Origin of the sequence: Desertihabitans brevis, from assembly GCF_003327535.1 — a bacterium.
In the GTDB taxonomy this organism is placed as follows: Bacteria; Actinomycetota; Actinomycetes; order Propionibacteriales; family Propionibacteriaceae; genus Desertihabitans; species Desertihabitans brevis.
In genome coordinates, this window is sequence record NZ_QOUI01000002.1 from 397,400 (window position 1) to 452,564 (window position 55,165).

The following is a 55,165-nucleotide window of genomic DNA, read 5'->3' on the forward strand; positions in this document are numbered from 1 at the left end:
CCTCGGCGTAGCGCTCGGCGTAGCCCTGCTCGCTGGTCCACACCGTGACCAGCACCGGAGCCCGCCGCATCCCGCGCAGCCAGGCGCTGTCGGCGTCCGGGTCGCTGGTGGCCCGCCAGAACCCCTCGACCTGTTCACCGCGCAGCACGACCAGCGACACCACCTGGGCGTGCCCGGCCGACGGGGTGGCCAGCGCGGCGTCCAGCACCTGCTGCAGCTGCTCGTCGGCGACGGGTGCGTCCGCGTCGAAGTCGCGGACCATCCGGCGGCGGCGCAGCAGCGCGGCCAGGTCGTCGCTCACCAGGAGCCGCCGAAGGCCGCCGAGGCGTTGTCGTGCAGGGCGGCGCACAGCGGCTCGAGCTCCATCCCGCGCTGCTCGGCGAGGAACCGGACGGTGAGCGGGACCAGGAAGGAGGCGTTGGGGTGACCGCGGTGCGGCACCGGGGTGAGGAAGGGGGCGTCGGTCTCGGTGAGCAGCCGGTCCAGCGGGGTCAGCGCGAGGGCGTCGCGCAGGTGCTGGTTGGGCTTGAAGGTGACCGTGCCGGGGAAGGACAGCCAGGCGCCGCGGTCGAGGCAGCGGCGGGCGAAGTCGGCGTCGCCGGAGAAGCAGTGCATGACCACCCGCTCGACCCCGCCCTCGGCGTCGAGCACGTCGAGCACGTCGTCGTGGGCGTCGCGGTCGTGGATCACCAGGGTGAGGTCGTGCTCGCGGGCCAGCCGGATGTGGGCGGCGAAGGACTCGCGCTGGCGCTGCCGGCCCTCGGCGTCGGGAGTGCGGAAGTGGTCGAGCCCGGTCTCCCCCACCCCCCGCAGCCGCCGGCCGGGCGCGTGCTCGGCCACCATCGCGGCCAGCTCGTCCAGCTGGGCGGGCAGGTCGTCCCCGGCGCGGGCCGCGTCGTTGGGGTGCAGCGCGACCGTGGCCACCACCGAGGGCCACCGCTGAGCCGCCTCCAGCGCCCAGCGCGAGCTCGGCAGGTCGCAGCCGACCTGCACGATCCGGGTGATACCGACCGCCGCCGCCCGCTCGAGCGCCTCGGCCGGGTCCAGCCCGCTGTAGGCCTCGGCGACGTCGAGGTGGCAGTGCGAGTCGGTGACCGGGGCGGGTAGCGCGTCGGGGACGGGTGGCAGCTCGGACTTCACCGGCGCCACGGTAGTCGGCAGCGCGCTGGGGTCGGTTTCGCGCGTCGCTCAGCGGTCGGCCAGGGCGGACTTGTAGAGGGCGTTGCGCTTGACGCCGGTGCTGGCGGCGACCTGGGCGACGGCGTCGGAGAGCCGGACGCCGTCGGCGATCAGGGCGCGCACCAGCTCGAGTGCCTCCTCCGGGCCGCCGGCGGGTTCGGCGCCGGCCACCACGACGGTGATCTCGCCGCGGACGCCGTCGGCGGCCCAGGCGGCGAGCTCGGCCAGGGTGCCGCGCCGCACCTCCTCATAGGTCTTGGTCAGCTCACGGCAGACCGCGGCCGGACGTCCGGCCCCCCAGACCTCCGCCGCCGCGTCGAGGAAGGCGGCCAGCCGGTGCGGGGCCTCGAAGAAGACCATGGTCCGCTCCTCGGCGGCCAGACCCTGCAGCCGGCGGCGGCGCTCGCCGTCCTTGCGCGGGAGGAACCCCTCGAAGCAGAACCGGTCCACCGCCAGCCCGGAGACGGCCAGCGCGGTCAGCACCGCCGACGGGCCCGGGACGGCGGTCACCCGCACCCCGCGTTCGATCGCGGCCCGCACCAGCCGGTAGCCGGGGTCGGAGACCGAGGGCATCCCGGCGTCCGTCACGACCAGCACCCGGGCGCCGGCGACCAGCTCCTCGGCCAGCTGCTCGGTGCGCGCGGCCTCGTTGCCCTCGAAGTAGGAGACCACCCGGGCCGGGGCCTCGGCCCCGAGCCGCTGCAGCAGCCGCTGCAGGCGTCGGGTGTCCTCGGCGGCGACGACGTCGGCGCGGGCCAGCTCGGCGACCAGCCGCGGCGGGGCGTCGTCGACGTCACCGATCGGCGTCCCGGCCAGCACCAGCACACCGGACCCGTCTGCTGCCTCGCTCACACCGCTCCTCCCGCGATCCCGGGGCGGCACGGGACCGGTCCCTAGTATGTCCGCCGTGACCGCCCCGGCCGAGACCAGCGCGCTGCAGGCCGCCCTCCGCGACCCGATGCCGACCGACCGGCTGGTCGGCTGGACGGTCACCCTCGGGCTCACCGCGCTGGCCTTCGTGGTCCGGGTGATCGGCCTCGGCTACCCCGACAAGCTCGTCTTCGACGAGACCTACTACCCCAAGGACGCCTGGTCGCTGCTGCACTTCGGCTACGAGCGGGAGTGGCCGGCCGACGCCAACGAGCGGGTGGTCGCCGGCGAGACGATGATCATGGGCGACGGGCCGGCCTTCGTGGTGCACCCGCCGCTCGGCAAGTGGCTGATCGCCGGCGGTGAGGCGCTGTTCGGGATGACCTCCTTCGGCTGGCGCTTCTCGGCCTGCGTGTTCGGGGCGCTGCTGGTGCTCATCACCATCCGGCTGGTCCGCCGGATCACCCGCTCGACCCTGCTCGGCGGCGCCGCCGGGGTGCTGCTGACCTTCGACGGGCTGGCCTTCGTGATGAGCCGGATCGGGCTGCTCGACGGCTTCCAGGCCTTCTTCCTGGTCGCAGGGGTCTCCGCCCTGGTGGCCGACCGCGACTGGTTCCGCACCCGGCTGGCCGACCACCTGCTCGCCCGCGGTCTGCCCGACCTCGGCGGGCTGGCCGGACCGCTCGTGCTGTGGCGGCCGTGGCGGGTGCTGGCCGGGGTGATGTTCGGCATGGCCTGCGGGGTGAAGTGGTCCAGCCTGTACGTCGTCGCGGCGTTCGGGCTGCTCAGCGTGGCCTGGGACGTCGGCGCCCGCCGGCTGGCCGGGGCGAGCCGGCGCTCGCTGCTCGGCCTGCTCGTCGACGGGATCCCCGCCTTCGTGTCGGTGGTGGTGCTCGGCGCGCTGGTCTACCTCAGCACCTGGGCGGGCTGGCTGGCCACCCAGGGCGGCTACTACCGCGACTGGGGCCGGAGCAACCCGGAGTCGACCAGCGTCCAGCTGCTCGGGGCGCCGCTGGCCTCGCTGCTGCACTACCACTCCCAGATGTACGGCTTCCACACCGGCGACTTCATCAACAACCAGAGCCACGGCTACGACGCCGACCCGATCGGCTGGCTGGTGCTGGCCCGCACCATCGGCATCGACGCGGTGAACAACATCGAGCCCGGCGTGGACGGCTGCCCGCTGGACGTGGACCGCTGCCAGCGGGTGATCACCGGGATCGGCACCCCGCTGCTGTGGTGGGTCGGCGCCGCCTGCCTGGTGGTGGCGGTGGTGTGGTGGCTGATGCGCCGGGACTGGCGCTTCGGCGTCCCGGTGGTCGGGGTGGCCAGCACCTGGCTGCCGTGGTTCCAGTACACCGACCGGCCGACGTTCCTCTTCTACGCCGTCACCATCATCCCGTTCACCGTGCTGGCGGTGTGCCTGCTGATCGGGTTGGCGATGGGCCCACCCGACGCGCCGCGACGCCGGGTCGCGACCATGGTCAGCGCGGTCTTCGTCGCGCTGGTGGTCGTGAACTTCATCTACTTCCACCCGGTGTGGACCGACGCGCTGCTGTCCTACCGCGAGTGGGCGGCTCGGATGTGGCTCAGGACGTGGATCTAGGCGCCAGCCTCCCGACGGCGCTCAGCCGAGGCTGCTGAGCAGCTCGCGGCAGGCCTGCTCGCACCGGCGGCAGGCCTCCGCGCACACCCGGCAGTGCTCGTGCATCTCCGCGTGGGAGGCGCACTCGTCGCCGCACGCCCGGCACACCGTGGCGCAGGCCTCGAGCACGGCCCGGGTGACGTTCGCGTCGTAGCCGGTGTGCCGCGACAGCACCCGGCCGGTGGTCTCGCACACGTCGGCGCAGTCGAGGTCGGTGCGGATGCAGGTGCGCAGGTCGGCCACCGCCTCCTCGCTGAGGCAGGCGTCGGCGCAGGCGGTGCAGGCCTGGGCGCACTCCAGGCACGCCTCGATGCAGGCGCGCAGCTTCTCGCGGTCGATCCCGCCGAGGTCGGCGGGGTAGCTCTGCAGCATCTGGTCGGCCACGCTCACGGTCGTCCTCCTGTCGTCAGGTCGCGTCCGGTCCGGGCCCGGACGTCGCGTCCTGCTGCCCTACCCGGTACGGGTCGGCGCACTCAGAGCTGGGGCGGATCCCCCGGGGCGCCGTCAGGGGCCCTGCGGCCGGTGGGCAGCACAGCCCGCCCCCGTACGCCCTCGAGCTCGAAGGCCAGGGCGGCGTACAGGCTGACAGCCGCGAGCAGCAGCACGCCCATCGGCGGCCCAGGTGCCGACCAGCACGCCCGCCCCCGTCCCGGCCACGGGGTCGCAGGCGAGGAAGCCGAGCACGACCGCGACCAGCTGGACCGGTGCGGTGAGGAGCAGCGCGGCCAGGGCCAGCGGCTGGCCCTGCTCGGCCGGCACCCAGGACAGCTGCAGCGCGGCGAAGGAAGCAGTGGCGACGAACAGCCCGAGGAAGCCCAGCGGCAGCGGGGTCGCGAACGGCCGCAGCACGACCCTCTCTGGTCCGCTCATCCGCTCGCCATGACCTGCGGCGCGACCGACTTGAGCATGGCGTCGGCCCAGCGCATCTGGCGCAGGGTGTCGGGATGGGCGCGCTGGCACGCGGCCAGCAGCTCGCCGTCGCGGAGGGTCTGCGCGGCCTGCGCCAGCACCTCCCAGTCCAGCGACACCCCGGCGGCCCGGCGGTGCACGTCGCGCAGGTCGTCCAGCAGCCGCAGCGACGGGTCGTCGCGGTCGCGGACCGCCCGACGGCCACCGACCCCGGCCGGGGCGTCGTCGGCACGGTCGGCGTCGGCCCCGATGAGGGCGATGTCGCGGTCGGAGGCGAGGTGGGCCAGCTCGTCCACGTGCCGGGCGGACCACTCCGCGAGGTCGCGGCTGAGGTGGAACACCTCGTGGTCCTCGGAGTGCCGCTGCGCCATCGCACCGAAGGCCGCAGCCAGCTCCTGCTCGGCCAGGTGCAGGTCCGCGATCGCGGTCGCCAGTCGGCTCACCGCTCCTCCTCCGTCCGCGTCGGCCCGGCATCCGCTGCCGTCCGGTCGCCGTCGACCCGTCGGGCGCGGGCGGCGGCGGTCTTGAAGATCGGCTGCTTGGAGGCCGGGTCCCAGTCGGTGAGGGTGAGCTCGTTCGCGGCACGGCCGGGGCCGTCCGGTGCATGCCCGCCCCCGGTGTCCCAGTAGCCGTAGTGGAACGGCAGGAACAGCACCCCGGGCCGGATCCCACCCACCCGGAGGCGGGCCTGCACCGATCCTCGCGGCGTCGAGACCTCGAGCAGGTCGCCCTCCACCCAGCCCTGCTCGGCGGCGTCGGCCGCGGCGACCTCCACCCACACGTCGGGGGCGGCGGCCTGCAGCTCGGGCGCCCGTCCGGTCTTGGTGCGGGTGTGGAAGTGGTAGATGGTGCGCCCGGTGATCAGCTGGAAGGGGAGCTCGGCGTCGGGACGCTCGTGCGCCGACTGGTAGGCGGCGGCCTTGATCACCGCCCGGCCGTCGGGGTTGAGCGCCCGGTACTCCACCGGCGACACGGGCGCACCGGTGACGAGGTCGCGGCCGTAGCTCTCGCAGTAGTCGGGGGCGCTGAAGAACCTGCCGTCGGCGTAGAGCCGTTCGGTGCCGTCCGGTGCGTCCTCGGTGCAGGGCCACTGGATCCCGCTGCCGCCGCGCAGCCGGTCGTAGCTGAGCCCGCTGTAGTCGCAGGGGCGTCCCCGGCTGCACTCCTTCCAGCCCTCGAAGGCACCCTCGGCGTCGGACCACTTCACCAGCGGGTCACCGTCCTGGTCGCGCAGGTCGAGCCCGCGGGCGTAGTCGAGGAAGATGTCGAGGTCGGGACGGGCCTCTCCCGGCGGCTCGACCGCCTTCTCCGACAGGTGCACGGTGCGGTCGGTGTTGGTGAAGGTGCCGGTCTTCTCCCCCCACGCGGCCGCGGGCAGCACCACGTCGGCGAGCTGGGCGGTCTCGGTGAGGAAGATGTCCTGCACCACCAGCAGCAGCCGCTCCTGCGCGAGGATCCGGCGCACCCGCGCCAGCTCGGGCAGCGACACCGCGGGGTTGGTGCCGGTGACCCAGAGCAGCCGGATGGTGCCCTGCTCGGCGTAGCGCATGATCTGCATCAGGTGGGTCGGGGCCGCGTAGTGCGGGATGTCCATCGGGTCGATGTTCCAGATCCGGGCCAGGTCGGCGACGTGGGCGTCGTTGGACCAGTTGCGGAACCCGGGCAGGTCACCGTCGGCGCCGGCCTCGCGGGTGTTCTGGGCGGTGGGCTGGCCGTTCATCTGCAGCACACCGCAGCCGGGCCGGCCGAGCATGCCGCGGAGCAGGTGCACGTTGTTGACCTGCACCGCGGCGGCGGTGGCCTGGTGGGACTGGTAGAAGCCCTGCAGCACCGTGCTCAGCAGCCGTCCGGCGGTGCCGAGTAGCCGGGCGGCCTCGTGCAGGTCCCCGACCGGGACGTCGCACACCTGCGCGGCCCGTTCCACCGGGTAGTCAGCCACCCGCTGCACCAGCTCGTCGTAGCCGACGGTGTGGGCGTCGACGTAGGCGTGGTCGACCCAGTCGTGCTCGATGAGCTCGCGCAGCAGCGCGTTCATCAGCATGACGTTGGTGCCCGGGCGCGGGCGCAGGTGCACGGTGGCGGCGCGGGCCACCGGCGTCTCGCGCGGGTCGACGCAGAGCACCCGGGGCGGGTTCGGGCCGGCCAGCCGGTCCAGCACGCGGGTCCAGGTGACGCTCTGCGTCTCGGCCATGTTGTGGCCGAACAGGGCGATCGTGTCCGCATGGTCGATGTCGGCGTAGCTGCCGGGCTGGCCGTCGCTGGCGAAGCTCTGCTTGAGGGCCGCGGCGGCGGTGGCCGTGCAGAGCCGGGTGTTGCCGTCGACGTGGTTGGTGCCCAGACCGCCGTGGGCGATCAGGCCGAGGGTGTAGTACTCCTCGAGGAACAGCTGGCCGGTGGTGTAGAAGCCGAGCGCGCTCGGTCCCTGCTCGGCCAGCAGCTCCCGGGTGCGATCGACGACGACGCCCATGGCGGTCTCCCAGCTGGTCTCGACCAGGCGTCCGTCGCGGCGGACCAGCGGTCGGGTCAGCCGGTCCGGTGAGTGGTTGGCCTGCCAGCCGAACAGGTCCTTGGGCCCGAGCCGGCCGTGGTTGACCCGGTCCACGGTGCGACCGCGGACACCCACGATCCGGCCGTCCTTGACCGCGATGTCGAGACCGTCGCCGTTGGAGTGCAGGACGGCCGCCGACTGCACCCAGCGGTCGACGTCGTCGGGGGTCAGCCCGTCGGCCAGCTGGACGTCCTCGCGCACCGGCCACGGCTCGCCGGGTCCGTAGGGGGTGCGCCGACCCCAGGGGTGGGCGATGCGGGGGTGGGATGCCATGCCTCCGGGCTACCCAGGGCGCGCCCGCGCCATGCACCCGGGCCGCCGGCGCCCCGACCTGGCCCTGCCGCGGCCTACCGTCGAGGCCGGACCGCCGAGCGAGAGGCCACACCGTGGGACTGTTCGACCGCATCTTCCGCCGCCCGACCGCCCCCTCGACCGACCAGCCCGACGCACCGTCCGAGCCGGCGCCCGCGGCTGCCGACGCGGCCCCGGCCGGACCGCCGGACGGCGGAGCGCCGGAGGCAGCGGGTCCGAGCCACGACAACCCGCACACCGCCGCCGTCCAGCGCGCCGTCGACGCCTACTGGGACGGGATCGGCGTGAGCGACACCGACCGGATCAGCTACCTGCTCAACCCGATGTTCACCGGCGCACCGCGCTGGCCCGGCATCCGGCAGAGCTACCGGGTGGTGCGCACGCCGCAGACGCTGGTGCTGGCCTCCGACGGGCTCTCCGACCCCGACGTCGACACCGACGAGGCGACCCCCGGCGTCGGCTGCGAGGTGTTCCTGGAGACCCCGGACCTGGTCGGTGCCGAGTTCGCCGAGCTGCGGGCCAGCTGGCAGTTCAGCCTGGTCGAGCAGCTGGCGATGAACGTCGCCCACCTCGGCGGTCTCTCCGACCGGCTGGAGCAGCACGGCGTGCTGTCGATGGAGCTGCCGCTCGGGGACGCCGCACCGGCGGAGCTGCGGTCGCCGCAGGGCACGGTCGGCGTGCTGCTCGGGATGCCGGTGCCCGGACGGGCTCTGCGGGTCGAGACCCCCGGTGGGCCGGTGGACCTGGTGGCGGTGACGGTGGTCGGCCCCGACGAGCTGGACCGGCTGGTCGCGGGCGGTGCGGAGGCCCGGCGCGCGCTGGTCGAGCAGCGGCTGGCCTCCGGTGCCGGGCACCTCAGCACCCCGGCGCGTCGCTGAGTGGAGGCTCGCCCTCGGCAGCGGCTTCGTGCTTGGGTGGCACCACCCCCTGCTGAGGAGTGCCGGTGTCCCGTCTGCGTCCCGTCCCCGTCCTGCTGCTCGCGTTCGTGCTCGTCGGCACGCTGCTGCCGACCGCGGTCGCGTCGCCGCGGCTCGAGCTCAGCGCCACCGCCGCGGTGGCCGCCGAGGACGCGGCGACCGACGCCGTCCGCATCACCGTCGCCGGGACGTGGTCGGGTGATGACCCGCTGGACGACGTCACGCTGACCGCCGGTGAGGAGACTCCCGAGGCCGGCGGGGCCCGGGCCGAGGACACGGGCGGCGCCGGCACGGCGGAGGCCGACGCGTGCCGCGGCGACGCCGACCGGGTCGTCTGCACCACCGTCGTGCCGGGGGTCCGTGAGGGCGAGGAGTGCCACCTCGACCTCGTGGCCGTGGTGACCGGACGCAGCGGCTCAGCGGAGATCCGCGCCGAGCTCGACGAGGCGGTGCCCGTGGAGGGGTGGTGCACCACCCGGGACGACGGCGTGACGCCACCGGCAGCCCCCGCCTCCGAGCCCGCGGCGTCCGCGTCGGCGGTCGTCCCCGACCCGAGTGCACCGGCGTCCCCGTCGGCGACCGCGCCGAGCGCCCCGAGCCCGTCGTCGACGCCGACCTCGACCGCCGTGCCGATGCCGGAGACGCCCACCCCGAGCGCGGCCCCGACGTCTGCCGCTCCGACGGAGACGGCCTCTCCCTCGGCCCCGGCCCCCTCCGGGCCCGGCACCGAGGTCGCCGAGAAGCAGCCGGACACCGACCCGGAAGAGCCGGGCCTCCGGTCGCGGAGCCGGGCCGCCGCCCCGGCCGAGACGCCGATCGCGCGCCGCTACCGCGAAACCGGTGGCGCCGACGGCCCGCTCGGTGCGGTCGTGGCGGCGGAGCGTCCCGTCGCCGGCGGCCGCTACGCCCGCTACGAGGGCGGTCACCTCTACCAGCCGCCGGGAGCCGACACCGCCTGGATCGTCCGCGGTGCGGTGCTCGCCCGCTACACCGCGCTCGGCGGTCCGGCCGAGAGCGGGTTCCCCAGCCAGGACGAGTGGTGCGGGCTGCCCGAGGACGGCTGCCTGCAGAAGTTCGACCGCGCCTGGATCTACTGGAGCCCGGGTGCCGGCGCCCACCCGGTCACCGGGGCGATCCGCTCGGCCTACGGCCGGCACGGCTGGGAGCGCGGCCCGCTGGGCTTCCCGACCCAGGCGGAGTGGTGCGGCCTGCGCGACGGGGGCTGCCTGCAGAAGTTCACCGGCGGCACCGTCTACTGGTCGAGCGGCACGGGCGCGCACCCGGTCTGGGGGGCGGTCCTGGGCGCGTACGGCCGCGCCGGCTGGGAGCGCGGCGCCCTGCGGATGCCGGTCGAGGACGAGTGGTGCGGGCTGCGCGGCGGCGGCTGTCTGCAGAAGTTCCAGGGCGGCACCGTGTACTGGTCGCCGGGCACCGGCGCGCACCCGGTGTGGGGCTCGATCCTCGGCGCCTACGGCCGCGCCGGCTGGGAGCGCGGGACGCTCGGCTTCCCCATCCAGGCCGAGTGGTGCGGCCTGGTCGACGGTGGGTGCCTGCAGAAGTTCACCGGCGGCAGCATCTACTGGTCGCCGTTCACCGGGGCGCACGCGGTGTGGGGCGCGATCCTCACCCACTGGGCCGGCTACGGCTACGAGCGCAGCGTGCTGGGCTACCCCGACGGCGACGAGCGGTGCAGCGGCGGCACCTGCACCCAGACCTTCGACGAGGGACGGATCACCTGGAGCCGTTCGGCCGGGGCCCGGGCGACCTCGCCCTTCCGGTACGTGACGCTGCCGGTGAGCTCGGCCGACGTCCGCCACACCTACCGCGCCGGCTGCCCGGTCGGGCCGTCCCGGCTGCGCAAGATCGTGATGCTGCACCGCGACCAGGGCGACCGGCTCCGCTTCGGGGAGATGATCGTGCGCGACTTCCTCGCCGACGACGTGGTCGCGGCCTTCCGGGCGGCCTACGAGCGCGACTACCCGATCGCCCGGATGGACAACCCGAACGTGTGGAAGGGCGACGACCCCGACCAGATGGCGGCCAACAACACCTCCGGCTTCAACTGCCGCAAGGTGGTCGGCAACCCGTACGCGGTCTCACCGCACTCCTACGGGACCGCCCTCGACGTCAACCCGGTGCAGAACCCGTACCAGGACGCCAACGGGCGCTGGTGGCCGTCGAACGGGAAGGGCTGGATCCTCGGCGGCGGACTGAACCGGCCGAAGGAGCACCCGGCGGTGCTGACCACCGGGAGCACCCTGACCGACGCGCTGGAGGACCGCGGCTTCTTCTGGGGCGGGCGCTGGGCCAACCGCGACTACCAGCACTTCGAGTACTGATGGGACGCCTCCCCCGCTGCGGCGGCCTCCTCGCCCTGGCGCTCGTGCTGGGGCTCGCCGCCTGCGACGACGACCCGCCGGCTTCGCCGGAGCCGAGCGCCAGCACCGCCGGCATCGACCCGACCGCCGGCCCGTCCGACCCGCTGCCGTCCACGCCGGTGAGCACCACCCCGGTCCCCGCGCCGGAGACGCCGCGAGAGGCGCCGCCCCGTCCCACCGCCCCGGCCCCGTCCACGGCCGGCGACCTCGGCCAGGACGACCTGCCGCCGGAGGTGCTCGGGTTCCGGGCCGAGGAGCGTCCGGCCGCCGAGGGCGAGTACCTGCCCAACGGCACCTGGACCCACGCGGTCGAGCCCGAGCAGGCGGTGTGGGAGGCGAGCCCCCAGTGCGGGGAGGCCACCGAGCCGCCCGTCCCGGAGCACGCGCTGGCCGCGACCTACCTCGACGAGGAGGGCCGGCCCGGTAACGGGCTGCTGCTCGGCTTCGGCTCGGGCGAGGACGCCGGCCGGTTCGCCGCAGACTACCGGGCGCAGCTCGGCAGCTGCCCGCGTGCCGACGACCCGGTGCTCACCGTCGAGGCGGTCGAGGAGTCCGAGGACTGGTACGCCGGACGCCGCAGCTACGGAGCCGACCGCTGGTCGGAGCTGGTGGTGCAGCGGGGCGAGCAGGTGCTGCTGCTCATCGTCGCCGACGACCACGCGTCCTCCCCCGACGACCTGCGCGAGCTCGCGGAGAGCCTGAGCAGCTGACCGCGGTCTGGCGGCACCTTCGGCAGGAGGTGGACGTTGTGCGGGCATGACGTTGCGACGTGTCCTGCTGTCGGCGGGACTGCTGCTCACCGCCGCCTGCGCGCCCGCGGCGGACCCGGCCGCCGGCCCGTCGCCGTCCGGAGCCGCCACGCCGTCGGCCAGCGCGTCGAGCCCGGGCCGGCCGAGCGTCACCCCGACGCCCCGGGCGACTGCCACCCCGACCCCGACTCCCACCCCGACGCTGGCCGCCAGCGACGGTGAACCGCGCGACGCCGAGCTGAGCATCCCCGCCCTCGACATCGACGACCTCGAGGTCGTCGCCTACGAGGGCTCGCCCGACGACGGACCCGGCACCGAGATCCAGGACGGCGGGGTGGCGGCCAGCCCCTACGGCGAGGAGGGCGGCACCGGCGCCGGCGGCATCGGCAACTACATCGTCACGGCGCACCGGCTCTCCTCCACCCAGGCCTTCCTCGAGCTGCCCGAGCTGGAGGAGGGCGAGGAGGTGCACGTCGAGGCCGACGGCGTCCGCTACACCTACGAGATCACCGACACCCGCGAGACCTCGTTCCGCTCGGACGAGTCGCTGGCCGAGCAGCGGGCCCCGGTGCCGGGCGAGCCCGGCGAGGAGGCCACCGAGGCGATGATCACGCTGTCGACCTGCGCCACACCGGAGGACGACGCGGAGGGCAACTTCTGGCGCGACGAGTTCGGCAACCCGGAGCACCGGATCGACAAGATCGGCGTCCTGGTCGAGGTCGAGGACGTCTGAGACCGCGGAGTTGCAACAGGCCTGGCCCGGCCTGGTATCGTCGCACCCTGCTAGGGGCTATGGCGCAGTTGGTAGCGCGTCTCGTTCGCAATGAGAAGGTCACGGGTTCGAATCCCGTTAGCTCCACCACCCGGCGGTAGCCGCTCGATGTGGCGTGACGGCTCGTCCGCCTGCGACGCCCCCCGATCGATGTTGTGCCCACGACACGTCGTCGCCGAACACCTGCGGTGCAGCTGGCACGCCGCGCAGCCCTCTGCTGACCTCCAGCTGGCACCACGGGCCAGGTGTCAGCTGCTCCTAGGTCCTGTGGCCGTTGCTGGAAGGTGTGGTGGCTGCCAGCGCCAGGTCGGGTTGCTGTCGGCGGCGATGCTCTTGCGCCACCAGCGTGCGGGTAGGAGCCGGATCATGGTCGTCATCGCCCGGTGCATGCTGCTGGCGGTGGTGCGTTGGCCGTCGGCGCGGGCGCCCCGGGGGGTGGCTTGGGTGCGCGGTCGGCGTGCGGTTGCGGACGGTCGCCCCAGGCTCCGCCGCCTCCGCCGACGAACCGGGCGCCGCCCTGTGAAGCCGGTCAGAAGCCTCTGCCCACGGACTCCCGCCGCCTTGCAGCGCACTCGCACCGCAGACGCGGACAGGTCGAGAGTGCTCCCGCTGGTGCACCACGCGGCACCGGCCCGTCCGGAGCCGACCTCCGGACCCGATCACGTCAGCGGTCCGGTCCCGCGCGACGCCGGCGGGCGAAGCCGTATGCGGCCAGGAACACCACACCGAGCACCACCCCGACCACCGCCGAGTCCCCGCCGGACCACCAGCCCAGCCGCGTACCGACGAGCGCGAGGACGCCGCCGACCAGCCAGCCCAGGCCCATGCCCAGACCGGCCCGATCGACCCGCTCCCGGTCCTGCCGCTCCAGCCTCTTCCAGTCGAAGGCCACGACGAGAGCCTAGGGGTGCGCCGCGAGGGGGCGACCGCCGGCCGCCACAGATCCTTCCTCGCCGCGCGTGAGCCGTCGACCGACCGGGGTAAGCCTGGCAGCACGGAGGAGCCGGAGGACGGGGGCCATGGTGATCCAGCGACACGACGGCGCAGAGGTGCGCGGTGGCTGACACGGTGGAGCAGGTCGCCGAGGGCGTCCACCTGGTGTCGGCACACCACGTCAACTGCTACCTGCTCGGCAACGCCCAGATGGGGTTCACCCTCGTCGACACCGGTCTACCGGCCAGCTGGGACCTGCTCGGACGCGCCCTGGCCAGGCTCGGCCGGTCGATGGCCGACCTGCGGGCGGTCGTGCTCACCCACGCCCACTTCGACCACATCGGCACCGCCGCCCGGATCCGCCGCGAGCTCGGCATCCCGGTGTACCTGCACCCCGACGACCACTGGCTGGCCGCGCACCCCTACCGGTACCGGCACGAGCGCGCCCGACCGCGCTACCTGCTGCGCTACCCGAAGGCGCTGCCCGGGCTGGCGTCGATGGTCCGCGCCGGCGCACTCCGGGTGCCCCCGGTGACCGGTGTGGAGCCGATGTCCGACGGGCAGCAGCTGCCGGTGCCGGGAGAGCCGCTGGTGGTGCACACGCCTGGGCACACCGATGGCCACTGCGTCCTGCACGTGGCGGAGGCCGACGCCCTGCTCGTCGGTGACGCGCTGGTCACCGACGACCCCTACACCTCGCGCACCGGGCCGACCCTGGTCGCCGGCGCCGCCACGGCGTCGGCCGAGCAGGCCCGCGCCTCGCTGGAGCGGCTGCGCTTCTACCCCGACGCCGTCCTGCTGCCCGGGCACGGGCGTCCCTGGACCGAGGGCGTCGAGCAGGCGGTCCAGATCGCGCTCGCCCGGCCGATGCTCTAGCCGGCCCGCACCAGGCTCAGACCGAGGCGCGCCAGGCGACGATGCTGCGCACGGTCGCGCTCGGGTCCTCCCCCAGCGCGGCGACCAGCTCCGACGGCGTCGACCCGTTGTAGGCCACCCAGGCGCGCACCGAGTCCTCGGCATCGCCCGCCAGCACCCGCAGGACGTCCGCCGGTGCGGCCTGGTTGCGGGCCACCCACGTCCGCACCCCGACCTCGGCGTCCCGGGCCAGCTGCGCCAGCAGGTCCGCCGGGGCGTGGTGGCTGCTGGCCGCGCTGGCCCGGATCTGCGGGTCCGGGTCGCCCGCGAGCAGCCGCAGCCGGCGGATCTTGCTCTCGGTCACCGGTGGCGCGGCGGCCCCGGTGACCACCGGGGCCTCCCGCAGCTCGGCCGGCACCGACCGCAGCTGCTCGCGCATGGCGTCGGTGCTGAAGCGGATGCAGGACACCCAGACCCCTTCCGAGACGGTCGACGACAGGTCTCGCACACTAACCCGGGACGTCCCCCCGCCCGCGCAGCGACACCGCCCTCAGCGTCGGGTCCGCCGGACCGCGACGACGTTGTCGGTCACCTCGGCCCGCTGACCGCCCGGTCCGGTCGCCAGCCGCCGGACCGCCGCCACCCGCACCGGTGACCAGCCCTCGACCAGGCCGATCGAGCGGCGGGTCTGCTGCGGGCTCGGGAACTCGATGCCGGCGTCCGCGGTCCACGACCAGGGCGCCGACGAGGCGTGGTCCACCGCCACGAACACCCCGCCGACCCGGACCCGCTCGGCCGCCCGGGCCAGCACGGCGTCCCGGTCGATGCCGAGCGTGCTGTGGAAGAAGCAGGCGTAGACCAGGTCGAACTCGCCGGCCGGCAGCGAGGCGGTGAGGTCGTGCTGCTCGGTCCGCACCCGGCCGAGCGGTCGCCGGCTCTCCGCCAGCGCGGCGGTCCGCGCCAGCGCGGTGGCCGAGACGTCGGTCGCCGTCACCTGCCAGCCCTGCTCGGCCAGCCACACCGCGTCCCCGCCGTGGCCGCAGCCGAGCTCGAGCGCCGAGCCCGGACGCTGCCGCAGCCCGTACAGCGTGTCGACCAGCGCCGCGTTGGGCCGGGTCCCCCGGTCCGGGTCCCGGTCGGCGTACTGCTCCTCCCAGAACTCCGCGCTGGTCCCCGCCGGCGCGCTCATGCCGCCGCCCGTTCCCGCACGGCGCGCTCGACGTCGGCCATCAGCAGGTCGCCGTGGATCGCCGAGCCGGCGTACATCCCCTCGCTCATCGCCGGCACCACCGAGGCCATCAGGTTGCCCGCGTTCCCGGCCACCCAGACCCCCGGCAGCGCGGTGCGCCCCATCGGGCCGGCCTCGATGAACGGCCCCCGCGGGCCCTCGGTCAGGGTGCCGCCCAGCTGCTCGTAGAGCTCCCCGCGGGCCACGAACCGCGGCGCGACGACCAGGGCGTCCAGGCCGACGGCGTGCCCACCGGCCAGCTCCACCGCCCGCAGGGCGCCGTCCTCGCCGACCACCCGGAGCACCTCGCCCGAGACCACCTCGACCCCGACGGCGGCCAGCTTCTCCCAGTCCTCGGCCTCGAAGTCGGCCACCGTGTGCTGCAGCACCGTCACGTGCGGACTGAGCTGGCGGAACATCAGCGCCTGGTGCACCGCCGCGGCGTCGGTGGCGAGGACGCCGATCCGATTCCCGCGCACCTCCCAGCCGTGGCAGAAGGGGCAGTGCAGCACGCTGGTCCCCCAGTGCTCGGCGAGTCCCGGCACGTCGGGCAGCTCGTCGACCAGCCCGGTCGCCAGCAGCAGCCGGCGTGCCGTGGCGGTCGAGCCGTCCGACAGCGTCAGGACGAACCCGTCCCCCTCGCGGCGCACCGTCGCCACCTCGCCCTCGCAGATCTCGACCCCGTACCCCTCGGCCTCCCGGCGTCCGGCGGCCAGCAGCTCCCGCGGCGCGATGCCCTCGTGGCCGAGCACGTTGTGGGCGCCCTCGGCGGGGGCGTTGCGCGGCTGGCCGGCGTCCACCACCAGCACCGAGCGCAGCGACCGGGCCAGCGGGACGGCCGCGCTCAGCCCGGCGAAGCTGCCTCCGACGACGGCCACGTCGTAGTTCGTCATGGTGTCTCCTCACGTCCTCAGCCGGGTCCCCCCGGCGACACCACCACGGTAGACGCGCCATGCGCCTGAGACATAGGCTCTTGCGTATGGAGCAAGAAGTGGAGGTCGACGTCCTCATTCGCCAGCGCATCCGGGGTCTCCGGCTCGCCCGGGGGTGGTCCTTGGACGCGCTGGCCGCCCGCTGCTACCTCAGCCCGTCCACGCTGAGCCGCATCGAGACCGGCCACCGCCGCATCGCGCTCGACCAGCTCGTCCCGATCGCGCGGGCCCTCGGCACCAGCATCGACCAGCTGGTCGAGCCGGGCGAGGACGAGGACGTGGTGATCCGGCCGCACCCGAGCAGCCACCCCGGGATGACGACCTGGCTGCTCTCCCCCGAACGCGCGCTGCGCGGCACGACGGTGGCCAAGATGCGGGTGACCCCCGAGCACCGCTACGACCCCGACGACCTGCGGGTGCACCCGGGACGGGAGTGGTTCACGGTGCTCTCCGGCACCGCCCGGCTGCAGCTGGCCGAACGCACGATCGTCGTCGCCGAGGGCGAGGCGGCGGAGTTCTCCACGATGGTGCCGCACGCGATCACCGCCGTGGACGGGCCGGTGGAGATCCTCACCATCTTCGACCACGACGGCGAGCGGGCCCACCTGCACCCCGACCGACCGGGCGGCGGGGAGAGGGCTTGACCGGCTGGCTGCTCAACCGGCCAAGCCTCCTCAGGGGTATCCGTGGCGGACCGACCCACACACGCATCCACCCCCCGGATCGGATAGGACAGCCTTACCTACGGCTAGGGTGCAGGCCATGAGCACACGCCCCGCCCGTCCCCTCGCCTGCCTCGCCGTCCGGTCCACCGAGCTGCTGGCGCCGCACCTGGTCCGGGTGGTGCTCGGCGGCGACGACATCGCGATGCTCTCCTCCAACGACCACACCGACCGTTACGTCAAGCTCGTTTTCACCCCGGTCGAGGGCGAGCCGCCGGTGCGGCGGACCTACACCGTCCGCGCCTGGGACACCGAGGCGGGCACCCTGACGCTGGACTTCGTCACCCACGGCACCGACGGCGTCGCCGCCCCCTGGGCGGCCAACGCGCAGCCCGGCGACGAGGTCGGCGTGATCGGCGCCGGTGGCGCCTACAGCCCCTCTCCGGAGGCCGGCTGGTACCTGCTCGTCGGGGACGACTCGGCGCTACCGGCGATCAGCACCGCGGTCGAGGCGCTGCCGGACGACGCCCGCGGGGAGGTGGTCCTCGAGGTCGACTCCGCCGCCGACGAGGTGCTGCCGACCCCGCCTGCGGGCGTCCGGGTCACCTGGCTGCACCGCGGCGGGGCCGAGCCGGGCGCAGTCAGCCTCCTGCCCGACGCGGTGCGGGCGCTGGACTGGCCGGCCGACGGCCCGCTGGACGTCTTCGCCCACGGCGAGCGGGAGGCGATGAAGGCGCTGCGCGACGTCTTCTTCGCCGAGCGGCAGCTGCCGCGCTCCTGCGTCAGCCTGTCGGGCTACTGGGCGTTCGGACGCACCGAGGACCGGTTCCAGGCCGAGAAGCGCGAGCCGATCGGGCAGATCCTGCCCGACTGAGGCTCACTCGCCGACGGCGCGCCGGCGGTCCTCCACCTCGACCACCGGCTCCGGCACCACCTCGGGCGTCGGCGCGGCGGTCACCGGTCCGGTCTCGGCCAGGACCGGCTGGGTGCGGCGTCCGGAGGAGGTGACGTCGGGGGCGGAGAGGTCGATGGTGCGCACGGTGCGCGGGGCCAGCGGCTTCGACACGTAGGTGGGGGTGGTCACCGGGATCGGGTCCCACAGACCGCGCAGCGGGCGCGAGGGCTCCCCGGTCCCCTGCCCCTCGGCACCGGCCACCACGCCGGCGCCGACGGTGATCAGCACGGTCTCCTCCTCCGAGCCGACCCGGATCCGCGCCACCAGCTGGTCGTGGCGGCGCACCATCCGCCGCACGGTGATCCGGGCGACGGCGAGGAAGACCAGCAGCAGCCCGCCCGGCACCGCCAGGCTCCACCAGGGCAGCAGCTCCAACGCCGCCGCGGCCAGGCACAGGGTCAGCCCGACCATCAGCACCACCAGCACCCGCCGCCGTCGCGAGGCGGCCTGGCGCTCCAGACCGCGGATCCGCCGGATCGCCGAGCGGCGCGTCATCGGCGTGGAGACCTCGACGTCGCTGATCTCCTCCCCGTCCTGGTCCACCAGCGGGGCGGTGCCGCTGGTGACGATGCGCACCGAGGAGGAGAAGTGGTCGGCGGGGTCGTCGGCGTCCAGGTCGACCTGGTTCCGACGCAGGAAGAGGGGGACGAGGTAGGCCAGCCAGGCGGCCACGATGGCGGCGAAGATCAGTCCCGTACCCACGCCGCGAGCATAGGAGCGGCGTGCCGCCCGGTCGGCGAGGCGGGACGGAGTGTCGGCGGTCGACGGGGACGGGCTCAGCCCCGCAGCCGCTCCCAGCGCCGCAGCAGCCCCTCCGGCACCTCCTCGGCGTTGAGCGCGAAGACCAGGTGGTCGCGCCAGTCGCCGTCGATGTGCAGGTAGCGCGGACGCAGCCCCTCGGGCCGGAAGCCGAGCTTGGCGACCACCCGCAGGCTGGCCGCGTTCTCGGGCCGGATGGCGATCTCGATCCGGTGCATCTCGAGGGTGGCGAAGCAGTGGTCGACGGCCATCGCCACCGCAGTCGGGACGATCCCCCGCCCGGCCACCCGCTGGTCCACCCAGTAGCCCACCTGCCCCCAGGCCGCCGACCCACCGACGATCCCGCTCACCGTCAGCTGGCCGACCACCCGGGTCGCCCCCTGCTCGGTGAGGTGGATCAGCCAGGGCAGCGCCCGGCCGTGGCGGGCCTGCTCCGACAGCAGCCGGACCAGTGCGGCGAAGGTGGCCGGCCCGGGCGGCGAGCCCGGTGGCAGCGTCGCCTCCCAGGGCCGCAGCCAGGCCTGGTTGTGCTCACGGACCTCGGTCCATCCGGAGCGGTCGCGCCGCCGGATCGGGCGCAGGTGCACCCGGGTGCCGTCCGGCTGGTCGTGCTCGAGGGAGACCGGCCACTCGACCTTCCTCACCCGTGGTCCCCGCCCCCGCGCAGCTGGGCCACCGCGTGGCCCAGCAGTGGCGCCAGCACCGCCAGCCCGTCGCGGACCGCGCCGCGCGAGCCCGGCAGGTTGACCACCAGCGTCCGCCCGGCGACCCCGGCCACGCCACGGCTCAGCAGCGCCGTGGGCACCCCGGCCGCCACCCCGCGGCGGGTGATCTCGGCGGGGATCTGGGGCAGCTCGAGGTCGAGCAGGGCCGCGGTCTGCTCCGGGGTGCGGTCGCTGGGGCTCAGCCCAGTGCCACCGGTGGTCAGCACGACGTCGTGACCGGCCGCCACCAGGGCGCGCAGCCGCTGTCCCACCTGCGGGCCGTCGGGCACCACCTCGACCGCGACCTCGGCGAACCCCCAACTCCGCAGCGCCTCGACCAGCACCGGCCCGGTGCGGTCGGGGTAGACGCCGGCCGAGGCCCGGGTGGAGACGGTCAGCACCGCCGCCCGGGCGCCCTCGGGCACCGGCGCCGGTTCAGTCGCCGCGGGTCCAGGCACCGCTGCGCCCACCCGACTTGGCCAGCACGCGGACGTCGGTCACCCGCGCCTCCCGGTCGACGGCCTTGATCATGTCGACCAGCGCGAGGGCGGCGACGCTGACCGCGGTGAGCGCCTCCATCTCCACCCCGGTCCGGCCGGTGGTGCGCACCTGCGCCTCGATGTCGACGCCGTGGTCGCGCACCGCCAGCTCGACGCTCACCCCGCTGATCGGCAGCGGGTGGCACAGCGGCACCAGGTCCGGGGTCTTCTTGGCGGCCTGGATCCCGGCGATCCGGGCCACCGCCAGCGCGTCACCCTTGGGCACCGTGTCGTCCCGCAGGGCCGCCACGCAGACGGGGCTGAGCAGCACGGTGCCGGCGGCGGTGGCCGAGCGGGCGGTGACGTCCTTGGCCGAGACGTCGACCATCAGCGCCCGGCCCCGGTCGTCCAGGTGCGGGAAGCCGCCGGTCGCCTGGTCCGGGGCGGGCTGGTCGGCCATCACGACACCTCGTCCAGCATCCACACCGGGACGTGGGAGCCGGCGGGGACGTGGTCGACGTCGGGGTCCATGACGATCAGCGCGTTGGCCCGGGCCATGCTGCTGACCAGGTGCGAGCCGTGGCCGCCGACCGCGGTGACGCTGCGGCGTCCGGCCGGGTCGGTGGTGACCAGCCCGCGGGCGAACTGCTTCTTGCCCGGCACCGAGCGCAGCAGGTGGGTGGCGATCGCGCGCACCTGCGGGCGGAACAGCGGCTCCACCCCCATCATCTTGCGGATCACCGGGCGGACGAAGGCCTCGAAGGAGATGTAGGCGCTGACCGGGTTGCCCGGGAGCATGATCATCGGCACCCGGTCCTCCCCGATCAGCCCGAAGCCCTGCGGCTTGCCCGGCTGCATCGCGACCTCGCAGAAGTCGGTCAGCCCCAGCTCGGGCATCACCGCCTTGACCACGTCGTAGTCGCCCTGGCTCACCCCGCCGGTGGTGATGATGAGGTCGGCCCGCACCAGCTGGTCGGAGATCGCCTGCTTGATCGCCTCGGCGTCGTCGCCGACCAGGCCGACCCGGAACACCTGCGCCCCCTCCGCACGGGCCGCGGCGGCCAGCAGGTAGGAGTTGGAGTCGTAGAGCTGGGCCGGGTTGCTCAGGGCCAGCCCCGGCTCCACCAGCTCCGAGCCGGTGGCGAGCACCACCACCCGCGGTCGCGGGCGCACCATCACCTTGTCGACACCGATGGCGGCCAGCAGCCCGACGTCGCGGGCCCCGACCCGGGCGCCGGAGCGCATCATCACGTCCCCGGCGCTGACGTCCTCGCCACGGCGGCGGATGTGCTGGCCCTCGCGGGCGCCGGCGAAGACCCGGACATCCTCGGTGCCGCGGTCGGTGGCCTCGTAGGGCACCACGGCGTCGGCCCCGGGCGGGATCGGCGCGCCGGTCATGATCTTGATCGCGGTGCCGGGGGGCAGCGGCTCGTCGCTCCAGTCGCCGGCGGCGATCTCTCCCATCACGGCCAGCGTGACCGGGGCGTCCTCGGCGGCCCCGAGGGTGTCGCCGAAGTGCACCGCGTAGCCGTCCATCGCCGAGTTGTCGAAGCCGGGCAGGTCGACGTCGGACTCGATGTCCTCGCAGATGCTGAGGTCGAGCGCGTCCAGGATCTGCTGGCCGAAGGCGGGCAGCTGGTGCACCTGGTCGAGCAGGTAGTCGCGATGGTCCTCCATCGAGCGCCAGCCGCGCTCGTCGGTCGGGGGAGGCGGCGGCAGCTGGGGGGCCTCCGGCTCGGCGACCACGACCTCCGGCTCTTTCTTCTTGCGGCCGAACAAGGGCATGAGCCCCACCCTAGTGCCGCGTCGCCGCACTCCCCGGCAGGCCGGAGACGCCACACTGGGCTGGTGCCCTCTCCCTCCGCCGACGACGAGGCGCTGACCGGCGCCAAGCAGCTGCTCCGCCGGGCGGTCCGCCAGCGTCGGGCCGTCCGGCCCGCCGAGCAGCGGGCCGCCGACGACCTGGCCCGCTTCGACCGGCTGACCGCCCTGCTCGCCCCCGAGCGGGAACCCGTGGTGGCCTGCTACCTGGGCACCGGGGACGAGCCGGGCACCACCCGGCTGGTCGGCTGGCTGGCCGCCCAGGACGTCCCGGTGCTGCTGCCGCTGGTCGGCCGGGCCGACGGCGCCCCGCGCCGCCGCCCGGACTGGGCCTGGTACACCGGGCCGGACGGGCTGCGCTCCGGGCCGCGCGGCATCCCCGAGCCGGACGCCCGTGGGCTCGGCGCCCGCGCACTGGCCTCCGCCAGCGTCGTGGTCTGCCCCGCGCTGGCCGGGACGGCCCGCGGCGAGCGGCTCGGCACCGGCGCCGGTTGGTACGACCGGGCGTTGCGGGAGGCCCGTCCGGACGCGGTGACGATCATGCTGCTCAACGACGACGAGGTCCTCCCGACGCTGCCCACGCAGGCCTGGGACCGTCGGATGGACCTCGTCGTGACCCCCACCCGGGTGCTCCGGGCCGGCTGAGACCGGTACCGCGGGACGTCGGTCAGGAGCTGGCGCCGACCCGCTCCGGCTCGGCGGCCGCGGCCTCGGTCTCGCGGCGGCGCCGGACCCGGCGCACCGTCCAGGCCAGCGCGGCGGCGGTGAGCACCACCACGGCGCCGTAGACCCACCAGCGCGCGCCCGGGTCGACCTCGGCGGCGCGCAGCAGGGTGCGGGAGTTGGTCAGCACGATGACGCCGCCGACCAGGACGCCGAGCAGGTGGGCCGGGGCGTAGCGCACCAGCACCGCGGCGATCGGCGCGGCGACCACGCCGCCGACGAGCAGGGCCAGCGCGATCCCCCAGTCGATGCCGGCCGCGCCCAGGCCGAGCAGGAAGCCGACGCTGGCGGCCACGCTGACCGCGAACTCCGAGGTGTCGATCGAGCCGACCACCTTGCGCGGTTCGAGCCGGCCGTCGGCCAGCAGGGCCGGGGTGCCGACCGGGCCCCAGCCCCCGCCGCCGGTGGCGTCGACGAACCCGGCGAACAGGCCGAGCGGACCGAGCGTCCGGATGGTCGGGTTGCCCTTGAGCCGCGGGGTGAAGCCGACGACGAAGCGGATGAGGATGTAGAGCCCGAGGAGCAGCAGGATGACGCCCATCACCGGCGCGGCGACCTCGGTGGAGAGCCGGCTCAGCACGGTGGCGCCGAGGAAGGCCCCGAGCGCCCCCGGTCCGGCGATCCGGGCGACCACGCGCCAGTCGACGTTGCGGAGCCGCCAGTGGCTCACGCCGGAGACGGCGGTGGTGACGATCTCGGAGAAGTGCACCGAGGCGGAGGCGGCGGCCGGGGTCAGCCCGGCGACGGCGACGAGCAGGGTCGAGGAGGTGACGCCGTAGGCCATGCCGAGGCTGCCGTCGACCAGCTGGGCGGCGAAGCCGACCAGGGCCAGGATGATGAGCTTGCGCACGGGATGTCCTCTCGTCCTACTTATCCCGGTGTCGTACTAGGGAATGCCGGAACAGTAGGCGGGCATTCCCCCGCGGTCGAGGGTCGTCTCAGGGGCCGGACGCTCAGCTGGTGCGTCGGCTGGGACGCGCCCAGGCCGCCGGCTCGGCCACCAGCGTCCGCACCATCTCCGGCATCTCGCCGCTGGCGACGTGGGCCAGGGTGACCGACTCCAGGATCGCCCGCTCCGAGGCGCGCAGCGCGATCCAGACCTGCTGCAGCGGGGCGGCCGCGCCGGAGTACTCCAGCTCCTCGGGCCGGTTCCCGCGGACGTTGGCCAGCTCGCCCTCCAGCGCGCGGATGACGTCGGCGACCGAGATCTCCTCGGCGGGCCGGGCCAGCCGGAACCCGCCGACCGGGCCCCGCTGGCTGCGCAGCAGCTGCCCGCGGCGCAGCTCGCCGAGGATGCTCTCGAGGTACTTGGCCGGGATCCCCTGGGCCACCGAGAGCTGCTCGACGTTGCGCGGGCCCTGGGCCACCGCCAGCTCGCTCACCGCCCGCAGGGCGTAGTCGACGCGGGCCGACAGCTTCACCGCCTGCTCACCGCCCTCCCCTAGCCGATCGGGACCAGCACCAGCGTGTGCCGGGCCGCCGCGCGCACCGCCGCCGTGCCGTGCCTGAAGGTCATCATCTCATCGCGGGCCCACAGCTCGGTCTGGTCGACGTAGTGCTCGGCGAAGGCGTGCCCCGACACCCCGGTCTGGTTCACCCAGCGGGAGGCGTCGAGGTCGCCGAGGTCGACCAGCATCCGCATGGTCGGCCCGCTGACCGGTGCGAAGTCGCCGCGCTGGGGGCTCCAGCCGGTGGCGTCGACGACGTTGGCGGTGCCGTCCAGACCGGGGCCGTCGCGGTTGAACAGGGCCTCCACCGGGTCGATCCCGCTGCTGCCGAGGGTCTGGTGCTCCAGCTGCAGGCGGTGCAGCCGGCCCCACTCCCAGCGGGCGGGGTCGCGGCTGATCAGCGCGGTGATCTGCTTGCGGGCGGCCAGGTTGGCCTGGGCGAGCACGTCGTCGCGGCGCTCCACCTCCGGCGTGCGCACGTCGTCCCACCAGGGGTTGTCGGGGTCGTCGACCAGCTGGGCCAGCACCGCCATCCAGCGCCCGCCGGCGTCGGGCTGCAGGTCGGGCGGCAGCTCGTCGGCGAAGGCCAGCCGCAGCACCTCGCGCAGCACGACGTGGAACCAGGCCGCCCCGGCGGAGTCGGCCTCGGCGCGACGGTCCCAGCGCTCCAGCACCCGCTGCCCGTCGGCCACCCACGGTTCCAGCGGGGCCACCTCCACCAGGGGCGGGACGAGCGCGTCGGCGTAACGCACCCGGGTGTCGTAGAACAGCGCCTCCGCCTCCTCGGGGCTGACGGTCTCCCCGCCCGCACTCAGCTCGGTCAGCCGGTCGCGCAGCTGCTGGCTGCGCCAGCCCCGGGCCGGCTGGGTGTGCAGGTCCTCGGCGCGGTCGGTGCCGACCACGGCCTGGTTGGCGCTGACGACCATCCCGTCGGAGGGGTTGCGGCTCCACGGCAGCTGCTCGAACGGCACCAGCCCGCGCCAGGCGGCCCCGGCCTCCCAGCCGAGCGCCGGCAGGTGGCCCGGACGGCCACCCCGGTCCGGGATCGCCCCGGGCAGCTGGTAGCCGATGGTGCCCGCGACGTCGGCGTAGAGGACGTTCTGGGAGGGGGCGCCGAGCAGCGACAGGGCACCGCGGAACTGGTCGAAGTCCTGGGCGGTGTTGAGCTGCAGCAGCGCGTCCATGCTCCGGCCCGGACGCAGCGCGGTGGACTGCAGCGCGACCGCGTGCTCGACCCCGGCCTCCGGCGGGGCGCCCGCCCGGCCCACCTCCGCGAGGCCGGCGTCCACGTCGGAGAGCAGCGGTCCCAGCTCGCTGCTGCGCACCACGATGCGGTGGGGCTCCTCCTCACCGCGCACCCGCAGCAGCTCGGTGCGGGTCTGCAGCGGCTCCCAGCGGTCGCCGCGGTCGACGCTGCCGTCGGCACGGACCCGCTCGACCACCAGGTCCTCGGTGTCGACGTAGGGGGTGGTGAATCCCCAGGCGATCGACTGGTTGTGCCCGATCACCACCCCCGGCACGCCGGCGAAGGAGAAACCGGAGACGTCCAGCGGGCAGCGCTCGTCCACGGTGCGGCAGTGCAGGCCGACCTGGTGGAACACCGACGGCACCGACACGGCCAGGTGCGGGTCGTTGGCCAGCAGCGGGGCCCCGCTGTCGGTGTGCTCCCCCGACAGCACCCAGGCGTTGGAGCCGATCGCCCCGGTGTCCCCACCCAGCACGGCCGGCAGCGTGGCGACGGCCGCACCGGCCCGGGCCAGGGCGTCCTCGGCCCCGGCCGGCAGCGCGGCGGCGGCCGGCACCAGGCCGTCGGACCCGGTCGTCTCGGTGGTGAGCACCGGACGGTGGGTCTCGAGGTCGGCCGCGGGGTACAGCTCGGCGGTGCGCTCCGGGCCGACCAGCGCGGTCAGCCGGGCGCGCTCGAGCTCCTCGGTGCGCCCGTCGGAGAGCTGCCAGGCCATCGCCTTCAGCCAGGACAGCGAGTCGACCGGCTCCCACGGCTCCGGAGCCGGCAGCGGACCGGTCAGCCCGAGCACGGTGTACTCCAGGGCCAGCTCCTCGCGGCTGCGCGAGCTGAGGTAGGCGTTCACCCCGGCGGCGTGGGCCTGCAGCTGGCGGCGGGCGTCGGTGGACAGCATCGCCAGCTCCTGCTCGGCCACCCGCCGCCAGCCCAGCGTGCGCACCACCGCGTCGGTCTCCAGCTGCGAGGCGCCGAACAGCTCGCTCAGCCGGCCGGCGGTGATGTGGCGGCGGACGTCCATCTCGAAGAACCGGTCCTGGGCCTGCACGTAGCCCTGGGCGGCGTGCAGGTCGTCGACGCTGTCGCCGTACAGGTGCGGGACGCCGGCCTCGTCGCGGACCACCTCCACCGGCGCCCGCAGCCCCGGCACCACCACCTCGCCGTCGGTCTGCGGGAACGGGGCCCGCACCCGTACCACCACGAAGCTGGACAGCGCCCCGATCAGCAGCAGCAGGACGAAGGCGCCGAAGAGGGTGAGTCGGATGGCACGAGACACCCGGTCACCTTATGAGCACCCGGGCGGGACGGAGCACACCCGAGGCAGGGGTATCATCGCCTCGATTTCCCCCTCCCCGGAGTGAGACGAGACCGATGCCGACCTACCAGTACCGTTGCCAGCACTGCCAGCAGGAGCTCGAGGTGGTGCAGAAGTTCACCGACTCGGCGCTGACCGTCTGCCCGCACTGCGACGGCGAGCTGCGCAAGATCTACAACGCGGTCGGTGTGGTGTTCAAGGGCTCCGGCTTCTACAAGACCGACAGCCGGGCCGGTGAGAAGAAGAGCTCCTCGAGCGACTCCGGCTCCTCCTCGACGTCGTCCGCCGGCGACGCGGGCAGCTCCTCCAACGGGTCGTCGAGCAACGGCTCGGCCGCCAAGACCCCGGCCGGCAGCACCAGCACCGCCTCCTGACCCCGGCCCCGCACCCGGGCCGGTGGCGTCATCGTCCACAGGGCGCGACGCCGACGGCCGGCCTGTGGACGACGCGGCAGCCGGGCCGTGCGGTGCCCACCTCGGGGGCATGGCTGCACCGACCCTGAGCTCGCTGCGGCGGGCCGTCTCCTGGCACCGCCGTCCCCTGGCCGCGGTCTGCGCCGCCCTCGCGGTGCTCGCCACCCTGGCCGCGACCCGGCCCGAGCCGCCACCCACCACCACGGTGGCCACGGCCAGCCGGAGCCTGCCCGGCGGAGCACGGCTGGGTGCGGCCGAGGTGGAGCTGCGCGACGTCCCGGTGTCCCTGGTGCCCGAGGGCGCGGTCACCGAGCCGGCTGCCCTCGAGGGGCGGACGCTGGCCGCACCGGCGAGCGCCGGCAGCATCCTCACCGAGGTCGACGTGGTGGCCCCGCGACGGGCCGGCGGGCACGGTGCTCGCCCCGGTGCGGCTGGCCGACGCCGAGGTCGCGTCGCTGCTGCGGTCCGGCGACGTGGTCGACGTGGTCGGCACCGACCCCGGCAGCGGCGAGGTGGCGGTGGTCGCCTCCGACGCCCGGGTGGTCTCGCTGCCCGCCGGCGCCGACCCGGGCGGGGGCCTGCTCGGGGCCACGCCGTCCTCCGGCGGTGCGCTGGTGGTGCTGGAGGTGCCACCGGCGGCCGCGCTGGAGCTGGCGGCGGCCGGGGCCGCCGGGGGTCTGGCGGTGGTGCTCGGCTGAGGGCCGGCCCGCCGCGCGTCCCCGTCCGCCGGGGGCGGTGCGCTGCTAGTTTCGGCTCGGAGCGGTGCGACCACCCCCGGGCCGCGCCCGGACGGAGAGGAGTGTCCGTGAAGGGCTTTCGAGACTTCCTGCTGCGTGGGAACCTGATCGAGCTGGCGGTCGCGTTCATCATGGCCTCGGCGTTCACCGCCGTGGTGACCGCGTTCACCAGCATCATCACCGACCTCATCGGGCTGCTGTTCGACGTCCCCGACTTCAGCACCACCAGCGTCGGCGGGGTCAGCGTCGGCGGCTTCATCAACGCCGTGATCGCGTTCGTCGTCATCGCCGCGGTGCTCTACTGGGGGCTGGTCAAGCCGTACCAGAAGTTCCAGCAGCGGCAGAAGAGCCGGCAGCCCGGCGACGTCGAGGAGACGCCGTACTCCACCACCGAGTCGCTGCTGGTCGAGATCCGCGACCTGCTCCGCGGCAGGTGAGCCGGCGGGGCGCCCTCACCAGTGCGGAGGGCGCTCCCGGCCGAGGTCGCGGTCGCGCTGGCTCGGTCGGACGTCCGGACGGGCCACCACCGACCGACGCACACCCAGACGGGTGAGCAGCTGCTGCAGCGCCGCCTGGTAGCGCGCGTGCTCGCCAGGCGGCAGCCAGCCGTCGGGCAGCGGCCGCGGCCAGGGCTCCTCCGCCGCCCAGCACCGCTCGGCGCCGGCCCGTACCGCAGAGGCGTCCCAGCCGTGCTGCTCCAGCAACCCGACCGCGTCGGCGACGACCCGGCCGGTGGCGGGTCCGGCCTCCTCCAGCAGCTCCCCGCAGACCGCGTACCCCAGGCACTGCACGAGGGTCGGACGCGGTCCGCGGCCGCTCACTCCAGGACCGAGCCGTCGGCGATCGTGCCGGCCTCGCCCTCGGTCAGCTCGACGGCGCCGCGCACCGTGACCTCGGCGCCGAAGGTCCACTCCCCCCGCACCGTCAGCGAGATCGCCTCGCGCAGGCTGGGCGCGCCGCCGGGGAAGCGGGCCTCGAAGTCGCGGATCTTCTTGTAGTGGGCGGGGTCGAGGTCGACCAGCGGCGCCCGCTCCACCACCCGGTCCAGGGTGGCGCGCTCGCCCACCTCGTAGACGTCGGAGCGGATCAGCAGCAGGTCGTTGGTCGTCTTCACCGGCAGGAACCGCTCCCGCCCGACGACGATCGCGGTCGCCCCGGGGAACACCTCGATGGCCGCACCCATCGCCGTCTCCACCTGGATCACCTCCGGTGAGGAGGAGTCGGCGGGGTCGACGTTCTTGGTGTTGCGGATCAGCGGCAGCCCCAGCACCGACTCCCGTTCGGCCAGCGTGGCGGCGAGCTGCTCGAGGTCCCACCACAGGTTGTTGGTGTGGAAGTAGGGGTGGCGGTGCTCGTCGGTGAAGAAGTCCATCTCCTCCGGCGCGGTCTGGGCGGTGTCGCGCAGGATGAGCTGGCCGTCGGAGACCCGCACGGCCAGGTGCCCGCCCTTGCGGTCGGCGGCGGTGCGCCGGCAGAGCTCGGCGGCGTAGGGCGCGCCGGAGGCGGCGAACCAGCCGGCCAGGGTGGCGTCGGGTGCGGCACCGAGGTTGTCGGAGTTGGACACCGAGGCGTAGCGGTAGCCGCGGTCGAGCAGGGTCTGCAACAGCCCGGAGGCCTCCAACGCGGTGTAGATGTCGCCGTGGCCGGGCGGGCACCACTCCAGCGACGGGTCGGCCGGCCACTCCACGGGGGTGAGGTCGTCGGCGCGGAGCTTGGGCTCGGTGTTCTGCAGGAAGTCCAGCGGCAGCCCCTCCACGGCCAGGTCGTCGTGGCGGGCCAGCGCGGTGCGGGTGTCGTCGACGGTGCGGAAGCTGTTCATCAGCAGCAGCGGCAGGGTGACGTCGTGCTCGGCCCGGGCCCGGCGCACCTGCTCGACGATGAGGTCGAGGAAGGTGCGGCCGTCGCGCACCGGCAGCAGCGACTTCGCCTGGTCCATCCCCATCGAGGTGCCGAGACCGCCGTTGAGCTTGATCACCACGGTGCGGCTGAGCGCCTCCCGGGCGGCGGCGGGGTCGACCTCGGTGGAGGACAGCTGGTCCACCTCGGTGAGCGGGCGGATGGTGTCCTCCCGGATCAGACCGGTGGCCCCCTCCTCCAGCTGGCGGTAGTAGTGGGTGAAGACGTCGATCGCCGCCTGCGCGACTCCGGCGTCCTTCATCTTCTCCTGGGCCTGACGGAGGCCTGCTGCGCTCATGGCCGCGATGCTATCGACCGCGGGAACGGCGAAGGCCCCCCGCCCGGACGGGCGGAGGGCCTTGCTCGAGGTCGAGGAGCGGGCGCCGGCGGGGCTGAAGAGCACCTGTCTACCCACCCCCAGGAGACATGTCGCCGGCGCCCGTCTCGAGGACAACTCTAGGACCCGGTTCCAGGGGTGCCAATCGACGCGGCCGCATCGTCATCCAGACGTGATGATCGTGTCCGCCGCTGTCAACTCCGTCATCGGTCGGTCAAGTTGGTCGCGTCCCGTCATGGCGCCCTCGCCAGGATTCGAACCTGGGACCAACCGCTTAGGAGGCGGTTGCTCTATCCCCTGAGCTACGAGGGCCGGTGCCCGGGCCATTGTGTCAGGCGCGGCCGTCCGCGGGGGAATCGTCGGCCAGCGGCAGGTGGGCCGGACAGGCGACGACCGGCAGCCGGGGATACCTCGGCAACCGGTCGTCGCTGCTGGCTGCGCCGCAGCGCAGGTAGACGGGCCCCCGCCGGGTGCGGTTCAGCAGCGCGTGCGCGCAGCTGCCGCACAGGCCGGCGGGGGGCAGCCCGTCGAGCCGGCCCGGGGCCCGCGCCTGGCTCACTGGGCCGCGGCGCCACCCTGACCCGCCTGGGCCGCGCGGACCTCGGCGTGCACGGCCTCCATGTCCAGCTCCTTGACGGCGGTGATCACCTGGTCGAGCTGGGCGCCGTTGAGGGCGCCGGCCTGGTTGAAGACCAGCACACCCTCGCGGAAGGCCATGATCGTCGGGATGCTGGAGATCCCCAGCCCGCCGGCGACGTCACCGTGGGCCTCGGTGTCGAGCTTGCCGAAGACGATGTCGGTGTTGGCCTCCGAGGCCTTCTCGAAGACGGGCGCGAAGCGCTTGCACGGACCGCACCAGTCGGCCCAGAAGTCGACCAGCACGATGTCGTTCTCGCTGATGGTGGAGGTGAAGTTGGCCGAGGTCATCTCGGTGGTGGCCATGTGCGGCATCCTCTCGTGGTGGAACCCTTGACCCTGGGAGAACCGACGGGCCCCCCGGGCTATTCCGCGTCGGCGCCGGCCCGCGATCGGGCGGGGATCACTTCATCGCCACCACGCGGCGCATGCCGATCGCGATCCGCAACGGGCCGCGCTGCTCGCTGCGCCGGACGAGGTGGTCGACGGCGGCCTCGCGGCGCTCCGGCGGCGTCCGCGGCAGGTAGAGGGCGTTGACCAGCCGGACGGCGTCGTCCTCGCCGGCCACCGGGTAGAAGTACACCTCGCGCTTGTCCTCCACCCGGTGCAGCCGCAACAGAGCCAGCAGGGTCTTCACCCCGGTCCGCTCGATCGGGTTGGGGAACATCGGCCGGCTGCGCAGCACGGCGGTCAGCCGGGTCACCTCGGCCGCCTCCCGCGGGGTCATCAGCCACACCGACGGCGCGATCACGGCCAGCGCGCCACCGGGGCGCAGCACCCGGGTGATCTCGCGGATGGCCTCGTCCAGCGGCTGGATGACCAGCAGACCGAGCGCGCTGGTGACGACGTCGAGCGAGTCGTCGGCGAAGGGCAGCCGGACGCCGTCGGCCTGCACCCAGGGCCCCGGCGACAGCTCGCGGGCCACCCCCAGCTCCGCGGCCGAGAGGTCGAGCCCGACCGTGGTCCGGTCGGGGGCGGCCAGCTCGCGCACCATCGCCCCGCCGCCGCAGGCCAGGTCGAGCACCCGGGTGGCGGTCGGCGGGACGGCGCGGGCCAGCCACCGGTAGGGGTTGTGGTCGCCGGAGCGGGCGCGCAGCAGCACCTCCTGGACGGCACCGGGGTGCTCGCGGTGGTACTCGCCGAGGTAGCGGCGCCAGTCGATCGAGGGCATCGGGTGCCGGGGTCAGCCGGCCCGGGCGACGAAGAGGTGGGAGGCGGTCTCGAGGTCGAGCTCGCAGCCGGGCTGCTCGGCCGGCACCACCCGCACGCCGAGCCCACCGGCCGAGACCAGCACGCGGACGCCGGGCTGCACGCCGCCGGCGCGCAGGGTGGCGAGGAACTCGACGTCGGACTGCAGGTTCTCGCTCATCCGCTTGATCACCACGGGGGTCTCGCCCTGCCCCGCCGAGCGGACGACGTCGGAGAGCATCTCGGTGCCGGCCCGGAAGTCGGTCTCGGGGCCCTCCACGCCCAGCTCGGACAGACCCGGGATCGGGTTGCCGTAGGGGGACTCCTCCGGGGCGTGCAGCAGGTCGACCAGCCGCCGCTCGACGTGCTCGGAGACCACGTGCTCCCACCGGCAGGCCTCGTCGTGGACGAGCTCCCAGTCCAGGCCGATGACGTCGGTGAGGAGGCGCTCGCACAACCGGTGCTTGCGCATCACCCGCATGGCGAGGTCCTGGCCCTCGGGGGTCAGCTCGAGGTGGCGGTCCCCGTGCACCCGCACGAGCCCGTCGCGCTCCATCCGGGCGACGGTCTGGGAGACGGTCGGGCCGCTGTGGTGCAGCCGCTCGGCGATCCGGGCGCGGAGGGGCGTGATGCCCTCCTCCTCGAGCTCGTAGATGGTGCGCAGATACATCTCAGTGGTGTCGATGAGCTCACTCACGCGGCGTCTCCTCCCGGCAGTCCTGGCGTCGCGCCGGACAGCCTAGGCCATCGTCTGCAGCGCCCGGCCGGCTCGCAGCACGGCCCGGACGCCGAGCTGGTCGTCCAGCTGCACCAGGTCGGCGCGAGCCCCCTCGGCGAGGCGGCCGGCACCCTCGAGGTGGTGCACCCGGGCCGGGGTGGTCGAGGCCATCAGCGAGGCCGAGGCCAGGCTCTGCCCGCGCAGACCGGCCACCCGCCGCAGGGCGCCGTCCATGGTGAGGGTGGAGCCCGCGATCGAGCCCTCCACGCCGTCGGCGTCCACCAGCCGGGCCACCCGGTCGCGCACCCGCACGGTGAGTGCGCCGAGCCGGAAGTCGCCGTCGGGCCGGCCGGCGGCGGCCATCGCGTCGGTGACCAGGGCGACCCGGTCCGGGCCGGCGGCGGCCACGGCCATCGCCAGCACGTCGTCGTGGACGTGGGCGCCGTCGGCGATCAGCTCCACCACGACCCGGGGGTCGGTGAGCAGGAACGGGATCGGCCCGGGCTCGCGGTGGTGCACCGGCGACATCGCGTTGAAGAGGTGGGTGGCGACGGTGGCGCCGGCCTCGACGGTGCGGGCGGCCAGCTGCTCGTCGGCGGTGGTGTGCCCGACCGCCACCCGCACGCCGGCCTCGCGCAGCCGGCGGACCGCCTCGGTCGCGTGCGGACGCTCCGGGGCGAGGGTGACCATCGCCAGCGTCCCCTGCGCGGCGTCGAGCAGCGGTTCGAGCCGGTCGGGGCTGGGGTCGACCAGCAGGGCCGGGTCGTGGGCGCCGCAGCGCTGCTCGCTGAGGAAGGGGCCTTCGAGGTGGATGCCGGCCAGCTCGCCGGAGCGCACCAGCGGCACCAGCGTGCGCACCTGCTCCACCAGCACCCCGATCTCGGCGGTGACCAGGCTGGCCATCGTGGTGGTGGTGCCGCCGCGGGCGTGGGTCTCGACGACGGTGCGCACCTCGTCGCGGTCGGTGGTGGAGAAGCTGGCCCCGCCGCCGCCGTGCACATGGGTGTCGACGAAGCCCGGCACGACACGGCCGTCCAGGGTGAGGTCGGGGGCCGGGCCCGACCCGGAGGAGATCCGCAGCACGCGTCCGCCGGCCACCTCCACGGTGACGTCGTCGTGCCAGCCGTCGGGGAGCAGGACGTGCTCCGCGCGCAGGATCAGGTCGCCGCCGTTGCTCACGGACCGCCACCCTAGTCCCCGGCGAGGAAGAAAAAGACGTTGTGTCCGGGCGGTCGCCGACCTAGGTTGGCGGTACACGGAAAGGAGGTGGTTCGATCTATGAGTGACTATCGGACATGTGAGGTGGCGGCGGGCTGACTTCCGCCGTGGCTGGCGGGTAGCCGGCCAATCCACCGTCGTCACCCAGACCCGCGGGCGCCGGGAGTCCACCGGCCACCTCCTGCTCCGGCAGGACGTGAAGTGCCCGCGGGTCTGTTCCGTCCAGACCCCTCCTCCGCATCGGGACGCGTGAGCACCCGCACCGTCCGCGTCCCCCGGGCCCGGCTGGCCGGCTGGGTCGAGCGCTTCGCCGCCCGCCACGGCCACCTCACCCCCACCGCGGACTCCGCCACGCTGCTGCTCGCCGCCGCCGACGGTGCCGAGGCGGTGCTGACCGTCCCCTTCCTGCCCTGGACGCCCGGGGACGACCCGCTCGCCGCGCTGCTCGACCACATCGCCCGAGACCGCACCATCGGGGTGCTGCTGGCCCGCCGCGGTGGGCACGCGGCCGGGATCTTCGTCGGCGAGGCGCTGGTCGCCAGCAAGGTGGGCTCGGGCTACGTGCAGGGACGCACGAAGGCCGGCGGCTGGTCCCAGCAGCGCTACGCCCGGCGGCGGGCCAACCAGACCGCCAAGGCCGTGGAGGACGCCGCCGGCGACGCGGCCGGGGTGCTGCTGGGCCGGTCCCTGGACGCCCTGGTGCTCGGCGGCGACCGGCGGGTCGCCGAGGACGTCCTGGCCGACCCCCGGCTGGCCGCGCTCTCCGGCGTCCCGGTGGAGCCCGACGTCCGCCCCACCCCCGACCCGCGGCTGGCGGTCCTGGCCGAGCTCGACCCGACCTCGATCCGGATCGGGCTCAACGACCTGGCCTGAACCGCACCCCGGCCGGGCACGGGGTCAGGGGGCGAGGCGGCCGAGCCGCCAGCCGTCGGCGGTGCGGGTGTAGAGCAGCCGGTCGTGCAACCGGCTGGGGCGGCCCTGCCAGAACTCGACCCGCTCCGGCACCACCCGGTAGCCGCCCCAGGACGGTGGGCAGGCGACGTCGGTGCCGGCGAAGCGGCGCTCGGCCTCCTCGTAGGAGGTCTGCAGCGCGGTGTCGTCGGGCAGCTCGGTGGACTGCGCGGAGGCCCAGGCGGCCAGCTGGGAGCCGCGGGGACGGGTGGCGAAGTACTCCTCGTCCTCCGCACGCGAGGTCGGGGTGGCGGTGCCCTCCACCCGGACCGCCCGCTGCAGCGGCGCCCAGTGCAGGTGCAGCGCCACCTCCGGGTGCACGGCCAGCGCCGTGCCCTTGGCCGAGGTGCGGTTGGTGAAGAAGGTGAAGCCGGACGGGTCGAAGCCCTTGAGCAGCACGGTGCGCACCGACGGGCGCCAGACGCCGTCGCGCTCGGTCACGGTGCCGACCTGCATGGCGGTCGGCTCGGGCAGCGTCCCGGTCTCCTTCGCAGCCAGGGCGGCCTCCAGCCAGCCGCCGAAGAGGGTGAACGGGTCGGCCGGGGCGTCGTCCTCGCGCAGGCGGCCTGCGGTGTAGTCGAGGCGCTCGCGGCTCAGGTCGGCGGCGCGGTGGGTGTCGGCCTCGGGCATGGGCACAGCATGCCGCAGCGGGCCGGGTCGACCAGAATGGGCCGGGTGAGCGAGCTGACCATCCCCGAGCACCTGCGTCCCGCCGACGGCCGCTTCGGCAGCGGACCGGCCAAGGTCCGTCCGGAGTCGCTGGCCTCGCTGGCCACCGAGGGCGCGTCCGTGCTGGGCACCTCCCACCGGCAGGCGCCGGTCAGGCAGCTGGTCGGACGGGTCCGGCGCGGGCTGGCCGAGCTGTACGACCTGCCCGAGGGCTACGAGGTGGTGCTGGCCAACGGCGGCTCGACGCAGTTCTGGGACGTCGCCACCTTCTCCCTGATCCGGCGCCGCAGCGCACACGCCACCTTCGGGGAGTTCTCGGCCAAGTTCGCCCGCGCCGCCGAGCGGGCCCCGTTCCTGGAGGCGCCGGCGGTCACCGACCACGGCACCGGCCGGGCCGGGCTGCCCGCGGCCGCGGAGGGGGCCGACGTCTACGCCTGGGCCCACAACGAGACCTCCACCGGGGCCTGCGCGCCGGTGCGACGGGTGGAGGGCGCCGACCCCGACGCCCTGGTGGTGGTGGACGGCACCTCGGCGGTGGCGGGGATCGCCCTCGACGTGGCGAGCACCGACGCCTACTACTTCGCCCCGCAGAAGAGCCTCGGCTCCGACGGCGGGCTGTGGTTCGCCTTCCTCTCCCCCGCCGCGGTGGCCCGGGCGGAGCAGCTGGCCGCCGAGCGCTGGGTGCCGGAGAGCCTCGACCTCGCGGTCGCCCTCACCAACGCCCGGGCCGAGCAGACGCTCAACACCCCGGCGGTCGCCACGCTCTGGCTGCTGGCCGCCCAGCTGGACTGGCTGGCCGCCTCCGGCGGGCTGGAGTTCGCGGTGGCGCGCAGCCGGGAGTCCTCCGACCACCTCTACGCCTGGGCCGATGCCCACCCGCTGGCCGACCCGATGGTCGACCCGCAGTTCCGCTCCCCGGTGGTCGTCACCATCGACCTGGCCGAGCAGGTGGACGCCAAGCGGGTGGCGGCGGTGCTGCGGGCCAACGGGATCGTCGACACCGAGCCCTACCGCAAGCTCGGACGCAACCAGCTGCGGGTCGCGACCTTCCCCACCATCGACCCCGACGACATCCGGGCCCTCACCGGCTGCCTGGACTGGGTGCTGGAGCGGCTGGTCTGAGCCGCCCGGGTCAGCGCCCGCGCTCCTCGTAGAGCCACTCGAGGTCGTCGCGGTCGGCCCCGGCGCCACCGGAGGTCTCCCGACCCGCCGCACCCGCGCCCTCGGACGGAGCCGGCCCGGACCCCGCCGACGCCGGCTCCGACCAGGTCACTCGTCCCGGCTGCTCCGCGGTGAGGTGGTAGTCGCCCTCCGCGCTGGTCACCGGGAACGGCGCTGGGGCGCCCGCCCCCGCGTCGGCCGGACCGGCGTCGGTCGGCCCCGCGTCGGCCGGCTCGGCGGCCGGGGCGCTCTCCTCCGGTGCGGTGTCCGGCGACGACGGTCCCGGGTCGGCCGCAGCGGCCGGGGCCCCCTCGACCCGGTCCTCGCCCACCCGCTGCGGGCGGACGGCGGACACGGGAGCCGCCGCGGCCGCGGCCGTCCCGCCGCGGGGACGCGCGAACGCGACGACCAGTCCGGCCGCCACCGCCACCAGGGCCGCCAGCCCGAGCGCCAGCAGGGTGCCGCTGCGGTCGTCCCCCTCCTCGGCGGCGGCCGGCTCCTCCTCCTCCGGCGCCGCGTCCGGGGTCGCCTCGCCCGACGGCGCCGGTTCGGCGCTCTCGGGCGGGGAGTCGTCCCCGGCCGGGACGTCCTCGGCCACCGCCTCGGGCACCGGCACCCGCAGCACCTGGGACCCCTCGCCCTCCGAGCCGATCAGCAGCCCGTCCCCGTCGAGGGCCTCGGTGATCGACTCGCCCTGCTGCTGCAGCGGCAGCGCGGCGCTCGCCTCGGTCTCGTAGTCCTCGTCCAGGACGGTGACCGACACGTAGCTGCGCACCGCGATCCGGCCGTCGGAGAGCAGGGTGGCGTCGGTGACGAAGGACGGCGCGTCGGCGACCCGCTCCAAGGTGTTGACCTGCTGGCCCGACAGCGTGCCGCTGGTGGCCCAGATGCCGCCCTCCTGCTCCTTGGTGACCAGGAGCACCCGCCCCGAGGGCAGCACCACCATCGCCTCGGCGTCGTGGGCCTCGCCGTCGGCGTACTCCAGGTCCCAGGCGTTGTAGGTGGGGGTCGTGCCCGGCTCGGGGTCGGCGACGCGGTAGACGGTGACGAACTCGCGCTCGCGGTCGTTGTCGCCGATGTCGCCGAGGTAGAGCGCCTCCGAGGTGCGCGCCACGGCCTCGACGTCGGTGACGTCGGCACGCAGGGTCAGCACCCCCTCGGTCTGACCGTCCTCGTCGAGGGCGAAGGCACGGGCCTCGTCGCCGGAGTCGTTGACGGTCCAGTAGAGGCCCTGCTGGCGGTCGGTGGCCAGACCGGAGGACTCGGTGATGTCCTCGTCGGCGATGGTGAACTCCACCTCGTCGGCCACGGCCGGCAGGGCCAGCGGCAGGCACAGCAGGGTGGCGCCCACGGCGGCCCCGATCGATCCTCCGACGCGCCGGACACTCCGCGGCACCATCACGCTCCTTCTCCGCTCCACGACCGTCTCCGCCTCACTGCCCCAGCACCGCGGCCACCACCACGATGCCGAGCAGGGCGAGCAGCACCCCGGTCACCACGAGGCGTCGGGTCCGAGGAGTCACCGGCCCAGCCTATGGTGCATCGGCGGACCAGACGGCTACGGTGCCGCCATGGGCGCGTTGCAGCTGCACGCCATCGCCGTCGAGGAGGTCCGTGCCGTCGTCGGCGCCGACGAGTCCCTCGCCGCCCGGCTCCGCGCCGTCGCCGAGGACGCCTTCCGTCCGGCGCCGGCGGTCGAGCAGCGAGGGCTGCTGTCCAAGCTCGGACCGATCTTCCGCCGGGCCCCCGGGGCGCTGGTGGTCGACCCGGCCGACCCCACCCCCGCCGACCTGGACACCCTGCTCGCCGGGCGCTACGTGCCGCCGGACCGCCAGCAGGCCACCTGGACGCTGCTGCAGCGGCTGGTCGCCGAGCTCGCCTGGGGCAGCCTCGACCTGCCGCTGGGACGCGCCGAGCGCGACGCCGTCGACTTCGACCTGGCCCGCTCCGGCACCTCCAGCGAGGTCGGGCTCGGCCGGCTGTGCAGCCACGACGCGAGGCTCGGTGTGCAGCCTCCGCCGGGCCGGTCCGCCTGCGCCCGCCCGCACGCCTTCGCCCTGGAGATGGCCGCGGCCTGGGACGCGGCGGTGCTCGGCGACGGCGACGCGCTGCGCGACTCCCCGCACCGCGACGACGTGGTCACCCTGGCGCACTGGCTGAACGGGTTCGAGCAGTGGGGACGGGTGGCCGAGCAGCAGGGACGTCCGACGCCCGGGATCGTCGTCTTCGCCAGCCGCTGACCCGCGCCGGCGGCGGTCAGCCCCGCGCGCCGGCCGCGGTGACGAGGTCGGCGACCAGGGCGTCGAAGGCCTCGGCGTAGCCCTCGCGGTCCTGCAGCCGCAGCAGCGCCGACGGGTGGGTGGTGAGCACCACCGGACGCCCGGTGTCGGTCAGCACCCGGCCCCGCTCGGCGCCGACCCGCACCGTCCGGCCCAGCACGGAGCGGCCGGCGCTGGCGCCCAGGGCGACCACCACGTCGGGGTCGACGACGTCCAGCTCGGCCGCCAGCCACGGCCGGCAGGCCACCAGGTGGCGGACGTCGGGCTTCTGGTGCAGCCGGCGCTTCCCGCGCAGCCGGTGGCGGAAGTGCTTGACCGCGTTGGTCAGGTACACCTCGGCGCGCGGCACCCCCGCGGCCTCCAGCGCGCGGTCGAGCACCCGCCCGGCCGGGCCGACGAAGGGCTCTCCCGCCCGGTCTTCCTGGTCACCGGGCTGCTCGCCGACCAGCACCAGCGAGGCCGAGGGGTCGCCGCTGGAGAAGACCACCTGGGTGGCGTCCTCCCACAGCTCGCACCCGTGGCAGTCCCGCGCCGCCCGCGCCAGCCGGGGCACGGTCGGCCGGTCGGGCACCCACTCCGAGGCGTCGCTCATGCTCGGGCTGTACCCACCGGCGAGCTCCTCCGACGCAGACCGGCCCGGGTCAGGACGGGGTGATCACCAGCACCAGGTCGCCGCCCTCGACCGACTGCACGCCGTTGAGCGCGATCCGCTCCACGGTGCCGGCCACCGGTGCGGTGATCGCGGCCTCCATCTTCATCGCCTCGATGGTGGCCACCGAGGCCCCGGCCTCGACCTGCGCCCCCTCGGCCACGCCCACGGTGACCACCCCGGCGAACGGGGCGGCGACGTGGCCGCGGTTGGCCGGGTCGGCGCGCTCGGCGGCCTTGGCCTGCACGGTGATCGAGCGGTCGCGCACCCGGACCGGGCGGAGCTGGCCGTTGAGGGTGCACATCACCGTGCGCATCCCCTTCTCGTCGGCCGAGCCGATCGCCTCCAGCCCGAGGATGAGGTTGACGCCCTTGCCCAGCGGCACCGTCGTCTCGGTCTCCGGACGCAAGCCGTAGAGGTAGTCCAGCGTGCCGAGCCGGCCGACGTCGCCGTACTCCTCGCGAGCCTTGGTGAAGTCCTTGGTGGGGCCGGGGAAGAGCAGCCGGTTGAGCGTCTGCTGGCGCTCCCGGCCGGACGTCCGCAGCGCGGCGGCGTCCTCCTCCGACAGCTCCTCCACCCGCACCGGGACGGTACGGCCCTGCAGGGCGCGGCTGCGGAACGGCTCGGGCCAGCCACCGGGCGGGTCGCCGAGCTCGCCGGAGAGGAACCCGATGACGGAGTCGGGGATGTCGTAGGACTGCGGGTTCGCGGCGAACTCGTCGGGGTCGGCGCCGGACGCCACCAGGTGCAGCGCGAGGTCGCCGACCACCTTCGACGACGGCGTCACCTTGGTCGGCCGGCCGAGGATCCGGTTGGCCGCGGCGTACATCGCCTCGACCTCCTCGAACTTGTCGGCCAGACCGAGGGCGATCGCCTGCTGGCGCAGGTTGGACAGCTGCCCGCCGGGGATCTCGTGGTCGTAGACCCGCCCGGTCGGGCTGGGCAGCCCGGACTCGAAGGGCAGGTAGACCTTGCGGACGGCCTCCCAGTACGGCTCCAGGTCCTGGACCGCGCGCAGATCGAGCTCGGTGGCCCGCTCGGTGTGGGCCATCGCCGCCACCAGCGCGGAGGCGGGCGGCTGGCTGGTGGTGGAGGCCATCGAGGCGCTGGCCACGTCCACCACGTCGACCCCGGCGTCGGCGGCCGCGAGCAGAGTCGCCAGCTGGCCGCCGGCGGTGTCGTGGGTGTGCAGGTGCACCGGCAGGTCGAAGTTCTCCCGCAGCGCGCTGACGAGCTTCTTGGCTGCCGGCGGACGCAGCAGCCCGGCCATGTCCTTGATGGCCAGCACGTGCGCGCCGGCCTCGACGCACTGCTCGGCCAGGCGCAGGTAGTAGTCGAGGGTGTAGAGGTCCTCGGCCGGGTCGGCCAGGTCGCCGGAGTAGCACAGCGCCACCTCGGCCAGCGTGGTGCCGGTGCCGCGGACGGCCTCGATCGCCGGACGCATCTGCTCGACGTCGTTGAGCGCGTCGAAGATCCGGAACACGTCGATGCCGACCTCGGCCGCCTCCTCCACGAAGGAGGTGGTCACCTGGGTCGGGTACGGGGTGTAGCCGACGGTGTTGCGGCCCCGCAGCAGCATCTGCAGGTTGATCCCGGGCATGTTGTGCCGCAGGGCGGCCAGCCGCTCCCACGGGTCCTCGTTGAGGAAGCGCAGCGCCACGTCGTAGGTGGCCCCGCCCCAGCACTCGACGGAGAACAGCTCGGGCAGCATCCGGCTGTAGAAGGGCGCGATCCGCAGCAGGTCGCGGGTGCGCACCCGGGTCGCCAGCAGCGACTGGTGGGCGTCGCGGAAGGTGGTGTCGGTGACCTGCAGGGCGGTGGCCGCGCGCACCTCGGCGGCGTAGGCCTCCGGCCCCAGCTCGAGCAGCCGCTGGCGGGAGCCGGGCGGGGACGGCTGCTGCAGGTCGACCCCGGCCGGTCGCTTGGTCACCGGGTCGAGCAGCGTCGGCGCCGGGCCGTGCGGCTGGTTGACCGTGACGTCGGCCAGCCAGCGCAGCAGCTTGGTGCCGCGGTCGCCGGGGGCGTTGGTGGTGAGCAGGCCGGGACGCTGCTCGATGAAGGCGGTGGACAGGTCGCCGGCGATGAAGTCGGGGTCGTCCAGCACCGCCTGCAGGAACGGGATGTTGGTGCTGACCCCGCGGATCCGGAACTCCGCCAGCGCCCGCCGGGCCCGGGCCACCGCAGCCTCGAAGGTGCGTCCGCGGCAGGTCAGCTTGACCAGCATCGAGTCGAAGTGGGCGCTGATCACCGCGCCGGTGTCGGCGGTGCCGCCGTCCAGCCGGACGCCCGCGCCGCCGGCGGAGCGGTAGGCGCTGATGGTGCCGGTGTCGGGGCGGAAGCCGTTGGTCGGGTCCTCGGTGGTGATCCGGCACTGCAGCGCGGCGCCGTTGATCCGCACCGTGTCCTGGCTCAGCCCCAGGTCGGCCAGCGTCTCGCCCGAGGCGATCCGCATCTGGGCCTGCACCAGGTCGACGTCGGTGATCTCCTCGGTGACGGTGTGCTCGACCTGGATCCGCGGGTTCATCTCGATGAACACGTGCTGCCCGGCCCGCTCCCCCTCGGTCTCGACGAGGAACTCCACGGTGCCGGCGCAGGAGTAGTTGAGCGAGCGGGCGAAGGTGACGGCGTCACGGCACAGCGCCTCGCGCAACGACTCCGGGATGTGCGGGGCGGGGGCGATCTCGACCACCTTCTGGTGGCGGCGCTGGATCGAGCAGTCCCGCTCGAACAGGTGCATGACGTTGCCCTGCCCGTCGGCGAGGATCTGCACCTCGATGTGGCGGGGACGTCCGACCGCCTGCTCGATGAAGCAGGTGGGGTCGCCGAAGGCGGACTCGGCCTCGCGCATCGCCGCCCGCAGGGCGTCGCGCAGCTGCTCCGGCGCGTCCACCCGGCGCATGCCGCGCCCGCCACCGCCGGCGACGGCCTTGACGAAGACCGGGAAGCCGATGTCCTCCGCGGCCGCCACCAGGGTGTCGACGTCGTCCGAGGGCGGGCAGGAGGCCAGGGTCGGGATGCCGGCCTCCCGGGCCGCGGCGAGCGCCCGCACCTTGTTGCCGGCCAGCTCCAGGACCTCCGCGGGCGGGCCGATGAAGGTCAGCCCGTTGGCGGCGCAGGCCTCGGCCAGGTCGGGGTTCTCCGAGAGGAAGCCGTAGCCGGGGTAGACGGCGTCGGCGCCGCTGCGCCTGGCCGCCTTGATGATCTCGTCGATGTCGAGGTAGGCCCGCACCGGGTGGCCCTCGGTGCCGATCTGGTAGGCCTCGTCGGCCTTGATCCGGTGGATCGCGTTGCGGTCCTCGTGCGGGAACACGGCGACCGTCCTCGCCCCCAGCTCGTAGGCGGCGCGGAACGCCCGGACGGCGATCTCTCCACGGTTGGCGACGAGAACCTTCGAGAACATGGCGCGAATCTAGCGGGCCGGACGGGTGGTCCCCGACGCTCTCCCCTGCTGGACGCACCCTCGGACGACCGTCCGGGTCACGACTGCGCGGCGCGGCCGGCGGCCTCCACCAAGGCGACGGTCTGGTCCACGACCGCCTTCCGGTCGGCCTCGAAGGCCGGGCTGGTCAGGGCGGCCGGGTCCTCGGGGTAGACCAGCGCGGAGATGTGCAGGTGACCGCCCGGCAGGTCGTCGCGGCCGACGCCGAGCCGGAGCCGGTTGGTGCGGTACATGCTCTCGTTGGACAGGTAGTTGCCGCCGGGGGCGCTGGCCGCCCGCGAGCCGGGGCTGGGGTCGGGAGCGCTGCGGATCGAGGCCGGGTCGGGGAAGGTACCCCGCGGCCACTCGGTGATGCCCGGGTTGAGCCGGACCGGCCACGGCCCGGTGCCGGCGGCGATCATCGCCTCGTACGGCAGCGTGGTCTGGATGAACTGCGGGGACGGCTGCGGCTGCGGCCACAGCGCCGCGGCCGAGATCGGTCCCCAGTTGAGCGCCCGGTTGTTGTCGGGCGAGCCGCCGCGGAACCCGCCGGCCCACTTCTCGATGTCCATCCGGCCGCGGCCGGTCTGGCTGATCGTCATGATGGTGTCGACCGACCCGGCGTGCTCGGGGTGGTCCTCGGGCACCAGCCAGGGACCGAAGGCGTCCTCGACGATGCCCTGGTCGAAGTCGCTCCAGTTCACCGGCAGCATGACCGCCTGCACGACCACCCGGCCCTGCTCGGTCTCGACCACCCGCCCGTCGAGCTGCAGCGCCGCGGCGCCCGAGGGGTTGGAGTTCCGCAGGCTGGAGTCGAGGCTGTAGGTGTCGAACCCGCTGACCAGCACCCGGGTGACGTCCTCGCCGTCGGGGAACTCGACGCTGTCGATGCCGCGGCCGGCGTAGGAGAGCTGGCGGACCAGCGCCTGGCGCTGCAGCGAGGTCAGCGGGAACGACGGCACCCACTCCCGCAGCGCCCGGGTCATCGCGGTGCGTGCCCAGTAGAGCGGTCGGTCGTCGTAGCGGTCGATGGTGCCCAGCTGCAGGCGGCCCTGGGCGCGGTCGACGGCCGTCCGCCACAGCTCGGTGCCGACGACCTGGACGGCCCGGCTGGCCTGGCGGACGTCACGGACGGTGCACAGCCGCCGCTCGAGGTCGGCGACCTGCGGCCCGAACCCGCCGGCCTCGATGAACTGGACCGAGGCGGGGACGTCCTGGCCGGGCAGCGGCTGGGTGATCCGCTGCTCCTCGACGGTCAGCGGGGCGCCCTCGGCGAAGCAGTCGCCGGCCCGCTCGGGCAGGGCCGCCGGGGCGGGCCCACCCTGCGGCAGACCGAAGGCGAGGGCGCCGAGGGAGAGGACGTTGGCGGTCAGCAGCGCGAGGGTGCCGAGTGCGGGACGGGCCATGGTTCACCTCTGGTCTCTGCCGGCGCACCGGCGCGTGGGGTGGGTGGGTCGAACCGGTTCTGTTCACGCTACTCCGCCCCGGGTGGGACGGGAACGGCTGGGGAGGCGGGGGACGTGCTGGTCATCGGAGGCCCTTCGACAGGCTCAGGGCGCTGGGGTGCGGCTCAGGGCGCTGGGGTGCGGCCCAGGGCGCTGGGGTGCGGCCCAGGGCGCTGGGGTGCGGCTCAGGGCGCTGGGGTGCGGCTCAGGGCGCTGGGGTGCGGCTCAGGGAGAGCTCGGGGCCGACCACAGCGCGCTGAGCCTGTCGAAGCGCGGGAGACCGGACTGGCTCAGGACGCAGCGGGGCGGTCGGTGAAGCGGAGGGTCTGGCCGGGGCGCAGCTGGGCGCAGCGGTCGACGTCGGGGTCGGCGACGTAGCCCACCACCGGGTAGCCGCCGGTGACCGGGTGGTCGGCGAGGAAGAGCACCGGGACACCCGACGGCGGGATCTGCAGCGCCCCGCGCACCATCCCCTCGCTGGACAGCTCGCCGGTCCGCAGCCGCTCCAGCGGCTCCCCCTCCAGCCGGACGCCGACCCGGTTGCTCTCGCTGCTGACCCGGTAGTCCTGGCCGGTCAGCAGCTGCCAGGCGTCGTCGGCGAACCAGTCGCGCCGCGGCCCGGGCAGCACCCGCACCGTCACCGTGCCGGCCGGCGGGTCGGGCACCGGGGCGAGGTCGACCCCGGGCAGCGGCTCGACCGGCTCGCCCACCGGCAGCCGGTCACCGGCGCGCAGCGGCGGCGGGCCGAGACCGGAGAGCAGGTCGGTGGAGCGTGAGCCGAGCACCGGCTCGACGGCCACCCCGCCGCGGACCGCGAGGTAGCTGCGCAGCCCGCTGACCGGGGTCGCCAGCCGCAGGGTCTCCCCCGCGTGCAGCCGCACCGGGGCGCCGTGGTCGGTGCCCGGGCAGCGGGCGCCGGTGAGGGTCACCCAGACGTCGTCCACCGCGCGCAGCACCAGCCCGCCGAAGGTGACCTCCAGCGTGGCGGCGTCCTCGGGGTTGCCGACCAGCCGGTTGGCGAGCCGGTGCGCGGCCCGGTCGCAGGCACCGGAGCGTCCGATGCCGAGCGAGCCCTGGCCGGTGCGGCCGGCGTCCTGGACGGTGGTCAGCGGCCCGGGCTCGAGCACCTCCAGCCAGCGGGTCACGCCGGCACCTCCCGGAACCGGACCCGGGTGCCCGGGGTGAGCAGGGCGGCCGGGTCGCGGTCGAGGTCGAACACCGCCAGCTCGGTGCGGCCGAGCAGCTGCCAGCCGCCGGGGCTGTCGCGGGGGTAGACGCCGCTGAACTCCCCGGCCAGCGCCACCGACCCGGCCGGCACCCGGGTGCGCGGCGAGGAGCGGCGCGGCACCTTCCAGTCCCCGTCGGCGGCGGTCAGGTAGCCGAAGCCCGGGGCGAAACCGCAGAAGGCGACCGTCCACTCGGTGCCGGTGTGGCGGCGCACCACCTCGGCGGCGCCGCAGCCGAGCAGCCCGGCGACGTCGTCGAGGTCCTCGCCGTCGTAGACGACCGGGATCTCCACCAGCGCGCCGTCGGCCCGTCCGGCCGGACGCGGCTCGGTGCCCCGCACCCAGCGCTCGACGGCGTCCAGGGTGGTGCGGGCCGGGTCGGTGACCACCAGCACGGTGCGCCCGGCCGGCACCAGGTCGACCACGCCGTCGGCGGGCTGGTCGCTGAGCGCGGTGTAGAGCGCGAGCACCTCGGCGAGGTCGTCCAGCTCGACCAGCAGCGCGGTGCTGCCGCTGGGCAGCACCCTCACGCCGGCGCCCCGTCCGGTCGGTGGCGTGGCGAGCCGGTCACGGCGCGAACGGGGCCAGCTCGACCCCGGCGGCGGTCAGCCGGTCGCGCACGGTGCGTGCGATCTCGACCGCACCCGGGGTGTCGCCGTGCACGCAGATCGAGGCCGGCCGCAGCACCAGCTGCCCGCCCTCGACGTCGGTGACCGGCTCCCCGGTGGCCATCGCCACGCAGCGGGCGGCGATCTCCTCGGCGTCGTGCAGCACCGCCCCCGGCAGCCGGCGCGAGACCAGCGTCCCCTCCGGCGTGTAGGCCCGGTCGGCGAACGCCTCGTGCACCACGGTCAGCCCGGCCTCGCCCGCGAGCCGCAGCCAGGCCGAGCCGGGCAGCCCGAGCACCGGCAGGGAGGCGTCGTAGTCGACCACCGCGCGCACCACGGCGGCGGCCTGCTCCTCGTGGTGGACGATCGTGTTGTAGAGCGCCCCGTGCGGCTTGACGTAGCGGACCCGCGAACCGGCCACCCGGGCGAACCCGTCGAGGGCGCCGAGCTGGTAGAGCACGTCGGCCCGCAGCGCGTCCGGCTCGACGTCGATGAAGCGGCGCCCGAAGCCCGGCAGGTCGCGGTAGCCGACCTGGGCGCCGATCGCGACGTCGCTCTGCACGGCCCGCTCGCACACCCGGGCCATGATCAGCGGGTCGCTGGCGTGGAAGCCGCAGGCCACGTTGGCGCTGGTGACGACGTCCAGCAGGGCGTCGTCGTCGCCCAGCGTCCAGTGGCCGAAGCCCTCGCCCAGGTCGGAGTTGAGGTCGACGGTGCTCATGAGGTGATCCTCCCAGGTCAGCTGAACAGCGCGATGGCCGGTCGCACGGAGTTGACCGCCAGGTAGAGGGTCAGCAGCCAGGCCGCCGACCCGATGAGCAGCAGCCAGCGCGGGTAGCGGTAGCCGCCCAGCAGGTCGCGGCGGAACCAGCCGACGAAGAGCAGCACACCGATGCCGACCGGCAGCAGGATCCCGTTGAAGGCTCCGGCGAAGACCAGCAGCGTGCTCGGGGCCGTCCCGATCAGCACGTAGACCAGGGTGGTGACCGCGATGAAGCCGACCACCAGCCACGTGCGGGTGCGCTGGCTCACCGTGCTCTTCGTGACGAAGGTGACCGTGGTGTAGGAGGCGCCGATGACGCTGGTGATCGCCGCTGCCCACAGCACCACCCCGAACACCCGCAGCCCCACCTGACCGGCCGCGGCCTGGAACGCCGAGGCGGCCTGGCTGGCCGGGTCGAGCTGGGCGCCGGTGGAGACCACGCCCAGGATCGCCAGGAACAGCACCACCCGCATCACCCCGGTGATGATGATGCCGGTGACCGAGCCGCGGGTGATCGCGCGGATGTTCTCCTCACCGGTCACCCCGGAGTCGAGCAGCCGGTGCGCGCCGGCGTAGACGATGTAGCCGCCGATGGTGCCGCCGATCAGGGTGGTGATGGCGAGGATGCTGACCTGCTCGGGCAGCACGGCGTTGACCAGCGCGCGACCGACCGGCGGCTGGGAGACGATCGCGACGTAGAGGGTCAGCACGATCATCACCAGACCGAGCACCACCACGATCCGGTCCATCGCCACCCCGGCCCGCCGGCTGACGAAGATGCCGATCGCCACCAGCGCCGAGAGCGCACCGCCGATCCGCGGGTCCAGCCCGAGCAGGGCGTCCAGGCCCAGCCCGGCGCCGCTGACGTTGCCGACGTTGAAGACCAGCCCGCCGATGCCGAGCAGCGCGGCCATCACCCAGCCCAGGCCGGGCAGCACCAGGTTGCCCAGCTCCTGCGCACGGCGGCCGGAGACGCCGATCACCCGCCACACGTTCAGCTGCAGCGCGATGTCGACGAGGATCGAGACGAGGATGGCGAAGGAGAACGCCACCCCGAGCTGGACGGTGAAGGAGGTCGTCTGGGTGATGAAACCCGGACCGATCGCCGAGGTCGCCATCAGGAACATGGCGCCGACCAGCGTGGAGCGGGTGCCGGCCCGCATCGTCGAGGCGACCGGGGACGGCGTCTCGGAGGGTCCGGGGTCGGTGCTTCGAGGATCGGACATCGCTGCTCCTGCTCAGGTGGTCCTGGTGCGGCGGTCGCGTGCCCAGGAGGCCTCAAACTAGGACCCCGACGACGGCCGGGCAACGGTGCCTCCCCGCCGTCTCGGCCCCGCGGGGGCGTCACCGCACCGCAACACGGCGGTGGCAGGCTGGGCGCCATGTCGCCTGCCGCCTCCTCCCGTCTCGAGGTCGGGATCCGCATCCCCCTCGGCGCCCCGCTGCCCGAGCTGGCCGCCTTCGCGGCGGAGGCCGAGCAGGCCGGGCTGGACGGCGTCGGCGTCCCCGACCACCACCACACCGGCCGGGACGCGTTCATGGCGCTGGCGGCGATGGCCGGACGCACCGAGCGGGTGCGGCTGTTCCCGGCCACCTCCAACGTGGTCACCCGCCACCCGCTGGTGCTGGCCGCGCTGACCTCCTCGGTGGACGAGCTGGCCCCCGGCCGCGCCGAGCTCACCGTCGCCCCCGGCTTCCTGTCGGTGGAGAAGGCCGGCGAGCCGCGGGCCCGCCGGGAGCGGCTGCGCCAGGTGGTGCTGGCGCTGCGCGGGCTGCTCGGCGAGGGCCGGGCCGAGCTGGACGGCCACCCGCTGGAGCTGTTCAACCGGCCGGCCGGCGGCAGCCGGGTGACCGTGCTGGCCTCCGGCCCGCGGCTGCTCGAGCTGGCCGGGGAGGTGGCCGACGGCGTCCTGATGCTGGTCGGGCTGCACCCGGAGTCGGTGGCCGCCGCCCGCGAGCACGTCGCCATCGGGGCACGGCGCGCCGGACGCGACCCGGCCGAGATCGAGGAGACGCTGATCGTGCCCTTCGGCGTCGGGGACGCCGCCGGGGCCCGGGCCTGGATCCAGGGCTGGTTCCGCCCCGGCCAGCCGTGGCTGCGCTACCCCAGCGCGTCCAACCTGCGCTGGCTCGGGCACGCCGGCATCACCCTGGACCCCGACTACCACCCCGACGACGTCGACGACGCCACCGCCGACCGGGTGGCCGACGCGTTCGGGCTGTTCGGCTCGGCCGAGGCCTGCGCCGAGCGGCTGCTGCGGGCCCGGGAGGAGACCGGGCTGTCGCGGGCGTTCCTGTTCCCGGCCCACAGCTGGGACACCACCTACCACCTGCCGCGGGCGGAGGTGCGGGCCTTCGGCGAGGTCGTCGGACCCGCGCTGCGCGCCGCCGGCTGCTGACCGGCGTCCGGCCGGCGAGCACGACCCGAGGAGGAGCCATGAGCACCACCACCACCGCGGGCGAGGCCCGCGCGCGCTACCGCGACGGCCTCGTCGCCCCGACCAGCGGGGCCGCCCGCGGCCACACCCAGGCGAACCTGGTGGTGCTGCCGGCCGACTGGGCCTTCGACATGCTGCTGTTCGGCCAGCGCAACCCCCGCCCGGTGCCGCTGCTCGACGTCACCGACCCGGGCGCCACCAGCACCGTGCTGGCTCCCGGCTCCGACCTGCGCACCGACCTGCCGCGCTACCGGGTGTGGCGCGACGGCGAGCTGGTGGACGAGCCGACCGACGTCACCGACCTGTGGCGCGACGACCTGGTCTCCTTCCTCATCGGCTGCAGCTTCAGCTTCGAGCGGGCGCTGCTGGAGGCCGGCGTCCCGGTCCGCAACATCGAGCAGGGGCGCAACGTCTCGATGTACCGCACCAACCGCGACTGCCGTCCCGCCGGACGGCTGTCCGGGCCGCTGGTCGTCTCGATGCGCCCGGTGCCGGCGGCGCTGGTGCCGCTGGCGGTGCAGGTGACCGCCCGGATGCCGCAGGTGCACGGCGCACCGGTGCACGTGGGCTCGCCGGAGTCGCTCGGCATCGACGACCTGGACGCCCCCGACTACGGCGAGGCGGTGCAGGCCGCACCCGGCGACGTCCCGGTGTTCTGGGCCTGCGGGGTCACCCCGCAGGCGGCGCTGATGGCCTCCCGCCCGCCGTTCGCCATCACCCACGCCCCCGGCCACATGTTCATCACCGACGCCACCGACGCCGACTACCGCGAGCCCTGAGCGCAGTCGCTAGGGTCGGGCGGAGCCCAGCCGAGACGTCGACGCACCGCTCCGACGTCCCGGCAGGATCCGGTGGGTGTCGACCAGGAGGTCACGTGCGACGACGGTCCTCCCTCGGCGTCCCGGGGCGCCAGGCCCCGGTGCACCGGCAGCCAGGGCCGACCGGCCCGTCCCGGAGGAACCCACGACCCCGCACCGAGGAGAGCACATGACCCAGACCGTGGCCCTGATCGGGGCCGGAGGCATCGCGCAGGCCCACCTGCCGGCCTGGCTGGCGCTGGGCGCCCGGGTGCGGGTGCACTCGCTGGCCGGCGCGCCGGAGCTGGTCGCGCGGCACGGCGACGGCACGGTCGCCGGCTCGCTCGAGGAGGCCCTGGACGGTGCCGACGTGGTCGACGTCTGCACCCCCACCCCGACCCACCCCAGGCTCGTCGCCCAGGCGGCCGGGCGGGGCGCCTCGGTGCTGTGCGAGAAGCCGCTGGCGCTGACCGTGGCCGAGGCGGCCGGGATGATCCGGGTCTGCCGCGAGGCCGGCGTCCAGCTCTACCCGGGGCACGTCGTGCGCTTCTTCCCCGAGTACGCCACCATGCACCGCGCGGTCGAGTCCGGCACCATCGGCCCGGTGGCGGTGCAGCGGTTCACCCGCGCCGGCAGCCGGCCGCGGGCGGACTGGTTCGCCGACCCGGCCCTCAGCGGCGGGATCGTGCTCGACCAGATGATCCACGACCTCGACTTCGCGGTCTGGAACGCCGGCCCGGTCCGCGACGTCTTCGCCCGCCGGGCCAGCACCCCCGACACGGACGGGCGCCGCGGGGTGGTCAGCGCCCAGGTGGTGCTCACCCACCGCTCGGGCACGCTCAGCTACGTCACCGGCACCTGGGCCGCCCCCGGCACCACCTTCCGCACCAGCTTCGAGGTGGTGGGCACCGAGGGCCTGCTCACCCACGACTCCGCCGCCGCCCCGCCGGTCCGGGTCGACGGAGGTGGGGGCGCGGCCGGCACCGGTCTGCTGCCGGCCACCGTGTCGGGTGAGAGCCCCTACCTGACCGAGATCCGCGAGATCGCCGCCGCCTTCGCCGGCGGTCCGGCACCCCGGGTCAGCGCCGCGGACGGGCTGGTCGCCGTCCAGCTGGCGACCGCCGCCAACGAGTCCCTGCGCACCGGTGCCCCGGTCGCCGTCGAGCCGCTGCCCGAGGATCTGCTGGAGGTCACCGCATGAAGATCGGCATCCTGTCCTTCGCCCACCTGCACGCCGTCTCCTACGCCGCCGCGCTGCTGGCCCACCCCGACGTGGACCAGGTGGTGGCCAGCGACCCCGACCACACCCGCCGTCCGGCCGGTGAGCCCGGTGGTCCGACGATGGCGGCCGAGCTGGGCGTGGACTACCTCGAGGACGTCGACGCGGTGCTCGCCAGCGGGGTGGACGGCGTGGTCGTCTGCTCGGAGAACGCCCGCCACCGCGAGCTGGTCGAGAAGGCCGCGGCCGCGGGCGTCCACGTGCTGTGCGAGAAGCCGCTGGCCACCAGCGTGGCCGACGGCGAGGCGATGGTGGCGGCCTGCCGCAGCGCCGGGGTGCACCTGATGGTCGCCTACCCGGTGCGCTTCTCCACCGCCTTCGCCGCGCTCCGCGAGACGCTGGCCTCCGGCTCGGTGGGTGAGGTCTGCGCGGTCACCGGCACCAACAACGGCAAGCTGCCGACCGGCAAGCGGGCCTGGTTCACCGACCCCGAGCTCTCCGGCGGCGGCGCGCTCGTCGACCACACCGTGCACGTCGCCGACCTGCTGGACGCCCTGCTGGACGGCGCCCCGGTGCGCAGCGTCTACGCCCGCACCAACACCCTGCTGCACCCCGACCAGGACCCGGTGGAGACCGCCGGGCTGGTGTCGCTGGAGTACCCCGGGCCGGTGGTCGCCACCATCGACTGCAGCTGGTCCAAGCCGCCGAGCTACCCGACCTGGGGCGGGCTCACCCTCGACCTGGTCGGCAGCGAGGGCATGGTCTCGATGGACGCCTTCGGCCAGCGGGTGGACGGCTTCTCCGAACGGACCGGGCGTCCGCTGTGGCTGCCCTACGGCAGCGACTCCGATGCCGCGCTGGTGGCGGAGTTCCTCGACGGCATCCGCACCGGACGTGCCCCGCAGCCGGACGGCGAGGCCGGGTTGCGGTCGCTGCGGGTGGTCGCCGCCGCCCAGGAGTCGGCCCGCACCGGCACGGTGGTCACCCTCGACTGATCCGCCGGCTGCCCTTGCCAGCGCTAAGTTACTGGTGAGTAGCATAGGGTCATGAGTGAGGTCATCGACGTCCCGCAGCTCTCGGCAGCCGAGCCCGAGCACCGTGGCGGGGTGGACCCGCAGACGCTGACGGCTGTCCTCGACGGCCGCTGGGCCGCCGTCCGGCAGCGCTCGCGCGCCTTCGAGCTGCCGCGCGACGAGCCGCCGTCCTACGACCTGGGCACCGAGGAGCACCGGGCCCGGGTCACCGCCCGGCTGCACCAGTTCGGCGCCTCCGGGATGCCGCAGACCGCCTTCCCGCCCTCGGTCGGCGGGCGGGGCGACATCGGGGCGGGTCAGATCACCATGGAGATGCTCGGCTACCGCGACCTGTCGCTGATGGTCAAGGCGGGCGTGCAGTGGGGGCTGTTCGCCGGCGCGATCACCGCCCTCGGCACCGAGCACCACCACCGCACCTACCTGCGGCGCGCCATCGACCTCGACCTGATGGGCTGCTTCGCGATGACCGAGGTCGGGCACGGCTCCGACGTCCAGTCGATCGAGACCACCGCGACCTACGACCCGCAGACCCAGACCTTCGACATCCACTCCCCCACCCCGACCGCCCGCAAGGAGTACATCGGCAACGCCGCCCGTGACGGCGAGCTGGCCGTCGTCTTCGCCCAGCTGCACACCGGCGGCCGGGCGCACGGGGTGCACGCGCTGCTGGTGCCGATCCGCACCCCCGACGGCCGGACCGCGCCCGGGGTCACCATCGGCGACTGCGGCCGCAAGGCCGGGCTGAACGGCGTCGACAACGGCCGGCTCACCTTCGACCACGTGCGGGTGCCGCGGGAGGCGCTGCTGGACCGCTACGGCCAGGTCGCCGCCGACGGCACCTACACCAGCCCGGTGCAGAGCCCGACCCGCCGCTTCTTCACCATGCTCGGCACGCTCGTGCGGGGACGGGTCAGCGTCAGCGGGGCCGCCCAGAACGCCACCAAGCACGCGCTGACGATCGCGGTCCGCCACGCGCTGCAGCGCCGTCAGTTCACCGGCCCCGACGACGGCGAGGAGGTGCTGCTGGCCGACTACCGCGCCCACCAGCGCCGGCTGCTGCCCGCACTAGCCACCACCTACGCGCTCTCCTTCGCCCAGAACGAGCTGACCAGCACCATGCACGACCTGCTCACCGGCGAGGGCCAGCCCGACCCGCGGGCCCAGCGCGAGCTGGAGTCGCGGGCCGCCGGGCTGAAGGCGGTCTCCACCTGGCACGCCACGGCCACCATCCAGGCCTGCCGCGAGGCCTGCGGGGGCGCGGGCTACCTGGCCGAGAACACGCTGCCCCAGCTCAAGGCCGACACCGACGTGTTCACCACCTTCGAGGGCGACAACACGGTGCTGCTGCAGCTGGTCGGCAAGGGCCTGCTGACCCGCTACTCGGCGCAGTTCGAGGGCCTGGACTGGCGCGGGATGGCCCGCTTCGCCGCCGAGAACGCCGTCGGCGTGGCGATCGAGCGGACCGTCGCCCGCAGCGTGTTCGAGCGGCTGGGCAGCCGCGGCCGGCGCGAGGGCGGCGTCCGCGACCGGCGCTGGCAGCTGGAGCTGCTGGAGGACCGCGAGCGCCACCTGGTGGAGACCGCGGCGGTCCGGCTGCGGCGCGGGCGGGCCGACGGCCGCGGCCCCTTCGCCGCCTTCAACGACGTCCAGCCGCACCTGCTGGAGGCCGCCCGCGCCCACGTGGACCGGGTGCTGCTGGAGGCGTTCCTGGCCGGCATCGACGGGTGCACCGACCCGGCCTGCGCCGCGCTGCTGGAGAGCGTCTGCGACCTGCACGTGCTGTCGCGCGTGGAGGCCGACCGCGGCTGGTACCTGGAGCACAACCGGATCAGCGCCGCCCGCGCCAAGGAGGTCACCCGGGCCGTCGACGCGCTGTGCGAGGAGCTGCGGCCCCACCTGGCGACCCTGGTCGACGGCTTCGGCATCCCCGACGCCTGGGTGGAGGCCACCATCGCCCAGCCGGTGCGGCCCGGCTGAAGCAGAGGCGCTGCGGGCAGTAGGGTCACCGGGACCAGACCCGTCCGTTGAGTGAGGTAGACCCAGCATGACGACGACCGCAGCGCAGACCTCCGAACGGGTCGACTCGGTGTTCGAGCACGTGACCGAGCTGTTCCCCGCCGAGGAGGTGCACCGCCTCGGCAAGCCCACCCTGCTCGGGCTGTCCTGGGCCATCGAGGACGAGTTCGCCGCCCGCGCCGAGCGGCCGGTGCTGTTCGGCGCGTTCCAGACCACCCGCTACTACGAGGCCTCCCGGGCGCGCTGGATCGAGCTGGCCCGGGTGGCCGAGCACGCCGCCGCCCTGGCCGACTTCGGCGGAGCCCCGGCCGACGCGGAGGAGCAGTCCGCGGGGCTCGCGCGGGTGGACGTCCCCGCCGGCAGCCCGATGACCCGGGAGTGGATCGTGGTGTGCGACTCCGCCGAGCTGCCCGCCGCCCTGCTGGCCCGCGAGCTGCCGGGGCAGTCGCCGGTCGCCGAGGAGCGCCGGCTGTTCGAGGCGCTGTGGACCACCGAACCCGACGTGGTGCGCGCGGCCTCCCGGGCCTGCGCCCTGCAGGCCGCGGCCGCGGGCCACCCGGAGGCTGGCTTCTGGCTCTACCACCTGGCCGAGCAGCCCCGGCCCAGCATCGTGGCGCCCGAGGCGGCGTCCCGGCTGTTCAACCGGGTCGTGGTGCACCTGGACGCCGCCAGCCGGACGCGCTGACCGCGGCGTCGCCGGTGGTACCGGGGGCTCAGGTGTCCGAGGGCGCACGCGGTGCGAGGACGACCACCGCCGTCCCACCCGGACGGCGGGCCGCGTAGTCGTCCAGCTTCTCGTCGAGCTCGCGCCAGCGGGCCCACAGCCGCTCCCGCTCGGCACCGGTGGCCGCGTGCGCCCGCACGCGCCGCGTGCCGTCGACGAGCTCGACGACGGCGTCCTGGTTGGCGAGCAGGTTGAGCCACCAGGCCGGCTCCCCTTCCGACCAGCCGTTCATGGCCAGCGTGACGAGGTCGGGCCCGTCCTCGAGGTAGGCCAGCAGCACGCGCCGCTGCTG

56 protein-coding genes, 2 tRNA genes and 1 pseudogene (2 of these 59 cut by a window edge) are annotated in these 55,165 nt (G+C 74.7%); 23 read left to right on the forward strand and 36 right to left on the reverse strand.

Going from position 1 to position 55,165, the window contains the following annotated elements; genetic code table 11:
- The 3 genes in view from DT076_RS05230 to rsmI are tightly spaced (at most 48 nt apart) and all read right to left on the reverse strand, a layout consistent with a single transcriptional unit that may run on beyond the window.
- A protein-coding gene (locus tag DT076_RS05230) for a nitroreductase family protein (RefSeq protein ID WP_114125566.1) crosses the window boundary here: on the reverse strand, positions 1-301 show its 5' portion. 314 nt of this gene lie to the left of the window's left edge; 301 of the gene's 615 nt are visible here — the first part of the coding sequence; it begins with the start codon at positions 299-301; its stop codon lies beyond the left edge, outside the window.
- The gene (locus tag DT076_RS05235; RefSeq protein WP_114125681.1) at positions 298-1,140 is read right to left on the reverse strand and encodes a TatD family hydrolase; all 843 of its coding nucleotides are present in this window, start codon (positions 1,138-1,140) and stop codon (positions 298-300) included. The genes DT076_RS05230 and DT076_RS05235 overlap by 4 nt, the downstream gene beginning before the upstream one ends.
- A gap of 48 nt (positions 1,141-1,188) precedes the next feature.
- Positions 1,189-2,031: a 16S rRNA (cytidine(1402)-2'-O)-methyltransferase gene (gene rsmI / locus DT076_RS05240; RefSeq protein ID WP_114125567.1), complete on the reverse strand. Its 843-nt coding sequence runs from the start codon at positions 2,029-2,031 to the stop codon at positions 1,189-1,191.
- Positions 2,032-2,137: 106 nt separating this feature from the next.
- Here rsmI and DT076_RS05245 point away from each other — a divergent pair, with 106 nt between their 5' ends.
- The gene (locus tag DT076_RS05245; protein ID WP_199538992.1) at positions 2,138-3,655 is read left to right on the forward strand and encodes a dolichyl-phosphate-mannose--protein mannosyltransferase; all 1,518 of its coding nucleotides are present in this window, start codon (positions 2,138-2,140) and stop codon (positions 3,653-3,655) included.
- Positions 3,656-3,676: 21 nt separating this feature from the next.
- On the opposite strand, the gene DT076_RS05250 is transcribed toward DT076_RS05245, so the two are convergent.
- The 4 genes from DT076_RS05250 to DT076_RS05265 all read right to left on the reverse strand — a co-directional run bounded on the left by DT076_RS05250 (position 3,677) and on the right by DT076_RS05265 (position 7,424).
- Positions 3,677-4,084 (reverse strand): four-helix bundle copper-binding protein, encoded by a 408-nt coding sequence (locus DT076_RS05250; RefSeq protein ID WP_233493655.1) that lies wholly within the window; start codon positions 4,082-4,084, stop codon positions 3,677-3,679.
- A 114-nt stretch (positions 4,085-4,198) separates the two neighbouring features.
- Positions 4,199-4,564, reverse strand: coding sequence for a hypothetical protein (locus tag DT076_RS05255; protein WP_147264060.1), 366 nt, complete (start codon positions 4,562-4,564; stop codon positions 4,199-4,201).
- Positions 4,561-5,046 carry a hypothetical protein gene (locus DT076_RS05260; protein ID WP_114125570.1) on the reverse strand — a complete coding sequence of 162 codons (486 nt, stop codon included), beginning with the start codon at positions 5,044-5,046 and terminating at the stop codon, positions 4,561-4,563. The genes DT076_RS05255 and DT076_RS05260 overlap by 4 nt, the downstream gene beginning before the upstream one ends.
- A complete protein-coding gene (locus DT076_RS05265; RefSeq protein ID WP_114125571.1) occupies positions 5,043-7,424 on the reverse strand; it encodes a molybdopterin oxidoreductase family protein in 2,382 nt (793 codons plus the stop codon). Before DT076_RS05265 ends, DT076_RS05260 begins: the two co-directional genes overlap by 4 nt.
- 113 nt (positions 7,425-7,537) lie before the next feature.
- Between DT076_RS05265 and DT076_RS05270 the strand changes: the two genes are divergently transcribed.
- The 5 genes from DT076_RS05270 to DT076_RS05295 all read left to right on the forward strand — a co-directional run bounded on the left by DT076_RS05270 (position 7,538) and on the right by DT076_RS05295 (position 12,369).
- Positions 7,538-8,341 (forward strand): suppressor of fused domain protein, encoded by an 804-nt coding sequence (locus DT076_RS05270; protein WP_114125572.1) that lies wholly within the window; start codon positions 7,538-7,540, stop codon positions 8,339-8,341.
- A 65-nt stretch (positions 8,342-8,406) separates the two neighbouring features.
- Positions 8,407-10,719: a M15 family metallopeptidase gene (locus tag DT076_RS05275; RefSeq protein ID WP_114125573.1), complete on the forward strand. Its 2,313-nt coding sequence runs from the start codon at positions 8,407-8,409 to the stop codon at positions 10,717-10,719.
- Complete coding sequence (locus DT076_RS19150) at positions 10,719-11,468, forward strand: hypothetical protein (protein WP_147264061.1); 750 nt, start codon at positions 10,719-10,721, stop codon at positions 11,466-11,468. Before DT076_RS05275 ends, DT076_RS19150 begins: the two co-directional genes overlap by 1 nt.
- Positions 11,469-11,514: 46 nt before the next feature.
- Positions 11,515-12,240 carry a sortase domain-containing protein gene (locus DT076_RS05290; RefSeq protein WP_114125575.1) on the forward strand — a complete coding sequence of 242 codons (726 nt, stop codon included), beginning with the start codon at positions 11,515-11,517 and terminating at the stop codon, positions 12,238-12,240.
- A gap of 53 nt (positions 12,241-12,293) precedes the next feature.
- Positions 12,294-12,369, forward strand: a tRNA-Ala gene (locus DT076_RS05295).
- 574 nt (positions 12,370-12,943) lie between these two features.
- On the opposite strand, the gene DT076_RS05305 is transcribed toward DT076_RS05295, so the two are convergent.
- Entirely contained in the window at positions 12,944-13,171 is a 228-nt protein-coding gene (locus DT076_RS05305) for a hypothetical protein (RefSeq protein ID WP_114125576.1), read from the reverse strand.
- A 164-nt stretch (positions 13,172-13,335) separates the two neighbouring features.
- On the opposite strand from DT076_RS05305, the gene DT076_RS05310 reads away from it, so the two are divergent.
- The gene (locus tag DT076_RS05310) at positions 13,336-14,088 is read left to right on the forward strand and encodes an MBL fold metallo-hydrolase (protein ID WP_199538970.1); all 753 of its coding nucleotides are present in this window, start codon (positions 13,336-13,338) and stop codon (positions 14,086-14,088) included.
- A 16-nt stretch (positions 14,089-14,104) separates the two neighbouring features.
- Here DT076_RS05310 and DT076_RS05315 read toward each other — a convergent pair whose 3' ends face one another.
- The 3 genes from DT076_RS05315 to DT076_RS05325 all read right to left on the reverse strand — a co-directional run bounded on the left by DT076_RS05315 (position 14,105) and on the right by DT076_RS05325 (position 16,188).
- The gene (locus DT076_RS05315; protein ID WP_114125684.1) at positions 14,105-14,536 is read right to left on the reverse strand and encodes a hypothetical protein; all 432 of its coding nucleotides are present in this window, start codon (positions 14,534-14,536) and stop codon (positions 14,105-14,107) included.
- A gap of 81 nt (positions 14,537-14,617) precedes the next feature.
- On the reverse strand, positions 14,618-15,256 hold the full coding sequence (locus tag DT076_RS05320; protein ID WP_114125577.1) for a class I SAM-dependent methyltransferase: 639 nt from the start codon (positions 15,254-15,256) through the stop codon (positions 14,618-14,620).
- Positions 15,253-16,188 carry an NAD(P)/FAD-dependent oxidoreductase gene (locus tag DT076_RS05325; protein ID WP_114125578.1) on the reverse strand — a complete coding sequence of 312 codons (936 nt, stop codon included), beginning with the start codon at positions 16,186-16,188 and terminating at the stop codon, positions 15,253-15,255. The genes DT076_RS05320 and DT076_RS05325 overlap by 4 nt, the downstream gene beginning before the upstream one ends.
- A gap of 86 nt (positions 16,189-16,274) precedes the next feature.
- Here DT076_RS05325 and DT076_RS05330 point away from each other — a divergent pair, with 86 nt between their 5' ends.
- Both DT076_RS05330 and DT076_RS05335 read left to right on the forward strand, forming a co-directional pair.
- Positions 16,275-16,871 carry a helix-turn-helix domain-containing protein gene (locus DT076_RS05330; protein ID WP_114125579.1) on the forward strand — a complete coding sequence of 199 codons (597 nt, stop codon included), beginning with the start codon at positions 16,275-16,277 and terminating at the stop codon, positions 16,869-16,871.
- 118 nt (positions 16,872-16,989) lie between these two features.
- Positions 16,990-17,763, forward strand: a complete 774-nt coding sequence (locus DT076_RS05335) for a siderophore-interacting protein (protein WP_114125580.1) — start codon at positions 16,990-16,992, stop codon at positions 17,761-17,763.
- 3 nt (positions 17,764-17,766) lie between these two features.
- On the opposite strand, the gene sepX is transcribed toward DT076_RS05335, so the two are convergent.
- From sepX to glp, 5 genes are all read right to left on the reverse strand, one after another.
- Positions 17,767-18,546 carry a divisome protein SepX/GlpR gene (sepX, locus tag DT076_RS05340; protein WP_114125581.1) on the reverse strand — a complete coding sequence of 260 codons (780 nt, stop codon included), beginning with the start codon at positions 18,544-18,546 and terminating at the stop codon, positions 17,767-17,769.
- A 74-nt stretch (positions 18,547-18,620) separates the two neighbouring features.
- Positions 18,621-19,247, reverse strand: a complete 627-nt coding sequence (locus DT076_RS05345; protein ID WP_114125582.1) for a GNAT family N-acetyltransferase — start codon at positions 19,245-19,247, stop codon at positions 18,621-18,623.
- Positions 19,244-19,765: a MogA/MoaB family molybdenum cofactor biosynthesis protein gene (locus DT076_RS05350; protein ID WP_233493656.1), complete on the reverse strand. Its 522-nt coding sequence runs from the start codon at positions 19,763-19,765 to the stop codon at positions 19,244-19,246. Before DT076_RS05350 ends, DT076_RS05345 begins: the two co-directional genes overlap by 4 nt.
- Entirely contained in the window at positions 19,743-20,246 is a 504-nt protein-coding gene (gene moaC / locus DT076_RS05355) for a cyclic pyranopterin monophosphate synthase MoaC (RefSeq protein ID WP_114125584.1), read from the reverse strand. Before moaC ends, DT076_RS05350 begins: the two co-directional genes overlap by 23 nt.
- A complete protein-coding gene (gene glp / locus DT076_RS05360) occupies positions 20,246-21,571 on the reverse strand; it encodes a molybdotransferase-like divisome protein Glp (RefSeq protein WP_114125585.1) in 1,326 nt (441 codons plus the stop codon). The genes moaC and glp overlap by 1 nt, the downstream gene beginning before the upstream one ends.
- Positions 21,572-21,634: 63 nt before the next feature.
- Between glp and DT076_RS05365 the strand changes: the two genes are divergently transcribed.
- Complete coding sequence (locus DT076_RS05365; RefSeq protein WP_158548052.1) at positions 21,635-22,252, forward strand: 5-formyltetrahydrofolate cyclo-ligase; 618 nt, start codon at positions 21,635-21,637, stop codon at positions 22,250-22,252.
- Positions 22,253-22,274: 22 nt separating this feature from the next.
- Here DT076_RS05365 and DT076_RS05370 read toward each other — a convergent pair whose 3' ends face one another.
- From DT076_RS05370 to DT076_RS05380, 3 genes are all read right to left on the reverse strand, one after another.
- Positions 22,275-23,180: a sulfite exporter TauE/SafE family protein gene (locus tag DT076_RS05370; protein ID WP_114125587.1), complete on the reverse strand. Its 906-nt coding sequence runs from the start codon at positions 23,178-23,180 to the stop codon at positions 22,275-22,277.
- Positions 23,181-23,283: 103 nt separating this feature from the next.
- On the reverse strand, positions 23,284-23,751 hold the full coding sequence (locus tag DT076_RS05375; RefSeq protein ID WP_114125588.1) for an RrF2 family transcriptional regulator: 468 nt from the start codon (positions 23,749-23,751) through the stop codon (positions 23,284-23,286).
- A 20-nt stretch (positions 23,752-23,771) separates the two neighbouring features.
- The gene (locus DT076_RS05380) at positions 23,772-26,294 is read right to left on the reverse strand and encodes a penicillin acylase family protein (protein ID WP_114125589.1); all 2,523 of its coding nucleotides are present in this window, start codon (positions 26,292-26,294) and stop codon (positions 23,772-23,774) included.
- A gap of 95 nt (positions 26,295-26,389) precedes the next feature.
- Here DT076_RS05380 and DT076_RS05385 point away from each other — a divergent pair, with 95 nt between their 5' ends.
- The 4 genes and pseudogenes from DT076_RS05385 to mscL all read left to right on the forward strand — a co-directional run bounded on the left by DT076_RS05385 (position 26,390) and on the right by mscL (position 27,920).
- Entirely contained in the window at positions 26,390-26,707 is a 318-nt protein-coding gene (locus tag DT076_RS05385; protein ID WP_114125590.1) for an FmdB family zinc ribbon protein, read from the forward strand.
- A 109-nt stretch (positions 26,708-26,816) separates the two neighbouring features.
- Positions 26,817-27,119 (forward strand): annotated as a pseudogene (locus DT076_RS20420) (SAF domain-containing protein); the annotation flags it as partial.
- Between the two features lie 40 nt (positions 27,120-27,159).
- Positions 27,160-27,444, forward strand: a complete 285-nt coding sequence (locus DT076_RS19830) for a hypothetical protein (protein WP_233493657.1) — start codon at positions 27,160-27,162, stop codon at positions 27,442-27,444.
- A 107-nt stretch (positions 27,445-27,551) separates the two neighbouring features.
- Positions 27,552-27,920 (forward strand): large conductance mechanosensitive channel protein MscL, encoded by a 369-nt coding sequence (gene mscL / locus DT076_RS19835; RefSeq protein WP_233493658.1) that lies wholly within the window; start codon positions 27,552-27,554, stop codon positions 27,918-27,920.
- A 15-nt stretch (positions 27,921-27,935) separates the two neighbouring features.
- Here the strand turns inward: mscL and DT076_RS05395 are convergent, their stop codons facing one another.
- From DT076_RS05395 to nagA, 7 genes are all read right to left on the reverse strand, one after another.
- On the reverse strand, positions 27,936-28,304 hold the full coding sequence (locus tag DT076_RS05395) for a hypothetical protein (RefSeq protein WP_114125592.1): 369 nt from the start codon (positions 28,302-28,304) through the stop codon (positions 27,936-27,938).
- Positions 28,301-29,677, reverse strand: coding sequence for a UTP--glucose-1-phosphate uridylyltransferase (locus DT076_RS05400; protein ID WP_114125685.1), 1,377 nt, complete (start codon positions 29,675-29,677; stop codon positions 28,301-28,303). The genes DT076_RS05395 and DT076_RS05400 overlap by 4 nt, the downstream gene beginning before the upstream one ends.
- A gap of 275 nt (positions 29,678-29,952) precedes the next feature.
- A tRNA-Arg gene (locus tag DT076_RS05405) sits at positions 29,953-30,028 on the reverse strand.
- A gap of 243 nt (positions 30,029-30,271) precedes the next feature.
- Positions 30,272-30,658 (reverse strand): thioredoxin, encoded by a 387-nt coding sequence (gene trxA, locus DT076_RS05415; protein ID WP_114125594.1) that lies wholly within the window; start codon positions 30,656-30,658, stop codon positions 30,272-30,274.
- A gap of 97 nt (positions 30,659-30,755) precedes the next feature.
- A complete protein-coding gene (locus DT076_RS05420; RefSeq protein ID WP_114125595.1) occupies positions 30,756-31,523 on the reverse strand; it encodes a class I SAM-dependent methyltransferase in 768 nt (255 codons plus the stop codon).
- Between the two features lie 12 nt (positions 31,524-31,535).
- Complete coding sequence (locus tag DT076_RS05425) at positions 31,536-32,237, reverse strand: metal-dependent transcriptional regulator (protein WP_114125596.1); 702 nt, start codon at positions 32,235-32,237, stop codon at positions 31,536-31,538.
- A 42-nt stretch (positions 32,238-32,279) separates the two neighbouring features.
- Positions 32,280-33,437: an N-acetylglucosamine-6-phosphate deacetylase gene (gene nagA, locus DT076_RS05430; protein WP_233493660.1), complete on the reverse strand. Its 1,158-nt coding sequence runs from the start codon at positions 33,435-33,437 to the stop codon at positions 32,280-32,282.
- 288 nt (positions 33,438-33,725) lie between these two features.
- Here nagA and DT076_RS05435 point away from each other — a divergent pair, with 288 nt between their 5' ends.
- A complete protein-coding gene (locus tag DT076_RS05435) occupies positions 33,726-34,349 on the forward strand; it encodes an acVLRF1 family peptidyl-tRNA hydrolase (RefSeq protein ID WP_114125597.1) in 624 nt (207 codons plus the stop codon).
- Between the two features lie 24 nt (positions 34,350-34,373).
- Here DT076_RS05435 and pdxH read toward each other — a convergent pair whose 3' ends face one another.
- Positions 34,374-35,057, reverse strand: a complete 684-nt coding sequence (gene pdxH, locus DT076_RS05440; RefSeq protein WP_114125598.1) for a pyridoxamine 5'-phosphate oxidase — start codon at positions 35,055-35,057, stop codon at positions 34,374-34,376.
- Between the two features lie 36 nt (positions 35,058-35,093).
- Between pdxH and serC the strand changes: the two genes are divergently transcribed.
- Positions 35,094-36,218 (forward strand): phosphoserine transaminase, encoded by a 1,125-nt coding sequence (gene serC / locus DT076_RS05445; protein WP_114125599.1) that lies wholly within the window; start codon positions 35,094-35,096, stop codon positions 36,216-36,218.
- 10 nt (positions 36,219-36,228) lie between these two features.
- Here serC and DT076_RS05450 read toward each other — a convergent pair whose 3' ends face one another.
- Complete coding sequence (locus DT076_RS05450) at positions 36,229-37,656, reverse strand: SdiA-regulated/phytase-like domain-containing protein (RefSeq protein ID WP_114125600.1); 1,428 nt, start codon at positions 37,654-37,656, stop codon at positions 36,229-36,231.
- A gap of 172 nt (positions 37,657-37,828) precedes the next feature.
- On the opposite strand from DT076_RS05450, the gene DT076_RS05455 reads away from it, so the two are divergent.
- On the forward strand, positions 37,829-38,497 hold the full coding sequence (locus tag DT076_RS05455; RefSeq protein ID WP_114125601.1) for a DUF7691 family protein: 669 nt from the start codon (positions 37,829-37,831) through the stop codon (positions 38,495-38,497).
- A 16-nt stretch (positions 38,498-38,513) separates the two neighbouring features.
- Here DT076_RS05455 and DT076_RS05460 read toward each other — a convergent pair whose 3' ends face one another.
- The 7 genes from DT076_RS05460 to DT076_RS05490 all read right to left on the reverse strand — a co-directional run bounded on the left by DT076_RS05460 (position 38,514) and on the right by DT076_RS05490 (position 47,871).
- Positions 38,514-39,128, reverse strand: coding sequence for a UdgX family uracil-DNA binding protein (locus tag DT076_RS05460; RefSeq protein ID WP_114125602.1), 615 nt, complete (start codon positions 39,126-39,128; stop codon positions 38,514-38,516).
- A 49-nt stretch (positions 39,129-39,177) separates the two neighbouring features.
- Positions 39,178-42,585, reverse strand: a complete 3,408-nt coding sequence (locus DT076_RS05465) for a pyruvate carboxylase (RefSeq protein WP_114125603.1) — start codon at positions 42,583-42,585, stop codon at positions 39,178-39,180.
- A 77-nt stretch (positions 42,586-42,662) separates the two neighbouring features.
- Complete coding sequence (locus DT076_RS05470) at positions 42,663-44,009, reverse strand: hypothetical protein (RefSeq protein WP_114125604.1); 1,347 nt, start codon at positions 44,007-44,009, stop codon at positions 42,663-42,665.
- Between the two features lie 329 nt (positions 44,010-44,338).
- Positions 44,339-45,193, reverse strand: a complete 855-nt coding sequence (locus DT076_RS05475; RefSeq protein ID WP_114125605.1) for a 5-oxoprolinase subunit C family protein — start codon at positions 45,191-45,193, stop codon at positions 44,339-44,341.
- Positions 45,190-45,804 (reverse strand): 5-oxoprolinase subunit PxpB, encoded by a 615-nt coding sequence (gene pxpB / locus DT076_RS05480; RefSeq protein WP_114125606.1) that lies wholly within the window; start codon positions 45,802-45,804, stop codon positions 45,190-45,192. Before pxpB ends, DT076_RS05475 begins: the two co-directional genes overlap by 4 nt.
- Positions 45,805-45,841: 37 nt before the next feature.
- Positions 45,842-46,603, reverse strand: coding sequence for a LamB/YcsF family protein (locus DT076_RS05485; protein ID WP_114125607.1), 762 nt, complete (start codon positions 46,601-46,603; stop codon positions 45,842-45,844).
- A gap of 17 nt (positions 46,604-46,620) precedes the next feature.
- Positions 46,621-47,871 carry an NRAMP family divalent metal transporter gene (locus DT076_RS05490; RefSeq protein WP_114125608.1) on the reverse strand — a complete coding sequence of 417 codons (1,251 nt, stop codon included), beginning with the start codon at positions 47,869-47,871 and terminating at the stop codon, positions 46,621-46,623.
- 156 nt (positions 47,872-48,027) lie between these two features.
- Between DT076_RS05490 and DT076_RS05495 the strand changes: the two genes are divergently transcribed.
- The 6 genes from DT076_RS05495 (at position 48,028) to DT076_RS05520 (ending at position 54,834) form a co-directional block, all read left to right on the forward strand.
- Positions 48,028-49,044: an LLM class flavin-dependent oxidoreductase gene (locus DT076_RS05495; RefSeq protein ID WP_114125609.1), complete on the forward strand. Its 1,017-nt coding sequence runs from the start codon at positions 48,028-48,030 to the stop codon at positions 49,042-49,044.
- A gap of 38 nt (positions 49,045-49,082) precedes the next feature.
- A complete protein-coding gene (locus tag DT076_RS05500; protein WP_114125610.1) occupies positions 49,083-49,862 on the forward strand; it encodes a putative hydro-lyase in 780 nt (259 codons plus the stop codon).
- A 208-nt stretch (positions 49,863-50,070) separates the two neighbouring features.
- On the forward strand, positions 50,071-51,081 hold the full coding sequence (locus tag DT076_RS05505; protein ID WP_114125611.1) for a Gfo/Idh/MocA family protein: 1,011 nt from the start codon (positions 50,071-50,073) through the stop codon (positions 51,079-51,081).
- On the forward strand, positions 51,078-52,094 hold the full coding sequence (locus DT076_RS05510) for a Gfo/Idh/MocA family protein (protein WP_114125612.1): 1,017 nt from the start codon (positions 51,078-51,080) through the stop codon (positions 52,092-52,094). Before DT076_RS05505 ends, DT076_RS05510 begins: the two co-directional genes overlap by 4 nt.
- Before the next feature lie 51 nt (positions 52,095-52,145).
- Positions 52,146-54,110 (forward strand): acyl-CoA dehydrogenase family protein, encoded by a 1,965-nt coding sequence (locus DT076_RS05515; RefSeq protein ID WP_114125613.1) that lies wholly within the window; start codon positions 52,146-52,148, stop codon positions 54,108-54,110.
- Between the two features lie 67 nt (positions 54,111-54,177).
- A complete protein-coding gene (locus DT076_RS05520) occupies positions 54,178-54,834 on the forward strand; it encodes a DICT sensory domain-containing protein (RefSeq protein WP_114125614.1) in 657 nt (218 codons plus the stop codon).
- Between the two features lie 28 nt (positions 54,835-54,862).
- Here the strand turns inward: DT076_RS05520 and DT076_RS05525 are convergent, their stop codons facing one another.
- Positions 54,863-55,165 carry the 3' portion of a nitroreductase/quinone reductase family protein gene (locus DT076_RS05525; RefSeq protein ID WP_114125615.1) on the reverse strand. The gene runs 174 nt beyond the window's last position, so only the last 303 of its 477 coding nucleotides appear in the window; its start codon lies off the right edge, out of view — the gene reads right to left on this strand; its stop codon occupies positions 54,863-54,865.

Coding starts and splice junctions, on each gene's coding strand:
- serC (WP_114125599.1), top strand. CDS start 35,094: ATGGGCCGGGTGAGCGAGCTGACCATCCCCGAGCACCTGCGTCCCGCC.
- pdxH (WP_114125598.1), bottom strand. CDS start 35,057: ATGCCCGAGGCCGACACCCACCGCGCCGCCGACCTGAGCCGCGAGCGC.
- DT076_RS05265 (WP_114125571.1), bottom strand. CDS start 7,424: ATGGCATCCCACCCCCGCATCGCCCACCCCTGGGGTCGGCGCACCCCC.
- DT076_RS05290 (WP_114125575.1), top strand. CDS start 11,515: ATGACGTTGCGACGTGTCCTGCTGTCGGCGGGACTGCTGCTCACCGCC.
- DT076_RS05450 (WP_114125600.1), bottom strand. CDS start 37,656: ATGGTGCCGCGGAGTGTCCGGCGCGTCGGAGGATCGATCGGGGCCGCC.
- DT076_RS05510 (WP_114125612.1), top strand. CDS start 51,078: ATGAAGATCGGCATCCTGTCCTTCGCCCACCTGCACGCCGTCTCCTAC.
- moaC (WP_114125584.1), bottom strand. CDS start 20,246: ATGGCCGACCAGCCCGCCCCGGACCAGGCGACCGGCGGCTTCCCGCAC.
- DT076_RS05490 (WP_114125608.1), bottom strand. CDS start 47,871: ATGTCCGATCCTCGAAGCACCGACCCCGGACCCTCCGAGACGCCGTCC.
- DT076_RS05420 (WP_114125595.1), bottom strand. CDS start 31,523: ATGCCCTCGATCGACTGGCGCCGCTACCTCGGCGAGTACCACCGCGAG.
- DT076_RS19150 (WP_147264061.1), top strand. CDS start 10,719: ATGGGACGCCTCCCCCGCTGCGGCGGCCTCCTCGCCCTGGCGCTCGTG.
- DT076_RS05245 (WP_199538992.1), top strand. CDS start 2,138: ATGCCGACCGACCGGCTGGTCGGCTGGACGGTCACCCTCGGGCTCACC.
- DT076_RS05400 (WP_114125685.1), bottom strand. CDS start 29,677: ATGAGCGCAGCAGGCCTCCGTCAGGCCCAGGAGAAGATGAAGGACGCC.
- DT076_RS05505 (WP_114125611.1), top strand. CDS start 50,071: ATGACCCAGACCGTGGCCCTGATCGGGGCCGGAGGCATCGCGCAGGCC.
- DT076_RS05335 (WP_114125580.1), top strand. CDS start 16,990: ATGAGCACACGCCCCGCCCGTCCCCTCGCCTGCCTCGCCGTCCGGTCC.
- DT076_RS05460 (WP_114125602.1), bottom strand. CDS start 39,128: ATGAGCGACGCCTCGGAGTGGGTGCCCGACCGGCCGACCGTGCCCCGG.
- DT076_RS05485 (WP_114125607.1), bottom strand. CDS start 46,603: ATGAGCACCGTCGACCTCAACTCCGACCTGGGCGAGGGCTTCGGCCAC.
- glp (WP_114125585.1), bottom strand. CDS start 21,571: ATGCCCTTGTTCGGCCGCAAGAAGAAAGAGCCGGAGGTCGTGGTCGCC.
- DT076_RS05385 (WP_114125590.1), top strand. CDS start 26,390: ATGCCGACCTACCAGTACCGTTGCCAGCACTGCCAGCAGGAGCTCGAG.
- DT076_RS05325 (WP_114125578.1), bottom strand. CDS start 16,188: ATGACGAACTACGACGTGGCCGTCGTCGGAGGCAGCTTCGCCGGGCTG.
- DT076_RS05455 (WP_114125601.1), top strand. CDS start 37,829: ATGGGCGCGTTGCAGCTGCACGCCATCGCCGTCGAGGAGGTCCGTGCC.
- DT076_RS05320 (WP_114125577.1), bottom strand. CDS start 15,256: ATGAGCGCGCCGGCGGGGACCAGCGCGGAGTTCTGGGAGGAGCAGTAC.
- DT076_RS05500 (WP_114125610.1), top strand. CDS start 49,083: ATGAGCACCACCACCACCGCGGGCGAGGCCCGCGCGCGCTACCGCGAC.
- DT076_RS05255 (WP_147264060.1), bottom strand. CDS start 4,564: ATGAGCGGACCAGAGAGGGTCGTGCTGCGGCCGTTCGCGACCCCGCTG.
- DT076_RS05495 (WP_114125609.1), top strand. CDS start 48,028: ATGTCGCCTGCCGCCTCCTCCCGTCTCGAGGTCGGGATCCGCATCCCC.
- DT076_RS05520 (WP_114125614.1), top strand. CDS start 54,178: ATGACGACGACCGCAGCGCAGACCTCCGAACGGGTCGACTCGGTGTTC.
- DT076_RS05515 (WP_114125613.1), top strand. CDS start 52,146: ATGAGTGAGGTCATCGACGTCCCGCAGCTCTCGGCAGCCGAGCCCGAG.
- trxA (WP_114125594.1), bottom strand. CDS start 30,658: ATGGCCACCACCGAGATGACCTCGGCCAACTTCACCTCCACCATCAGC.
- DT076_RS05470 (WP_114125604.1), bottom strand. CDS start 44,009: ATGGCCCGTCCCGCACTCGGCACCCTCGCGCTGCTGACCGCCAACGTC.
- DT076_RS05465 (WP_114125603.1), bottom strand. CDS start 42,585: ATGTTCTCGAAGGTTCTCGTCGCCAACCGTGGAGAGATCGCCGTCCGG.
- DT076_RS05330 (WP_114125579.1), top strand. CDS start 16,275: ATGGAGCAAGAAGTGGAGGTCGACGTCCTCATTCGCCAGCGCATCCGG.